Source organism: Roseibium sp. RP-7 (assembly GCF_053005225.1).
On the sequence record NZ_JBRKQA010000002.1, the window covers coordinates 1,026,269 to 1,082,471 of the forward strand.

Here is a 56,203-nt window from a genome sequence, read left to right on the forward strand (position 1 = left end):
GCTCTTCTGGTAAAGACACTTCAATATCCGGACGGCCTGTCGCTGGGGACAGGTCCGGCGTGAAATGGAATGACATCGGATCATCTCCGAAATGGGATCGTAAACGTGGTGACGGCAGACACGCGCGGCAACGCATGCAGCTCAATGGGAACGGCTTCAGCCGGTCACCGCAAAAGTCAGGAATTTGAAGAAGGTCTGTGGCTTCCTAGCGGAAGCGGACAGTGATACCTGGGCAAGCCTGGAGAGCGGCATATGGGTGGATCATGCAGCGATCTGTCATTTAGTGCCCTCCTGGTTGCGCAGCCGGGCGGCTGCTGGGGAAACAAAGCCAACCACCATGAGTTGACTGGGGATGTTGGTACCTGCTTTCGGAGAACTTGAAAAGCAAAAATGCGTCAAATTGCAGCACGAAATATCGATCTGTTGCCCATCGGCCACAGACCCCCAAACCTCTCCCAACGGCAGAGAGCTTAGGACTGATACTCCAGCAGCTCGAACTCGCGCATATGAATTTCCGCTTCATGTGGCGATAGCGGATCCGCAATGACCTTGCCCTGCACCGTCGTGCAGCCGAATTGCTTGAGCAGATCGACCTGCTTTGTCGTATCGACCCCCGCCGCGGAAATCTTCAGCCCCAGATTGCCGGCAAGCCGGGTGACCGACTGAACCAGCTGCCGTTTTTCCTTGCTGTCCTCAAGCCCTGCAATAAGCATCGGACACAGCTTCAATCGATCCGCGTTCAGATAGATAAGCTGACCGGCACCGCCATGTCCGCCGCCGAACTTGTCCAGGGCAACCCTGCAACCGATTTCCCTCAGAAGGTCGACGGATCCGGCGAGGCCGTCCGGTTCGTCGAAACGGATGATTTTTTCGTCCAGCTCGACCACGATGTCGTCGGTCTTGAAACCAGCCTCACAGGCAGCCTGACGAAGTTGTTCAACGAAGCCTTTTTCCTTCAGGCTGGCTCCGCTCAGGTTCACCGACAGGAAGAACGCCGTATTCGAGAGCTCTCGAAGTCGCCGGACCTGGGCAAGCCCCTCCAGCAGCGCGAAACGCTCGATCTGGGCGATTCTCTTGACGTCTTCGTGCGTCGACAGAAGGCTGACCGGGTCCACGAGCCCTTCGGAAGGATGCAGCCAGCAGGCCGTAACCTCGTATCCGATGATCCGCCGGCTCTCCAGGTCGTACTGCGGTATCATCATCAAAGACAGACCGCCGTTTTCAAGATCCTCGTCCAGCTGTGCCTGGATCATGCGCCGGTGGCGATGCGCCGCTCCGAGCGCATCCGTGTACCAGGAGATCTGGCTACGGCCCGAGCGCTTGGCGGCATAAAGAGCAATATCGGCGCAATTAATTAGCTCCGACGCACTCGCAGTCGCCGTTTCCGCCAACACTAGCCCGACACTGCCGGCAACCCGCAACTCGTGACGGTCCACTCTCACAGGCTTGGCCAGTCCCTCAAGGATCCGGTTGCCCAGATCTTCCATTTCGCCTGGTCCGGACGGGTTGGCGACCACCGCGACGAATTCATCCCCGCCGATACGTGCGACCAACCCCTTGTTGCCCAGCACACGGCTCATCACCATGGCCACATGGCGCAGCACGGTGTCGCCTGCTCCGTGTCCATGGCTGTCGTTGATGTCCTTGAAGTGGTCCAGATCAAAATGGATGATTCCGATCTGCTCATTGCCGGCCGTACCCTCTGCAACGCGTTCCTTCAGGTAGGCATTCAGCTTGGCCCGGTTGGCAACGCCGGTCAGGTCGTCATGCTCCGCCTGATGTTTCAAACGGATGCGCGCGTTCTCCAGCTCCTTCACATGCTCGACCTGGCTGGTTACATCCCGGCAAATCAGAATGATCTTGGTTTCTTCCAGCGTCTTTCCCTCGACCACAGCAAAGGTCAGCTGGTTCCAGAACAATTCGCCGTTCTTGCGCCGGTTGAGGATCAGCTCTTCGGTTCCCGACCGGAACTTCGTCAGGTCGTAGCGGAAGCTTTCGATCTCGTCCGGGGGGAGCTGGTTTTCCGGCGGCAAGATGAATTCCTGAGGCCGCCGGCCGCGAATTTCCTCAGCGCTGAAACCGGTGATGCGGGAATAGGCCGGGTTCGTCCATTCGATGTGCCCGTCGATGTCCTGCATGACCAGTCCTTCATGGGCATGCTCCACGACAAGCTGAAGGATTGCGGCATCGTTGCCAAATCTGGAAACGTTGGAAGGAGCCGAGCCGTCCCGCTGCTTTCGGCCGCATAAATAGCATACGGCCATGAGAACCAGAGCGGTTCCCAATGCGAGCAGGAGATGTTGACCCGGCACATTCGCTAAGAATTCTGCCATATTCCGTCTTCAGCCAAGATATTAGTTACGCTTACTCTACGGGAGCAAAACTGAACCAATCTCTAAACTGCAAGTGATTTTATTGGGTTACTGTCATTTATACCAATACACAAGGCGTTCCGCGGCTGCCTCTCAGGCAGCCCGCACGCTTTGCAGAAATTGCCGAACCTGTTCTTGCAGGCTGTTTGACAATTGCCCAAGTTCGGCAGCAGCACCGTTCATTTCATCGGTAGCCGTCCGGCTGGTCTCCATAACGTCGCTCAAGGTATCGACGTTTTCGGCCACTTGATCGGAACTAGTCCGCGCCGTCAGAGCATTGCTGCTGATCTCATGGGTGGCCGTTGTCTGTTCCTCGACCGCTTCGCGGATTTTTCCGGAAATCTCGCTGACGCGGCCAATGGTTTCCGCGATCGAACGGATGGCGGTTTCGGAAAGCTCCGCGACTTCCTGCACCGCCGTCACCTGCGCGGAGATGTCTTCGGTCGCCCTGGTCGTCTGCTCGGCAAGGGCCTTGACCTCATTCGCAACAACGGCAAATCCCCGCCCGGCTTCGCCAGCCCTTGCGGCCTCGATGGTCGCATTGAGCGCGAGCAGGTTGGTCTGGCTTGCAATCTGGCTGATCAACTCGACGATTTCACCAATGGCACGGCCCGTTTCCGCAAGCCGACCGACAATCTCGTCGGTTTTCCGGGCTTCCGCCACCGCGGTGCTGGCAATGTCCGTTGCCTGGTCGACGTCCTCACGCACACGGCTCAGCGAACCGGACAACCGGTCTGCCGAACTCGTCACAAAAGCGACGGAACTGCTGGCTTCCGATGTTGCCTGATGCACTTCCTGAACGGCCTGCATGGACGAGTTCACCGCCCTGTTCAGATCTGCCGAATTGCCTTCAACGCTTTTGGCAGCCGTCGACAAGGCAGAAACCACACCGATGACGGACTTCTCGAAATCATCGGCAACATCCTGCATCAGCGCCTTGCGCTCTTCGCTGAGGGCTTCCTGGTGGGCAAGTTCCTGCCTTGCCTGCTCTTTGGCCCGTTCGGCGAGATTGGCCCGGAAAGCGGTCACGGACCGTGCAATGGCTCCGATTTCGTCGCTCCGATGGGCACCGTCGATCTGGATGTCGAGATTGCCTTCGGACAGCATGTCGAGGCCAGTCTGCAACCGGTTCATCGGCCGGGCGAGCCCCACGGCCAGAATGACGGCAAATGCCAGAAAGGCCAGACCGACCGGCAGCACGACCAGACCGATGGTGATCATCTGATCCAGGATAAGCCCGTCGATCTTGCCGGCAACATTGCCTGTCAGAAAGTCCTGCGCACCGGCGGGTGTGCCGATCTTTTCCATGAAGGCCTGGCGGAAGGTATAGAAAGCAAATGCGGTACCGGCCATCATGATGGCGGCAGCCGTCAGAACCATGGCGACGAACCGGCCCTTGATTGAAAGCGTCACGTGGAAACCCCGACAGTAATTTTTCAGCCCCGCTTACGGCCGCTGTTGATCAGCGCCGTTATCGCAAGATGAAACACTACCGCTCTGCACGTAAAAATTCAGTAACGGCCAGTCCTCGGAGAACTACGTAGTCTTGATATTTTTGACGAGACTGTTGTGCCCTGCGTTTCGCGACTAGCGGATCAGGACATCAGCCGGGTGATCGTGAAGCCCGCACCGGCCGAAACCGCGGACAGGACCGTCCCCCAGGCAACGTCGACGAGAACAACGGAAACCGGCCACTCCCTGAGCGTTGCGTAGTTGGTGACGTCGTAAGTGCCGTAGGTGAAAAACCCGAACAGCGCTCCGAAAACAATGGCGGTCACAAGGCTGTCTGCCTTGAGCGCGGGCGCAACCGCGAAGATCACTATGCCGACGACATACACCAGATAGAAAACACTCGCGGCGGCGATGTTGGGCTTTTCCATCATCAGATGGCCGATACGGTCAAGGTAGAACCGGGTGGATACCTGCGTCAGCCAGACGTAGTCCACGGCAAGAAAAACGAGCACTGTTGCGATGTATGCCGTGACGTATTTCAAGATCGGCCCCCTGGTTTTGCACTGCCTTGTTTCGTCGGTTCTACGCCTCGGCAAGAGCACTGGATCAGCAGGAATTGAGCTGAGCTGCTACGGCGAACTTCAACTCAGGCGAATTCGCTTTCCGGTTCCAGAAATCCGCCGGACTGGCGGTGCCAGAGCTGCGCGTAAAGGCCGTCTGCATCTTCCAGGAGCGTCTCGTGTGTCCCCTGCTGAACGATCCGGCCCCTGTTCATGACAATCAGTCGGTCCATGGCCGCGATGGTCGACAGGCGGTGTGCGATCGCGATCACGGTCTTGCCTGTCATCAATCCTTGCAGGTTCTCCTGGATGGCGGCCTCGACTTCCGAATCGAGGGCCGAGGTCGCTTCGTCCAGAACGAGGATCGGAGCGTCTTTCAGGAGCACGCGCGCGATTGCAATGCGCTGACGCTGCCCGCCGGACAGTTTGACACCACGCTCACCTACAAAGGCGTCGAACCCCTTGCGGCCGCGCCTGTCTTCCAGCCTCTGGATGAAACCGGACGCGTGGGCCTTGCGCGTCGCCTCCAGCAACTCTTCTTCACTGGCCGACGTACGGCCATAGAGGATGTTCTCGCGGATCGAACGATGCAGCAAGGACGGATCCTGGGTCACCATGCCAATCGACCGGCGCAGCGATTCCTGGTTCACATCGCGCACGTCCTGTCCGTCGATGAGAACACGCCCCGCCTCCACGTCGAAGAACCGAAGCAGCAAGCTTGTCAGCGTGGTTTTGCCCGCCCCCGACGGGCCGACGATACCGACGCGCTCACCCGGCTGGATCGTCAGGTCGAGATGATCGATGACACCGCCCGCCTTGCCGTAGTGGAACCGGATTTTATCGAACCGCACTTCCCCCTCAGTCACTTTCAGCTCCGGCGCCGCCGGTTTGTCTGTCAGGGTCACTGGCTTGACGATGGTTTCCATGCTGTCCTGCAGCGATCCGAAGTGGCGGAACAGGCCGTTGAGCTGGTTGAACAGCCGGTTCAAAAGGATGTTCAGCCGCAGGATCAGGCTGAGCGTGAAGGCCACATGACCGGCGCTGATGCCGCCGTCCTGCCAGATGGACAGTGCCAGGCCCGCAATCGAAACGATCATCACCCCGTTGACCAGCGTCATGATCATGCGAATTGTGGTCAAAAGCCTGGTGAAGACGCGTATCTTGGCAATCATCGTCTCAACCGAGGCCCGCGCTCCCCGGCTTTCTTCCTCCGATGATCCGAACAGCTTGACCGACTGGATATTGGTGTAGGTATCCACCAGACGTCCGGTCACGCCCGAATAGGCATTTGCCGAATCCTTTGCCGCAGCACGAACCCGTGGCACGAAGATGATGGCGGTTGCAGTGAAACAAAGCAGCCAGATGGCCACGAGTGCACCCAGCCACAGGTCCAGATCCGCGACCAGCACGAGCGTCGTGATGGCATAAACGACAATGAACCAGACCACCTGCAAAAGGTTGGTCATGAAATCGCCCGCCGACATGCCCGACTGCATCACCTTCTGCGACAGGCGCCCGGCGAGATCGTCCTGAAAATAGGAAAGGCTCTGCTTCATCACCCGCTGATGGCACTGCCAGCGCACCAGATTGAAGAACCCGGGCACGATCGCCTGTTCTTCCACCAGCGCCATCAGCGAATTGGTGAGCGTGCGCACGACCAGCACCACGAAGGCCATGGTCATGAGTGTCCAGAAATGATCGGAGAAGAATGTCGCCCGGTTGCCTTCTTCCAGAAGATCCACGATGCGGCCAAGAAAATTGAAGATCGCCACTTCAACAAAGGCGGTCGCACCGCCGATGGCGAGCATGGCGATGAACGGCCAGCGCACCTGCGTGACGAAATACATCAGGAAGGCAAACCCGCCATGGGGCATGTCGGATTTGGACGGCTCCCGGAAAGGATCTATCCAGGATTCAAAAGCGCGAAAGAGCGGGGACACGTGGCGTCTCCATGGAGGCTGGAGCGATTCTTCACGTCATCCTACGCGCCACGCGCGAAATTGGCCCAATGAAAATATGTAACGATTTGCCCCAAACCCGCAGCTCCCGGCCTTGTACCGGGCATTGAAACCGGTCTTCCTGTGACAAATGTTATGCCTGCTGCTATTGAGCCGGTCTCCCCAAACCAGTGCGGATACCCATGCCAGACATTGCCCTTTACCAACCGGACATCCCGCAAAATACCGGAACGATCCTGCGTCTTGCCGCCTGCATGGGCGTAACTGTGCACTTGATCGAACCTGCGGGATTTCCGATCTCCGACAGCGCTTTCAAACGGGCCGGCATGGATTACCTGGAAAGGGCCGCGATGGTCCGCCACATCTCGTTTGCCGCATTCGATGACTGGCGACGTTCGAACAAGCGCAGGCTGATCCTGCTGACGACAAAATCGGAAGTGCCCTACGCGGATTTCGCGTTTCAGCCAGACGACATATTGATGATGGGCCGGGAAAGTTCGGGCGTGCCGGAGGACGTGCACACGCTTGCCGATGCCCGGCTGACGATCCCCATGGCCGACGGCATGCGCTCGCTCAACGTCGCCGTCTCAACAGGCATGGTGCTGGGTGAAGCCTTGCGGCAATCAGGCACATTTCCTAAAAGCCCAGGGTACACTCAAAGATAGCAATCACATGCATGCCCGCCGGCCCGGCAGGCCCCAACCAGTCCAGGCAGTCACATGAACGCACCCACACCTGAAAACCGCGGCGGTCCCATCCCGGACGGCATCGAGGACAAGAAGGCAACCGCACCGGCCTGGTTCAAGGAGTTGCGAGACCGTATTTGCAAGGCTTTTGAAGACCTGGAGGACGAGATCGGCGATCTCGCCGGTCCGCTGGCAGACCAGCCGGCCGGGCGCTTCGAACGCACGCCCTGGGAGCGCACCGACAGCACCGGGGCAAAGGGCGGCGGCGGCGTCATGTCCATGATGCATGGCCGCGTTTTCGAGAAGGTCGGCGTCCATATTTCCACCGTACACGGTGAATTCTCGCCCGAATTTCGCGGTCAGATCCCCGGTGCCAACGAGGATCCGCGCTTCTGGGCCTCCGGCATCAGCCTGATCGCTCACCCGCAGAACCCGCATGTCCCCGCCGTTCACATGAACACCCGCATGGTGGTCACCACCCGTCAGTGGTTCGGTGGCGGCGCAGATCTGACGCCGGTGCTGGACGCACGGCGAACGCAGGACGACCCCGATACCGTTGCCTTTCACGAAGCCATGCGCGCTGCCTGCAACGCACACGATGTTGCCGACTATGATGCCTACAAGGCCTGGTGTGACGACTATTTCTTCCTGAAGCATCGCAACGAAGCGCGCGGGATCGGCGGCATATTCTACGATTACCTCAACAGCGGAACCTGGGAAGACGATTTTGCCTTCACCAGGGATGTCGGCCTGGCCTTCTTGAACATCTATCCGGAACTCGTCCGCCGCAATTTCCAGAAGCCGTGGAGCGACATGGAGCGCGAGGAACAGCTGGTCCGCAGGGGCCGCTACGTGGAGTACAATCTGCTTTACGACCGCGGGACGATTTTCGGACTGAAGACCGGCGGCAACGTTGCCTCGATCCTCTCGTCCATGCCCCCCGTTGTAAAATGGCCCTAGCTCAGAAGGCCGAGGTGCCTTTCACCTTCTGAGGCTGCCGGCTGACTTCGCCGAAATCCCGATCGAGGACCATCTGGGCGAATTGCTTCAGCATGACCTGATCGAGTTTCTTGCCCATCTCCAGCATGACGCCAATGGCAGCGCGAACCGGCATGCCGTCCTTGTAGGACCGGGTCTCGGTAAGCGCTGTGAATATGTCGCAAATGGTCATCAGGCGGACTTTTGGCGAGATCCTGTCTCCCTTCAGCCCATCGGGATAGCCTGATCCATCCAGAAACTCGTGATGCTGGATGGCCATCTTCTTGATGTCGACCGACACTTCGAGCCGCGGTTTCAGAATCTCGCGACCGAACATCGGATGTTTGTCGATAATGGCGCGCTCGGCGTCCGTCAGCTTGTTGGCCTTGTCCAGGATGGTCAGCGGGATGCGCATCTTGCCGATATCATGCAGCAGACCGCCGGCTATCACTTCCTGGCAATCCGCCTTGCTCCAGCCGAGATGCTTCGCAAAAGCCCCGGCGAGACCGGCCACCATCAGGGAATGACAATAGGTTCCACTGTGGTGAGATTGCACGGCTTCCAGCCAGGGTGAGAGACCGTCAAGTGACAGCGACGACAGGATTTCCGCCGCCCCCTCGTTCATCAGGCTGATCTGGATGTTGGATCCTTCCGTTGCAGACAGCGCGATGCTTTCCAGGAAGGAGTTGCCTTTCCTGTAGGCCTCAAGTGTCTTCGCCGGAAGTCCCTTTGGAACGTTGGCAAGCGGGTCGTCGGGAATGATTGCCTTGAGTTTGCGCACCAGAATTGCCAGTGGCGTGTCACGCTCCATGATGTCGGTCTTGCCAAGCGCTGCCGCCTGGATCACTTCACGCCGGTTCTTCTTGGACACCAGGCAGATCACCGGGATTTCCGCAATGCTGGCCCAGGATTTCTTGAGCGCGGTCAGCCCCGCATCAGTCGCGTCCAGCAACTCCACAACGGCGACACGACCATCGCCGACGGTCTTCGCAGACACCTTGGACATGTCGATCAGGCGCGCGGGAAAGAAGAACGGAAGTTTTCTGACCGGAGAATCGAGTGGAAGCGGGCCGTCTGAGATCAGGACAATTTCCATTCATCGCCTCATTGTATTCCGCACACGCCTTCTCACGACAAGTTAACCGGAAAACCCGCCCAACAGGAAATCACCATCACGATGTGACGCAATCTCAATAAGATTTCATTAAGTCGCAGCGCCTGCCCGCGTCAGCAAATCCTGTTTGGAGAGCGAGAAACCGCTGTCGCGCCAATCGGCCTCCAGAGCCTTGAGGCTATCCCCCAACGCGCGCCCGGGTGAGTGCCCGGCTGCAATCAGATCTGCGCCCTTGACCGGGAATTCAGGCACGGCAACCTCCCGCAACCGCTCCAGCAGCCTGCCAAAGATTTCCGTTGGATCTGATCCTTGCGCACGCAACCCCGCCCAGCGCCCCAAAAGGCCGTCGACCGCGCCCTGACGGCCGAACTGATACACCAAGTGCTCGGCTTCGGGCAGACCATCGGCCTGGCGAAGACATTTCATCGCCGCCCAGGCGGTCCGCATCCGGTCCCTTTCGGCATTCGACAGCCGAAGCCGGTCGCTAACGCGCTCCACGTCCTCGCGCACGAAACCGGCAAGCACCACCAGCCCGAGCTCCGGATCGGTCACATCACTTGCGGTGGCTTCCAGGCTGCGCAGGGCCAGGTAATCGTCGATGCGGGCAAGGCCGCCCGTCGCGATTTCCCAAAGGCCGCAATCGTTCATCATTTTCAGTGCGGATCCTGCCAGAGGCGCACGCAGCAGCCGCCGCATCTCGTGGCCGATACGTTCTGCGGACAGATGCCGCAGGCCGTCCCGCTGGCGCAGGCACGCCCCGAGCCCGTCCGCATCCATCTCTCCGGCCCCGTAGGCCGCGTAGATCCGGAAGAAACGGAGGATGCGCAGGTAGTCTTCCTGTATGCGCTTGTCCGGCTCACCAATGAAACGCACACGCCGGTTCAGACAATCGTCCAGCCCACCAAGCGGATCATGCAATCGGCCATCGCAGTCGACATAGAGCGCGTTGAGAGTGAAGTCGCGACGTTCCGCGTCGCGCGTCCAGTTCCTGCCGAAAACGACACGGGCCTGACGGCCGAAGGTTTCCACGTCCTCCCGCAGCGTCGTGACCTCGTAGGGATAGCCGTTGCTGACCACCGTCACCGTACCGTGGTCAATGCCCGTTCCAACCGGCTTCAAACCCGCGGCCAGCGTGCGTTCCATCACCGTTTGGGGCGAGGCAGTCGTCGCGATATCGACATCTGGAACAGGGTGACCGAGTAACGTGTTTCGAACGGCTCCACCGACAACGCGGGCTTCGTCGCCGTCTTGCTCGATCGCCGCAAACACCGCCTGAATACCCGGTGTTTTCAGCCAGTCCGCCTGTTGCAGGATCTGATCGGCAGTCGTTGTCATCGCTTTATTCGTACCGGCCCGGAACAAACACCCCATCGCGCATTTCCGATGGCCGCCAATTGGCCCCATCCGGTGCGTGATCGAAGGATGCCATGCCGACCAGGCCGGTAATGACCAGAACGAGGCCCACCAGCGTGAGCCACGCCATCGGCTTGGCAGACCAGCGGCCAGGCTCGGTGTTGCGCTTGCTCAGCCACAGCCAGAGTCCGTAGGTGATGAAAGGAAGAAGGAAAAGTAACAGATGCAGTATGAACACACGAACCATCAGCGGTAGACCGTTTCGTACAAGGAGCGGATAATGCCCGCGGTGACGCCCCAGATATAACGTTCTCCGAAGGGCATTGCGTAGAAGTAGCGGCGTTTTCCCTGCCACTCGCGGCTGAGTTTCTGATGGTTCGCGGGATCCATCAAAAAGCCCAATGGCACTTCGAAGACGCTCTCGACTTCGCCGGGATTGGGCCGGAAGGCAGCACCGTCTTGAATGGTGCCGACCACCGGGATAACCCGGTATCCCGAACCGGTGAGATAGGGTGCAAGATTGCCGATCAACTCGACGCGCTCCGGAGCAAGGCCGATTTCCTCGTCTGCCTCCCGCAGCGCTGCTTCAACAGGTCCATTGTCAGTCGGATCGATCTTGCCTCCGGGAAGGGCAACCTGTCCCGCATGGGATTTCAGGTGACCGGTTCGCTGCGTCAACACCACATTGGGCCCGTCGCTGCGTTCCACGATACCGATGAGAACTGCCGCATCGCGCGGTGGACCGTCCCACTTTGCATAGGGACCAAGGTCCGGATTGAGAATGTGGTCACCGGTCTCGCGTTCGATGTCGCGAAGCGCCGCATCATCCAGCCGCGTCCTGAACAGGGAAGTCCAGTGCCCGGAATCCGCAGGTGGTTTGGTCAGGAATGCAGTCATGCAATCGGGGTTTCCGGTCGTACGAAACAGTTCATTCGGTCAGTCCTGAACGCTCAGGAAGGCGGGATCTACCGAAAAGAACCGGCCACCGCTCCAGACCCCCATCCGGGTGCCGTCATCTGTTTCCTGCTCTTCCATAAGATCCGCCAGTTGATACATCAGCGCTCTGGTGAACAAGGCTTCCAGGCGCCCTCTGACGTGAACATAGGGTTTCAAACCGTCGCTGTCCGGTTCTTTTTCAAATCGAAGAGGATGGTCCGTACCAACGGCGACCAGATCACCGAGATTTGTCCGCAGCGTGAGCTGCTGCTCTTGCGCCTCGCCTTCCACCGCCATCTCGACGGCCAGAAGCGGGGCATCCTCCACAGTGATCCCGATCTTCTCGACTGGCGTGACCAGATAATGCCGGCCGTCCTCGTCCTTGCGCAGCACTGAGGCAAACAGCTTCACCAGAGGCATGCGGCCAATCGGCGAACCGAAATAATACCACGTGCCATCACGGGCAATGCGGATGTCCAGATCCCCGCAAAACGGCGGATTCCACTTCTCGACCGGAGGTGGTCCCTTGCCGCCCGTGTCCGCCCGGCTCATCAGTGCCTTTAAACCTTCGGGCAGTGCCCCGTCCGTTTTTGCGGTTGCCTCCGCCATGGATGTTTCGCCCTTGTCGTCTTCATCAAGGTACCGGAAATTTTGACAATTCCGCTACCGCCCGGATCTTCTTCGCCTGCTCCCGGCTTCCCGCAGGCCCGACCTTTTCCCCAAAGTGAGGAAAGATTCTTGGACCTTTCCACTGTATGGCGCACAATTGCGCCTTATCTACTGATTTATATGGTGTCAGACTGCTTGAGTCGCAGCAACAAAGGTCAGGGGTGTTGTTAGCCCCAGGGCCGGACAGGCAGTCGAAACGTAGATTGCGGGAAAGGTGATCCATGAGCGTTATTTCTCCCTCCAGCCCAAGCGAAGAAGATCTCGCCGCCGTCGCCGAACAAGCCGAACGTGCCGTCAACCGGATCAGCGATGCCAAGGTCGATATCGCCCGGATCATCTTCGGTCAGGAAAATGTGGTGGAGCAGTCGCTCGTCACCATATTGGCTGGCGGCCACGGCCTTCTTGTGGGTGTGCCCGGCCTTGCCAAGACCAAGCTGGTGGAAACGCTCGGCACCGTTCTGGGCCTCGACGCCCGGCGCATCCAGTTCACGCCAGACCTGATGCCGTCCGACATTCTCGGTGCCGAAGTGATGGAACAAGGTGCCGACGGCAGCCGCTCGTTCCGCTTTATTCCCGGTCCAGTTTTCTCTCAGTTGCTGATGGCTGACGAAATCAACCGTGCCAGCCCGCGCACCCAGTCGGCGCTTCTGCAGGCCATGCAGGAGTATCATGTGACCGTCGCCGGGCACCCGCACGACCTGCCGCGCCCCTTCCACGTGCTTGCCACGCAGAACCCGCTCGAACAGGAAGGCACCTACCCGCTGCCGGAAGCCCAGCTCGACCGGTTCCTGATGCAGATCGACGTGCATTACCCGGATCTTGAAGCCGAACGCCGGATCTTGCTGGAAACCACCGGTGCCGATCAGGCCAAGGCCCAGGTAGCCATGCGCGCGGAAGAACTGATGGAATACCAGCAGCTCGTTCGTCGCATGCCGGTAGGCGAATCCGTTGTTGAAGCAATCCTGAAGCTTGTGCGCTCCGCACGCCCGGACAACAGCTCCGCACCTTCCGATCTCACCAACCTGATCGCCTGGGGTCCGGGACCGCGTGCCAGCCAGGCACTGATGCTGACTGTCAGGGCCCGCGCGCTTGTCGACGGGCGTCTCGCACCTTCCGTCGACGACGTCTTGGCTCTTGCCGAACCGGTTCTTCAGCATCGCATGGCGCTGACGTTTGCGGCCAGAGCCGACGGTCACACCGTTCGCGACGTCATTCGACGGGTCAAGGAACTGATCGCCTGATCCCCTCCCCTTAACCAGCCAGGAAGCCGACCGCATGGATTCGAGCAGTACGCAGGGCAGCAACCAGACAGGCATTGATGCCGATACCTGGCCGAACGTCATCGGCGAGGCCCGGTCGGTCGCCGATGCCCTGCCGGATCTGCTGGTCGAGGCAAGCCATGTTGCCAGTTCCATCATCGCCGGCTGGCATGGCCGTCGGCGTGCGGGCCCGGGGGAAAGCTTCTGGCAGTTCCGCCCGTTCAACATGGGTGAACCGGCAAAGCGCATCGACTGGCGCCGTTCCGCACGCGATGATCATCTTTATGTTCGCGAACGCGAATGGGAGGCCGCGCACACGGTCTGGCTCTGGGCAGATCTTTCGCCCTCCATGGTCTTCCGCTCCCGCCTTGCAGGTGTCGCCAAGCGCGACCGCGCCATTGTGCTGATGCTTGCACTTGCCGACATGCTGGCTGAAACAGGCGAACGGATCGGACTGCCTGGCCTCACCAGAGCCTTTTCCGACCGGCGTGCCGCTGAACGCCTCGCCGATGCACTTACCCATCTTTCCAAACCGATCGCCTATCCGGACACCACTGCCGTGCAACGGTTTGCCGATGTGGTTCTGGTGTCCGATTTTCTGGACCCGATCGAGGAAGTCGCGGCATGGGTTGCCCGTGTTGCCAGCACTGGTGCGCGTGGTCACCTGGTTCAGGTCCTCGATCCGATCGAGGAAACCTTCCCGTTTGACGGCAGGGTCGAATTCACCGATCCGGAAAAGGGGTTTCGGCTGACCGCCGGACGCGCGGAAAAATGGCGCGAGGATTATCGCAACCGGCTGGAAGCCCACCGCGCGGAAATTCGTGACATCGCAAGGCGTGCAGGCTGGACATATGTCCTGCACCACACCGACCGTCCGGCGTCCGAACCTTTGCTCGTGCTTCACAGTGCCCTGTCCGGTGCGCTGGACGTACTGCCAAAAGGAGGCATCTGACCCGTGTTCGCAGGATTGCCTCTGACATTCACCGCCCCCTGGATCCTGACCGCGCTGGCATTGCTTCCGGTTATCTGGTGGCTGTTGCGCCTGACACCGCCGCGCCCACGCGAAATCCGGTTTCCGCCGACCCGGCTGCTGATCGGCATCGATCAGCATGAGGAAACACCGCAGCGCAGCCCCTGGTGGCTGACACTGCTCCGCCTGCTGATGGCAGCCATCCTCATCATTGCCCTGGCCGGACCGATCTGGCGCTCCAGCGAACCGCTTGAAACCGGCGAAGGTGTCCTTTGGGTTCTGGTTGACAACGGCTGGACATCCGCAAAGGGATGGACCGCGCAGGTCAATGCAGCCGAGCAGATCCTGAGCGAAGCAGAACAGAGCGGTCAGCCAATCCTGTTTGCAGCCTCCGCCGAAGGCCCCGGCCAGAGTTTCACACCGGAGGCAGCAACAACGGCTCTGGAAAAACTGCGCGCAATTGAACCGCGTCCCTATCCGCCGCAGCGCGCCGAACTCAGCATCGGCCTGCGCAAGGCAGCCCAGGAGACACCGCCCGGTGCCGTGATCTGGCTGTCGGACAACACCAGCACCAAAGGTTCGTTTCTAACCGATCTCGCACAGATTTCCGGCACGGCTCCGATAACGGTCCTGACAGGTCTGGACACACCCATGGGATTGAAGGACCTCAACAACGACGCCGACGCCCTGTCGTTGACCGTTGTGCGCCACCCGGACCAGAGACTGGGCTCCGCAACACTTCAGGCTCTCGATCTGAAGGGCCTTGTCCTTGGCGAAGTGCAAGCGAATTTTGACGCTGGCGCGACCGAAACACAGGCGCGCTTCGAACTGCCAAGCGAGTTGCGCAACGACATTGCCCGGGTCGAAGTCACCGGTGAAGCCGCCGCGGGCGCCGTCCAACTGGTGGATGACAGCTGGCGCCGACGCACGGTTGGTCTGATTTCAGGCCAGTCGGGCGATCTGGATCAGCCGCTGCTGTCACCCCTTTATTATCTGGAGCGCGCCCTTGCGCCCTTCTCGGACATACGCCGCCCGCGCGATGCGGATATTGCCGACGCTGTACCTTCGCTGATCGAGCAGGGCATTTCCGTGCTGGTTCTGGCCGACGTCGGCCGGTTGCCTGAATCGACGACCGAGACGCTTCGCGACTGGATTGAAAACGGCGGCACGCTTGTCCGCTTCGCCGGCCCGCGGACCGCGGGTGGCAGTGACGATCTCATTCCCGTGCGTTTGCGCGCAGGTGACCGGTCCCTTGGTGGTTCACTCAGCTGGAAACAGCCACAACATCTGGCAGACTTTCCGGAAGGATCGCCCTTCGCGGGTTTGCGGGTCCCACAGGAAGTTACTGTGACCCGGCAGGTACTGGCCGAGCCGACATCGGATCTGCCTGAACGCACCTGGGCCATGCTCGAAGACGGCACTCCCCTCGTGACGGCGGCTCCCATCGGCGCGGGGTCGATGGTGCTGTTCCACGTCACAGCGGATTCCTCCTGGTCGAACCTGCCGCTGTCTGGCGTCTTCCTGAACATGCTGCGGCGGATCCTGTCGGTCTCGAACGTGGCCGCCGCCTCTGAAACCGCCGAAGATGGCACGCCGGCAACGAGCGTGTTGCCGCCCTTGCGCCTGCTGGACGGTTATGGCCGTTTCGGCCCGCCGCCGGTAGAAGTCACGCCTGTGAACGCGTCCGTTTTCCGGGATGCGGAAGCTAGCCGCAGAACACCTCCCGGTCTTTACGGCACGGAAGACGGCTTCCGCGCGCTCAATCTGATGCAGCGGGACGATGAGCTCCTGCCGCTCGACCTCTCGGCGCTGGGCGACCGAACCGTGCAAACTGCCTACCCGACCTCCGATCCCTTTGATCTGCGAGCCCTGTTCTTCACGCTGGCTTTCCTGCTGATGATCCTCGATACGATTGCCGTCTTCCTGCTGGCCGGTGGCCTGAGCCGTCTCGGCTTGCGCAGCCGCACCGCCGCCACGGCTCTTGTTCTGGCTTTCGGTGCGGGCCTCCTGGCCTCTGCCGGCATTGATCAAGCCAAGGCGCAATCAAGCTCGGATGATCTTCTGGCCTTGGAATCGACCCTGGAAACCCGCCTGGCCTACGTGCTGACGGGCAATCCGGAGATTGACGATGCCAGCTCAGCGGGGCTTTCGGGACTGACCCAATTCCTGTCGGAACGCACTGCGCTTGAACCTGGGGCACCGATTGCCATCGACATCGAACGCGACGAACTTGCGTTCTATTCCCTGCTCTACTGGCCAATCGATGCGGCTGCCGACAAACCGAACGATCAGACAATTGCCCGCATAGACACTTTCATGCGCAACGGCGGAACGATCCTCTTCGACACGCGCGATCACATCAATGCCTCGGCCAATGGCTTCGCCTCGACGCCGGCAACGCTGAAGCTGCGTGAAATCCTGGAAGACCTGGACGTTCCCCCGCTTGAGCCGGTGCCGCCCGATCACGTTTTGACGAAGGCTTTCTACCTGCTGGATTCGTTCCCGGGACGGTATGCGACCAGCCCGCTCTGGGTGGAGAGCCTGGAAGAAGTTGCCGCCAGGGGCGACCGGCCGGTGCGGGCGGGTGACGGCGTGTCACCGATCCTCATTACCGGCAACGATTTTGCCGCTGCCTGGGCAATCACCGAGGCAGGTGAGTTCATGTATCCGACGGTGCCCAACAATCCCATGCAGCGGGACTACGCGTTCCGTTCCGGGGTCAACATCGTCATGTACAGCCTGACCGGCAACTACAAGGCCGATCAGGTGCACATTCCCGCTCTGCTTGAGCGTTTGGGACAATAGGAGACTAGATGGTCTGGTCACTCGCCTTCGATCCCCTCGTTCCGCTCTGGGCCCTTGTGGCAGGCGGCGTTATCGCTGTTCTTCTCACCGCCTTTTCCGGCTTTCTGAATTTGCGTGGCTGGTTGCTGCGCACCCTGACAATGGCCTTGCTGTTGCTGGCGCTGGCCAATCCCGCTGTTGAGCGGGAAGACAGGGAACCGCTCTCAAGCGTCGTTGCTCTTGTCGTCGACAAGAGCCAGAGCCAACGCCTCTCCGATCGCCAGTCGACAACAGATGAGGCCGTGGAAGAACTGACCCGCCGCATCGGTGCCCTTGATGGGTTTGACCTGCGCGTTCTGGAAGCGCGAAACTCCGGTTCGGGCGATGGCACCGAGGCGTTCCAGACCCTGGCAAACGGCCTTGCAGACGTTCCGCCGGATCGGGTTGGTGGTGCGATCATCGTGACCGACGGGCAGATCCACGACATCCCCGGCAACGCAGGCGCCCTGGGGTTCGACGCCCCGGTTCATGGCCTTATCACCGGTACGGTGGATGAACGGGACCGGCGCATCGTACTCGACAAGGCCCCACGGTTCGGCCTGGTTGATTCAGAGCAGATCGTCAGCCTGACTGTCGTCGACCAGGGCCGTGGCACGGGACCTGGCGACCAGGTGCGCCTGACTGTCAAACGCGATGGCGATGTCGTCACCGAACGCACGGCCCGGACAGGCGAGAAGATCGACATTCCGGTTGAGATCGCCCATGGCGGCAACAATATCTTCGAATTCGACGCCGAGCCGCTGACCGACGAACTCACGACGCTCAACAACCGGGCCGTTGTGACCATCGACGGCATCCGCGAGAATCTGCGTGTGTTGCTTGTTTCCGGGTCACCGCATGCCGGTGAACGCACCTGGCGCAACCTTCTGAAGTCCGATGCCTCGGTGGATCTGGTTCACTTCACCATCTTGCGCCCGCCGGAAAAACAGGACGGAACGCCAATCAACCAGCTTTCGCTGATCGCTTTCCCGACCCGGGAACTCTTCTCGGTGAAGATTGACGAATTCGACCTGATCATCTTCGACCGCTACGTGCGCCGCGGCGTTCTGCCGATGCTGTATTTCGACAATATCGCCCGCTATGTGCGCGATGGCGGTGCAATGCTGCTGGCCGGCGGTCCTGATTACGCCGAAGGTGGCAGCCTTTATCGCACACCACTGGCGCCGATCCTTCCGGCCCGTCCGACCGGCACCATTCTCGAACAACCCTACCACGCCACCCTCGCCGATCTTGGCAAGCGCCACCCGGTCACCCGTGGGCTGCCCGGATCCGAACAGGACCCGCCCGCATGGAGCCGCTGGTTCCGCGTGGTCGACACCGAGCTCGACGCCGGCCAGACGCTGATGTCCGGACCGAGCGACACGCCGCTGCTGGTTCTCAACCGCGAAGGCGAAGGCCGAGTGGCCATGCTGCTGTCCGATCACGTCTGGCTCTGGGCACGTGGTTATGAAGGCGGTGGTCCGCATGTTCCGCTACTGCGCCGTCTGGCCCACTGGCTGATGAAGGAGCCGGATCTGGAAGAAGAAGCGCTGAATGTATCCATGCGCGGACCGGAACTGGTCATCGAACGCCAGACCCTGGGCGAGACCGTCGGGGAAGTCACGGTCGTCTCGCCGACAGGCGACCGATCGCAGATCGTTCTGACCGAACAGGAACCAGGCCTGTGGCGTGGCGGCATGCCTGCCGGCGAAACCGGGTTGTTCTCGGTCACCGAAGGCGACATGAGCGCGCTGATCCACGTTGGGCCCCAGAACCCGCGTGAATATACCGACGTTCTGTCCACCACCGAGCCATTGGCCCCGCTCAGCGAAGCGACGGGTGGAGCGTCTGAGCGCTTGCGGGATGTGGGCGGAGACCTGACCGTCCCGCGCATTGTTTCAATGCGTCCGTCAGCGAGCTATGCCGGTAATGGCTGGCTGGGGCTGAAGGCCACTGAGGCGAGCGTCCTCAACGGCATCGACCGCTATCCGCTGATGATCGGATTGCTTGGTCTTGCACTCCTGCTGGGTGCCCTGTCCCTGACCTGGTATCGCGAAGGGCGGTAGCTTGTGTGCCGACCACCCTCGCGGCGGTCGGCAATCCGCTTGAGCTAAGTACGAACCGATCTGTTGTGTTTGGGGCCCATCCTTCGAGACGGCCTGAAGGCCTCCTCAGGATGAGGAAGAGAATATTGATAGGCCGGTAGCTTCCCCTCGACCTCATCCTGAGGAAGGCCGAAGGCCTGTCTCGAAGGATGGGCCACACCCACCGTCAACCCGCCCCGTGTCACGAGAAACAACCTCAGGAAGCGACCGCGGCAGAGGCTCCGCCGTGCACCATTCCGCTCGGAATGTCGCCGTCGTTCAGGAGTGCCACCAGCAGCCGCGCCGGGTCGACGGGCCCGGGCAGCGTAATGCGTCCAAACGGAACCTGCTGAAAGCCGAAGGGGCTGTAGTAAGGCGCATCGCCGACCAGCAGCACGACCTTGTCTCCGGCCGCAGCCGCCGCTTCCATCGCCGTACGCATTAGCGCCTTGCCGAGACCCCGGTTCTTGAAGTCGGGTGATACGGTCAACGGACCGAGCAGCAGGGCATCACTCTCGCCAATCCTGATCGGTGTCAGTCTGATTGACCCTGCCACCTGCTCACCCGCCAGGCCGACGAAAGAAACATCCGGACGGTGCGGCACGCCTTCGCGGATCCGGAAAGCGGTTCGCGCGAACCGGCCGGGGCCGAAAGCTTCGGCCTGCAGATCGTCAATTGCGGAAGTGTCGGTCGCGTCTTCGGGCCGGATGACCCATGTGGTCTGTTTCATTTGGCTGGTTCCAGCAAGCATGCAGTCTTTGGAGAAATGCGCGCCTGCCAGTGCCTGGATAAAACGTAAGGAAGATCCAGGATCAGGTCAGCCGCGACGGTGCGGACGAGAGTTATCTCGTCGGCTGGTTCGTCGTCGAAGCGTAAGACCTGCGGTCATTTATCCCAGTCTCGTTGCGATATCAGCGTGTTCGAAAGCCGATATTTCCAGAAAGAGGAGAAGCGGTTACCACGCAATGGCTGCTTCGGTCCAGCCTTTTTTGTCCCTTCTCAACGGTCCGCTGATTGTTCACCGAGCCGGAACAGAGCATTCAATTGATTGATTTTCCGCCTGTGTGCACAACCTAACCAGACGAAGCACAACAAGGGAGCGCATCATGGGACTGCTGGTCGACGGCGTCTGGAAAGACAAATGGTACGACACGAAATCCACCGGTGGACGCTTCGTCCGCAAGGACGCGGCATTTCGGAACTGGATCACGGCGGACGGGACTGCCGGCCCCACGGGCAACGGCGGCTTCAAGGCTGAAGCGGATCGCTATCATCTGTTCGTTTCCTATGCCTGCCCCTGGGCGCATCGCACGCTGGTATTCCGAAAGCTCAAGAAACTGGAAGACCTGATTTCCGTCTCCGCCGTACAGCCGCTCATGCTGGAGAACGGCTGGGAGTTTCCGGAGATAGATCCGCTGACGGGCGCGAAATACGCCTGGCACGTCTACACCAAGGCCGACCCGCACTACAGCGGCCGTGCGACCGTGCCGATCCTCTGGGACAAGCACCAGAACACGATCGTGAGCAACGAGTCCTCCGAGATCATCCGGATGTTCAACTCGGCGTTCAACGACCTGACCGGCTCGCACCTTGATTTCTATCCGACTGCCTTGCGCACCGAAATCGACAGTATCAACGAGCGCGTCTATCACGCCGTCAACAACGGTGTTTACAAGTCCGGTTTCGCGACCACACAGGAAGCCTATGAAGAAGCCGTCACGGAGCTGTTCAAGGCACTGGACGAGCTGGAAGATCGCCTGTCCCGTCAGCGCTATCTGGTCGGAGACCAGCTGACGGAAGCCGACTGGCGACTGTTCACGACGCTGGTGCGCTTCGACGCGGTCTATGTCGGGCATTTCAAATGCAATATCCGCAGGATCGACGACTATCCGAACCTGTCGAACTACCTGCGGGAGCTTTATCAGGTCCCGGGTGTTGCAGACACGGTCGACATGACAACGATCAAGCAGCACTACTACGGCTCACATGAGAGTGTGAATCCGACCAGGATCGTCCCTGTCGGGCCAGCGCTGGATTTCACTCGCCCTCACGACCGCGAGCGATTCAAGGCAGCTGCCTGATCAGGTAGGAAACTTCCAGGTGAGCCGGCTCCGGCTTACCTCGGAAGACGACATGACAGACCTGGTGGTGGCAGGCCTCACCACTTGCCGCTTTCCGGTTCGCGGCCGTAGCGAAACTCGTCAAGCCGCCGGGCTGTGGACCGCGTAAGCCCCTCCGGCAAAGCCTCCAGCTCAAAGAATGCCGCTTCCTCGATTTCCGCATTGGGCTGAAGGAAGGTGTCGGCCTGTCTCCACTCGGGCATGTGATAAAGCCCGACATGATCCCGGCCTGTCGCTTCTTGGTTCAGGAAGATATTGAGAAGCTGCGGGCGGCTGACCGAGACGACACCTGCTTCTTCCAGAACCTCCCGGCAGGCAGCCTCTTCCATCGTCTCGCCCTTGTCCACGCCCCCACCCGGCAGATACCAGCCCGTGACATAACTGTGCCGCACCAGAAGGACCCGGCTGTCCCGGTCTTCAACGATCACGCGCACCCCAAGCGTGAACGGGTTTCGGACAAGTCCAATTCCCTGGATCAGGCGTGTGGTCACCGACGTCGGCAAGACTGATAATATCTTCAACATTTTCAGGACGTTACCGGATCCAGAGGGGAAATAAAACTTTTTTAACCCATGCAATCCCCGCAGGGCTGACCCGTGAGAATAACGCTCCTCCTTTGTGCACCGCATGCATATATATCGGGCAAGTTGATGAATTCGAGGGCAGCCCTTCTGACAGCCCGAACCTGAAGGAAAAATAAAATGTTGAACGCTCTGTTTGGAAAACGCCGCCGCAACCGCAACAATTACCAGTGGAAGCCGGCTATCGACCTGACCAACCCGCGCATCGTCGCAACCCTGACCACTTTCCCGACCAACTAAGGTCGGTCGAAGGAACCTGTACGGAGAAGACCCATGTTCGGATTCGTGAATGTTGTTGGCGCGACGCTGCGCGAAACCACGCGCTCCGCAGACAATAACACCGAGAAAGCGCCGAAAGCCGCAAAGGCAGTCAAACCGGTCAAGTAACCGGTTTCCCGGCAGTTCCTGAACTCACTTGAAAGCGCCGCGTCATTTCCCCTTGACGCGGAGCTTTTCGTTTTGAAGATGCGCGACCATGTCCACATTCACGCTCGCTCATCTTTCCGACCCTCATCTCGGCCCGCTTCCAGACCCCAAGCTGCTGCAGCTTTTTTCCAAGCGGATCCTTGGTTACCTCAACTGGCGCCGCAACCGGTCGAGGATCATGGGTGGCAGTTATCTCGAACAACTCGTCGATGACATGCAGGCGCAGGCGCCCGACCATATTGCCGTCACCGGCGACCTGGTGAATATCGCGCTGCCCCTGGAAATATCCGGTGCGCGGACCTGGCTTGAAGATATCGGCCCGCCGGAGGATGTCTCCGTCGTTCCGGGCAACCACGACGCCTATGTGCCTGGAGCCGTGCGCAGGGCTCGTGCGGCATGGTGGCCGTACATGCGCGGCGATGGCGCAGGCAATGTGCCGTCAAACGGCACCAACTCGGAAGCAACCTTTCCCTATGTGCGCAAGCGGGACGGCATCGCCCTTGTCGGCGTGACGACCGGTCGTGCCAGCGGCCCCTGGTTCGCTACGGGCCGTGTCGGCAGCAAGCAGAGCAAGCGTCTGCGGGCAATTCTTGACGACCTTGGCCGGGATGGCTTCTTCCGCGTGGTGATGCTGCATCACCCGCCGTTCCCCCATGCCACCCGTTGGCACAAGCGCCTGTCGGACGCCTCCAGGGTGCGCGCCGTCGTCAAGAGAGCCGGTGCCGAGCTGATCCTGCACGGCCACACCCATGTCGACAGTTTCGAGCATATCGAGGGACCGGACGGGCTCGTCCCGGTGGTTGGTGTGCCATCTGCCACAAGCGCGCCTGGCGGCAAGAAACCGGCGGCGCGCTACAACCTGTTCCGGATCGAAAAGACAAACGAGGGCTGGTCCTGCCAAATGGAAGAGCACGGCTTTGCCGCGCCAGACGAGCCGGTGAAGCTGCTCGCGGAACGAGAAGTCGCCATTCCGGGCGGCAGGACCTGAGGCCCTACCTGCAGGCCTGACGAGTTGCCCAGAAAGGCACTCACAGGTTTGCGGTAAGCAGGATCGAGACTTGAGAGTGCTGGACGTCTTTCACAAAAAGCGCCTTAGAGCGGATTGGCGAACCAGGCAAAGACGATGAGGCCGATGACGCCCGCCGCAAGACCGATCCCGAAGGCACCTGCGACCGCCATCCACGGTGTACGGCTTTCCTTGACACGCACGACCTTGCTGTCGAGTGCGACCTGCCGCAACCGGTTGTTGAGCCAGTCGCCTTCCAGCGCCTTTTCCCTCTCCAGCACGCGTTCGGCAATGTATTCGGTCAGGCAGTCTGCCATGTCATCGATATTGGCCGTTTCCAGAATGACCACCCGGCCGAGGCGCGTGTCCTTCAGGAACCGATAGGTGCGCCTGTCACCACCAACGGCCACGTGGCTGGTCGCATCGATCCAAAGCCGAGGCGTGGACCCGGAGATGATCTGAAGGGAAAACTGGTCGTCGTCTTCCGGGATTTCCCTGAAAACGTCCTTGAGTTCGTCTGCAAGCATGTCCAGCCGGGCACGCTCGGTCTCCTGAAGCTCAACAACCACGTCCGAACGTTCGACTTCGCCAAGCTGAACCTTCCGGATCGCATCGCGCAAGGACCGCATGCGCGTATGTGGGACAACGTTATCCTGCATTTCAGACATGGGGTACACGTGACTCCGTTGTACTGCCGTTGGTGAATCAAGTCTTAACTGACTCTATCCCGAGTGAAACAGCCGCATGGCCTCCACCTGCGAGCTATCCACTGGCAATGATCCAAACATGGTTAACGGAGATTAAGGTATTTTTGACAGTCACGCCAGTAACGCGCGACTGGCCTGAAGCCTGTTCATGGGTTATGCAAAAAACATATTGCGATTGCGGAGTTTCGCTCATGAACGTGGACGGCAAGAAATATCGCACGATCTGGCTGGCGGAAGATGGCGGCTCGGTCGAGATCATCGATCAGACAAGATTTCCGCACACGTTCGAGACCATCCGACTGCATACAATGGAAGACGCCGCCCATGCGATCCGGTTCATGCAGGTGCGCGGCGCGCCTCTGATTGGTGCAACAGCCGCCTACGGCGTCGCGCTGGCCATGCGGACTGACGCCTCAGACGACAATCTCCATGCTGCCTGCTCGTCCCTGCTGGAAACCCGGCCGACAGCGGTCAACCTGCAATGGGCCCTCGACAAGGCGCGTCGGACACTGGTCCGGCTGGCACCTGAAATCCGCGAGGAAGCCGCCTTCAAGCTGGCCAATGACATCTGCGACGAGGACATCGCCATCAACATGGCCATCGGCATGCACGGGATGGAGCTGATTGCCGCGATCTCGCGGCTGAAACGCGCCGGTGAGCCGGTCAACATCCTCACCCATTGCAATGCCGGCTGGCTGGCCACCGTCGACTGGGGCACCGCGACAGCACCAATCTACATGTCCCATGACGGCGGCATTCCCGTTCATGTCTGGGTCGACGAAACCCGACCGCGCAATCAGGGGGCTTTTCTGACCGCCTGGGAGCTCGGTCAGCATGGTGTGCCGCACACGGTGATTGTCGACAATGCCGGCGGACACCTGATGCAGCATGGCGAGGTCGATATCGTCATCACCGGAACGGACCGCACCACGGCCACCGGTGATGTCTGCAATAAGATCGGTACTTATCTGAAGGCACTGGCTGCAAAGGACAACAGTGTGCCCTTCTACGTCGCGCTGCCGTCACCGACCATCGACTTTTCCCTGTCGGACGGTATCCGGCAGATCCCGATCGAGGAACGCGGCGGCGAAGAAGTCAGCCGCATCACCGGCCGCACCAGCGCCGGCGAGATCGAGACGGTGGACATCGTTGCGGACGGATCACCTGTCGGAAATCCGGCCTTCGATGTCACCCCTGCCCGTCTCGTGACCGGCCTCATCACCGAGCGCGGCGTGCTGGAGGCAAACCGCAAAGCCATTGCAGATGCCTTTCCGGAGCGGGTTCGGGCAAGTGCCTAGACGGGCGCGCTTGCGAGCGGGCAGCCCCATTCCTTCGAGACCCCGCTGAAGCGCGTCCTCACTCGATTACGGGCACATGCGGGGCGCGCTCGCGGCCGAGAAGCCCCTGCAGACGCGGGTCTTCGGCAACTTCGATAGCGCGCTTGTAGGGTTTGAAACCGCAGGCCTGGTAAAAGATCAGCGCCTGCGGGCTGTCGCCGGTGCAGGTGTGCACCCAGAGCCGTTTCGTTTCCGGGCGTGACCAGACGATGTCCAGCGCCTGGGCCATCAGCCAGCGGCCAAGCCCGCCACCGATCGCACCGGGGACCAGGCCGAAATAGGAAAGTTCGGGCTCTTCCGGGTTTGCAAAATCCAGCTCCAGCGTACCGACCGGCTTGCCATCGATGATCGGCAGGTAGTTCTCGCGGGCAGGCTCGGCGAGCAAGTGTTCCAGTGTCTTGTCGTCATGAACCAGCCGGCCGAACCAGATCCAGTCTTCACCGACCTCCCGAAAAAGCTTTCGATAGCTGTCGAGATCCGGCGTCTGCCACCGCTGCAATGTCACATCGCTGCGTGATGGCGCAAGAGGCTGTTCAGGTGCCTGAAGCATTTCCAGGAACGTGACCACGAAGGCAACCTTGCCCTCCGGAATATCCGTGTAGCCATCGAGGTTAAGCGCTTGCGTCGACATGAAAACTCCAGAATCTCACGTATTTTTCCGGGCTTAACAGCTGGAACGTTCGTCGCCAAGCCGCCCTGTGCACATTGCGCTGATTTAAGGGCTTGTTAACCATCTTCGCACACAGTCTGTTCAGATCTCCAGGAAGGAGCTGCCATGGCAAAGGTCGGAAACTACGTCCAGCGGGACTACCACAAAACTTTCAGCACGAAGCGGAAGTCGACTTGGTCTGACTACAACAAGGCCTGGAACGGGCGCCGTCAGGCGTCGTCGCAGAAAATGCAGCAGCTTCGGAACCTGGCATCCACCTTCGCGACCATCAATACGCAGGCAGCTCAGACGAACACGCTGTTTGTCATGCAGAACCAAGGCCGGCTGGGTGGTTATGCGAACCAGACCGCCGCGATGGCCCGCATCAACGTGCTCGTCTAGATTTTCCTGGATAAACCGCCGGGCAAAGGCCCGGGAAGATGATATTTTCTCGAAAAAAGTTACGTAGCGTTTTCTGCAGAAACGCGCGTTAAGAGCTTGTTCATTCCTTCGGGAGCTATGCTGTTTCAGTCTTTTGAAAAGGCAATCGCATGGCTAAGGTCGGCAACTACTTCCAACGAGATTATTCCAAACGTTTCAGCTCCAGTCGCAAGGTGTCCCTGGCCGACTACAACAAGGCCTGGACAAAGCGGCGCCAGACAGCCGCAAAGCGTATCGACCAGCTGAACAACCTCGCTTACGTGATGCAATCGATCAACACGCAGGCCTCTCAGGCCAATTCGCTGTTTGTCCTGCAGAACCAGGGCCGGCTGGGCACATACGCCAGTCAGACCGCCGCCATGGCCAGGATTAACGTGGTCGTCTAGCACACCGGGCATGACATCAGCGGGCGTTCAACAGAGCCTTGTTGAACGCACTGATGATTGCCCCGCCTCAGATCGAACCGATTGTCTTGAGCTTGATCCGCGGGTGAACTTCAGCCTGGCTCATGATCGTCGTATGGGCACGGAAACGCTCGACGATGGAGCGAACGAACGGCCTGGTCTGCGGGGATGTCAGCAACACGGGAACCTCGCCCTGCTGCGCAGCCTGCTCAAACGCATCGCGGACCCTGCCGACGAATTCCTGCAGCTTGCTGGGTTGCATCGCAAGCTGGCGGTCGTCCCCCTCGCCGATGATGGATTCCAGGAAAGCCTGCTCCCATTGCGGCGATAGCGCGATGAGCGGCAGATAGCCGCCGGGCGCCAGATTGGCGGCGCAGATCTGCCTGCCAAGACGGGTGCGCACGTGCTCGGCAATGGTGTCCGTGTTGCGGGTCATGCCGGTTGCTTCGGACACGCCTTCCAGAATGGTTCCGAGGTCGCGAACCGAAATCCGCTCGCCCAGGAGGGTTTGCAGCACACGCTGGACACCAGACACGGTGATTTGTGACGGGATCAGGTCCTCGACCAGCTTGGCCTGCTCGCCCTTCAGCTCCTTGAGCAGCTTCTGCACGTCGCCATAGGTCAGGAGTTCGCTGATGTTCGCCTTGATCGTCTCGGTCAGATGCGTGGACAGAACGGTTGCCGGATCCACCACGGTGTAGCCACGCAGGGAAGCATCCTCGCGGTACTGGGCCTCCACCCAGGTTGCCGGCAAGCCGAACGTCGGTTCCGTGGTGTGCGTGCCCGGCAGTTTGACCTGCCCACCTGCGGGATCCATGACCATGAAGTGGTTCGGGTAAAGCACGCCGCGGCCGGCTTCGACTTCCTTCACCTTGATGACGTAATCGTTCGCGCCAAGCTGAATGTTGTCGAGGATGCGCACCGGCGGCATGATCACGCCCATGTCGCCCGCGATCTGGCGGCGCAATGCCTTGATCTGCTCGGTCAGAACATCGTTGTCGCCCGTTGCCTTGCCATTGATCAGCGGCAACAGAGCATAGCCGAGCTCGATCCGCAGTTCGTCCATCTTCAGGGCGTCGGTAATCGGCGGCTCTGGCGGCGGCTTCGGCGCAGCTTCCACGGCCTTGACCATCTCGGCCTTTGCCGCGGCCTTCTTCTTCTTCGACCCGACGGAAAAGGCCAGGTAACCGGCAAGACCTGCAAGACCGAAGAACGGGACCATGGGCATCCCCGGAAGCAGCGCCAGGATCACCATAACCGCGGCCGACATGCCGAGTGCCTTCGGATAGCCGGTGAACTGGCTGGTCAGCGCCTTGTCGGCAGCGCCATGCACACCTGCCTTGGAAACAAGTAGGCCGGCCGCCGTGGAAACGATCAGTGCCGGGATCTGGGAGACAAGGCCATCGCCGATGGTCAGCAGCGTGTAGTTGTTGGCGGCCTCGGTAAAGGTCAGCTCCATCTGTGCAACACCGATGAAGATGCCGCCGAGAATGTTGATGAAGGTGATCAGAAGGCCGGCAATCGCGTCGCCCCGCACGAATTTGGACGCACCGTCCATGGCCCCGAAGAAGGCACTTTCGTCTTCGAGCGCCTTGCGGCGAGACTTGGCTTCGGCTTCGTCGATGAGGCCTGCGGACAGATCCGCATCGATCGCCATCTGCTTGCCCGGCATGGCATCCAGGGTAAAGCGTGCCGCGACTTCCGCGATACGGCCGGAACCCTTGGTGATGACGACGAAGTTCACGATCACCAGGATCGCGAAGACGATGATCCCGATGACGAAGTTCCCGCCCATGACGAGATTGCCGAAGGACTGAATGACGTTGCCCGCCGCCGCAGTGCCTTCATGCCCGTTTGCCAGGATAAGCCGGGTGGAGGAAATATTGAGACCCAGCCGCAGCATGGTCGCAATCAGCAGCACTGTCGGGAAGGACGAGAATTCCAGCGGCCGCTGGATGAACAGGCCCGTCATAAGGATCATGACGGAAAAGATGATCGAGACCGCCAGGAACGTATCCAGCATCATCGGCGGCATCGGCAGGATCAGGAGCGTCAGGATGACGAGAATGCCGGTCGCCAGACCGACGTCACCCCGGCGAAGGGTATCTACAATCTCCTGAAGGACGGGGAAACCTGCAAGACCGGTGGCCGCGGCGGGCGCAGCCGTCTGCTGCTCCGCTGCGGGGCCTTCCGGTCTGCGCTGTTCGCCTGCTGCCGTGTCCGACATTTGTGGTCTGGTTTCCTGTAACCGCCGCCCGGGTCAATCAACGGGCGTGGCCTTCGTTATGATTCCTGCCGGTGCGATCAGGCCCGGGCTTCGCCCGGTCCCGGAACGCTTATTCCTTCATCGGTATATTGATTCAGCTTGTTGCGCAGCGTCCGGATTGAAATACCCAGAATTTTTGCAGCATGTGTCCGGTTGCCCAGGCAATGATCCAGCGTGTCGAGAATGAGATCACGCTCGACATCGGCAACCGTGCGTCCGACGAAGGATCGCGTCACGGCTTCGGCCGTCTGTGCAGCCCGCTCCGCAGCGCCCTTGGAGACGCTCAGCGGCGTGCCGTCCGGCATGCGGATCGCCTCGACGCCGATTTCACCTCCCGAAGCCAGCAGCACCGCGCGGTGCATGGTGTTTTCCAGTTCGCGCACGTTACCCGGCCACGGATTGGACATCAGCGCCTGACGGGCCTCGACGGACAGTGGCCGAACCGGCACACCATTGGCTTCCGAGTAGTGCTTGATGAAGAACAGGGCGAGTTCCATGATGTCCGCCGGCCGCTCGCGAAGAGCCGGCAGCTTCAGGTTCACAACATTGAGGCGGAACAGAAGATCTTCGCGGAAATGGCCCTGACGCACGCTTTCGGCAAGATCCCGGTTGGACGTTGCCAGGATGCGGATATTGACCGGAACCGGGCGTGTGCCGCCGACGCGGTCGATCACTCGTTCCTGGATGGCGCGCAGGAGCTTGGCCTGCAGGCGAACGTCCATTTCCGAAATTTCATCAAGCAGCAGCGTGCCGCCATCGGCTTCCTCGAACTTGCCGATCCGACGGGCAACGGCGCCGGTGAAGGCGCCCTTCTCGTGGCCGAAGAGTTCGGATTCCAGAAGATGTTCGGGAATGGCCGCGCAGTTGATCGAGATAAACGGCTTCGAGGCCCGGTTCGAGCATTTGTGCACATGGCGGGCAATGACTTCCTTACCCGTGCCGGATTCACCGGTGATCAGCACCGAGGCATCGGATGGCGCGACCTGTTCGGCAAGCTTGACCACCGATGCCATGGCATCGTCCCGGTAGATCAGGTCGCCGCGTTCCTGGGCAACAGCCGCCAGAACGGCTGCGATCAGCTCCGGATCGGGCGGCAGCGGGATATATTCCTTCGCGCCTGCCCGAATGGCAGACACAGCGGCCTGTGCATCCGTTTCAACGCCGCAGGCCACCACCGGCACATGCACGCGTTCGTTCTGGAGTTTCTGGATCAGCCCGGCAATGTCGAGATGAACCTCGACCATCAGGAGGTCCGCTCCGCGCCCGGACCGAAGCACCCTCAAGGCACCTTCGATATCATCTGCATGGGTGACCTGGGCCCCGCCCTGCATCGCGATCTTGGAAGCCGTCGTCAGCTGACCGCCGAGCGTTCCGACAATTAACAGCCGCATCCGTTACTTTCCCTATCGATCCGTCTTGATGATTTCAGTCATGGTCACGCCGAGCTTGTCTTCCACCAGGACGACTTCACCACGGGCGACCAGCCGGTCGTTCACGTAGATATCGATGGCTTCCCCCACCTTCCGGTCGAGTTCCAGAACCGTTCCGGATGCCAGTTTCAACAGATCCGAGACATGCATTCTGGAGTGCCCCAGAACGGCGGAAATGCGCACAGGAACGTCGAACACGGCCTCAAGGTCAGCCGCGGACTGCGGTACATGCATTTCGCCATCGTCGAGCCGGCGCTGCGGCGCCTCGAGCTCGTCGAGCGGGATATTGTGATCTTGCTCGTCGCTCATGCGTCAGTTTCCTTTTCCGCCGACGTGTCGGAGGTTTTGCCTCGTCTTTCCGCGCTGCGCCCTCGCAGGTAGGAACGAATGCTGGCATCGATTTCGGCCTCGATCGCCTTGCGGTCGCGTCTGATACCGCCGTCGGCCCACTCGATATGGCAATCGCCGCGGCCGATTTCCGGCTCGCCGAGGATGACCAGCCGTCCTTCGAAGCCCTTTTCGTGAATGATCGGATCCACCTGGGCCTTCAGCGCCTCGACATCCTTCTCGGCGATACGGATGACGAGATGCGGCGCCTTGCGCAGCGGTCCCAGGCATTCTGACACCAAAGCCACCGTCTCGGCCAGCGGCTGGCGTGCGATCAGATGGGCACACAGACGCCTGGCCACAAGAAAAGCGAGACTGATGGCATCTTTCTCGCGTTCCGCCACCTGCCCGTCCAGGGTCTCCAGCACGCGCGAAACCGCCCCGGCCAGATGATTGACTTCCGCCGTAAGCAAGGTCTCCTGCTTGGTCTGCAGGTCCTGAAGCGCCTTCACCCGGCCTTCCTCGAAAGCCTGGGCCCTTGCCTTCTTCAGCAATTCCTCATGCTGGGCGACCGGAATCATCGGTATCTCCGGCTCGACGGGAGCGACCTCTTCCGGCTCTTCAGGCTCGGAAAAGTCGACGTTGAACAGAAATTTCGATGGGTTGGTCATGCGTCCCATTCTGCTGTAAGTGCCTGCCGTTTGCCGCATCAGTAGATAATTTCATCCTCGCCCTTGGACTTGGAGATCATGATCTCGCCCTTGGCTGCCAGGTCCTTGGCCTTGTTCACCATGCCGGTCTGCGCTTCGTCCACGTCACGCAACCGCACGGGTCCGAGCGCATCCATGTCGTCCTGCAGAAGTTTTGCGGCACGCGACGACATGTTGCCGAAGAAGAATTCCCTTGCCGTATCCGTGGAGCCCTTGAGCGCAATGGCCAGGGCGTCCTTTTCGACGTGCCTGAGCAGTGTCTGTGCACTGGCTGCGTCCAGCTTCAACAGATCGTCGAAGGTAAACATCAGGGTCTTGATGCGGTCGGCAGCTTCGCGGTTGTCCTCTTCCAGGGCTGCCAGGAAGCGGGCTTCGGTCTGTCGATCGAAATTGTTGAAGATCTCCGCCATCATCTCGTGGCTGTCGCGCCGCGAGGTGTTGGTGAGGTTCGACATGAATTCCACGCGCAGCGTCTGCTCCACCTTCTCCAGAACTTCCTTCTGGACGGCATCCATGCGCAGCATGCGGCTGACCACTTCCAGCGCCAGCTCCTCCGGCAGAATGCCCAGCACCCGTGCCGCGTGGTCGGAATTGATCTTCGACAGCACCACCGCGACCGTCTGCGGATATTCGTTCTTCAGATAGTTGGCGAGAACGTTCTCCTGCACGTTGGAGAGCTTCTCCCACATGTTACGCCCGGCCGGACCGCGGATTTCCTCCATGATGATGGAGACCTTCTCGCCCGGCAGGAAGCTGGCCAGCAGCCGCTCGGTCGCATCGACGTTCCCTGTCAGCGATCCCTTGGAACTGACGCGGCGCACGAAATCCTTGAACAGGTTCTCCAGCATGTTCGGCGTGACCGGACCGAGGTTGGCCATCGCGGCCGAAACCTGGCGCACCTCGATCTCGTCAAGTTTTGCCCAGATCGGCGCGCCATGGGACTCACCAAGCGCGAGAAGCAGAACGGCTGCCCGTTCCGCTCCCTTCAGCTCGCGCTCTTCTTCGTCCGCGCTGACCTGCAGCTGTTTCTGGAGTTGATCGCTCACCGTCAGGCCGCCTGTTCATCCAGCCAACCGCGAACGATGGTCACCGCTTCGGTCGGATGGTCCTTGATCATGTCGCCTACCTTGGCAATCGAGCTTGCCTGCATGGCCCCTTCCTGCTTGGCCTGTTCCAGCCATTCGATCACGAATTCGTCTTCAGCCGATTCTTCCTGTGGCACTTCCGTCTCCACTACCAGCGTCCCATCCGGACCGATCATCAGCTCCTGAGGTTGCTTTTCTTCCGGTGTCACGATGCGGCGCAGCAGCGGGCGAACCACGAAGAGCAGCAGCATCACGGCGATCAGGAACAAAACACCCAGCTCGGCAAAACGAATGATGTCGTTGCGGGTGAAATCGAACAGGCTGTCACTTTCAGCCAGCAGGTCGTCCTGCGGCGGCAGGGCGAACTGCAGGTTCACGACTTCCACAACATCGCCCCGCTCGGCATCGAAACCGACTGCGGAGCGCACCAGAACAGCGATCCGGTCCAGGGTTTCCTGGGCGCGCGGTGTATAGGTGCTGCCGCCATTGCCATCCGGCTGGTAGGTGCCGTCAACCAGCACCGCAACGGACAGACGCTTGATCTTGCCAGCTTCGACAACTTCGGTCCGGGTCGAGTGGGAAATCTCGTAGTTGACGATTTCCTCGGTAATGGACGACGTGTCGCGCTCTGCCTGCCCCTGACCAGCATCGGCGTTCGGAAGCTGGTTGGCAACAGTAACCTGCCCGTTCCGGGACACGGCGGAAGAAGCTTCTTCCTTGGACTGGGTCGAACGCACCACCTGCCCGTCCGGATCGAAGGTCTCGGTGGTTTCCGTCAGGCGATTATAGTCGACTTCCGCGTTGACGCGAACCCGTGCCCGTCCAGGGCCGACGACGGAGTTCAGAATTTCCTCGATCTGGTTGCGCAGCCGGCCTTCGACCTCGACAGTCCGCTCCTGCAGCGAATTCGTCATCAGGCCGTCTTCGTCGTTGCCCGCGCCGGAAGCCAGCAGACGGCCGCTTTCGTCGACAATCGAGACACGGTCGGGCTCAAGTCCGTCAACCGCGGTGGCAACCAGATGCTGGACCGCCCGGATTTCGCCCGGGCCGAGAGCACCACGAACGTTCAGCACGATCGACGCTGACGGCGGACGACGGTCTCTCTGGAACAGCTGGCGCTCCGGGATAACCAGGTGAACGCGGGCGGCGCGGATGCGGTCGAGGGAGCCGATCGTGCGCGACAGCTCGCCTTCCATGGCGCGCAGGTGATTGATGTTCTGAACGAAGCTGGTGGCGCCAAGAGTGTCTGAACGGTCGAAGATCTCGTAGCCGATAGAGCCGCCGGTCGGCAGGCCTTCAGCAGCAAGCTGCATGCGCAGGCGGGCGACCTGCTCGTTCGGAACCAGAATGGAGGCACCCTGACGGGCGATCTCGAATTGCACGCCCTGGCTTTCCAGCTGGGAAACGATCGATGCGGAATCCTCAAGGGTCAACTCATTGTAGAGTGTCGTCATCTGGGGTGCCGTCACCCGAAAGATGATGAAGGCGAAGACGCCGACGAGGATGGCGGCAACTGCCCCCATTGCAGCAATGCGTGCCGCCCCCAAGGTTCTGATGAATTCTACAAGTCCGTTCACGAATGCCCGCCCGCATTTGAAACATGCCCCTGCCGTTATTATTGGAGTCGGCTGGGCACGCCACACCTTCGATGGGCAAAATTTGCCGCCCAGGTGGTTAACAAGTGGTTAACAAAACCTTTCCAATAGGGGCGGATCGGCGGGTTTCCGCCATTTCGATTAATGCAAACTGCAACTGAGGTGGGGAAAAACTGCCTACCTCATTAATTTTTGGATAAGTTCCGTACGGACAGCAAGACAAATAAAAAGGCCGGCAGTGCCGACCTTTTGATTGCGCCCCACCGGCGCATTGCAGAAACCGTGTTCCGGGTCAATTTCGATATTGCTGGACCCGGGTCGCTCGAAGCCCGGCAAGACCGTGCTTTTCAATCGAGCTTTGCCAGGAGAGGAACTCCTCAACTGTCAGAGTGTATCTCTGGCACGCTTCTTCAAGGGACAACAAGCCACCGCGAACTGCGGCAACCACCTCTGCCTTGCGGCGGATGACCCACCGCTTTGTCGAAGTCGGAGGCAGGTCCGCAATGGTAAGCGGGCTCCCGTCCGGTCCGATGACATATTTTACACGCGAACGAATGTGTTCGGTCATTGTACTCTCACACTAACCATGACCAAGGCTGATTTGAGACTACAAGATGACGCTTAACAAACGCCTAAAGCAAAATTGTGTTTTTATTAACTATAAAATCTAAATTTAGTGAATGATATTTAGGATTTCGCAAAGATAAAGGGTCCAATTCTAAATAGTATTATATGAAATCGTTAACCATATTTACCTGACCGTGCAATTTGCAAGGCAATTCGATTAACCTGAAAATTGCACCCCTCCTCCGACCACACTTCATTCTTGTTTTTTGTGCCGGCAAATGTCCCGCTGATTACGATCAGCCCCTTGAAACATCGAGAAAACGCGAAAAACCGCCCCGGAGGCATCCGGAGCGGTTTTCAAAAAATGTGAATGTGTGGCTGATCAGGACGGCCGGGCGACCGACACCACGGAACTGACCGGAAACTCCTGACTGCCAACCTTCAGCACCGCTTCGCCGCTCGACCAGTCAACGCTGTCGACGATGCCCGATACGGTCGTCTTGACGGTTTCCGGCCGGCTGGAGGCGTCCTTCACATTAAAGGAGATGGTGTAGAGCCCGTTCACGGCCTGCTGGCCGGAATCAGTCTGCCCGTTCCAGTAGAAGGTGCCGTCGCCTGCTGCCAGCTCGATGTCACCGCTATAGACGATGGACCCGCTTGTATTGCGGATCTCGAAGGTGCCAGTCGCATCTTCCGCCACATTATAGCTCCAGCTGGCCTGACTGCCCGACAGGGTCGTCGTGGAAGCATCAGCAGTCACTTCATTGCCGATATAGCTGACGTAGCTCAAGCTCTGGTTGCTCGTCAGCGAGGCAATGATTTCTTCAAGGTTCTGGTTCTGCTTGATGGCCTGCTCGACGCTCGAATACTGAACCAGCTGATTGGTGTATTCGGCCGAGTCCAGCGGATCCAGCGGATCCTGGTTCTGGATCTGCGTCGTCAGGATGCTCAGGAACAGTTCGTAATCGGCGATGAGGCCGGCCTGGCTGCTTGCCGAGCCGGTCTGCGACGATGCAGAGGAAGTTGGAGAAACGGTTGTCATTTTTTCACTCCTGAGGCAGCAACTCGCCCCGTTACACTTTCATGTCCAGGCCGCCGCGCTGTTCCGCGATGGTCATTCTGACAATGTCTTCAAGCATCGGATCGGCTTCCGCGGAAACCGTGCCTCCGCCACCATTCGAGGCCGGCTGATGTCCATCCCCTCCCTGTTCGGAGCCGAACTGCTGGCCGCCGTCCTGTCTCAGGGAGAATTGCAGGTTGTCTGAATCCGGGTTGAGCCCTGCCGCTTCCAGCGCCCGCTCCAGGCCGCGCTGATCACGCAGGAACATGTCCAGCGTCTCCGGCCGGTCGACACGCAGATGGGCCTGGACCTTGCCGTCGTGAGAAACCTTCATCTCAACCTCGACCCGGCCGAGTTCCGGCGGGTCGAAACGCATCTGGAAACGGGTCTGACCATCCTTCAGATTGCGCGCAATCTCTGCGGCCACCTGGGTAGCCACCTGACCGGACTGGCTCTGGCTGGGCGCCTGTAGGCTCTCGGTCCGCATAGCCCCTGCCAGATCGCCGCCGCGTACCGTTGCCGCGCCGAACTCGCCGGAAATGCTGGTGTGCTGCAATTCAGCAGGCATATCGGCTTCGTCAGCCGCAATATTCGACAGCGCCGCAGCAGCGACAGGACCAGCCAGGGCCGCTCCGCGTGGCTCAGGTCCCGTTTGCTCCGCGCCCTTGGCAGCAGGTCCGGCAGCAGCATCTTGCGTATTGCCTGCCCCCTGCGGACCAGACGCTTCACCCGTGACCGGTTTGACGAGACCCGTACCTTCCTCGGCAACAGGCTCACCAGCCAGCAACTGTTCGGACGACACCGGCTGCGGCGTTGCCTGAACCGGCTGCTGAACAGGAACGGCACCCGCATTCACGGCGGCAGCAACCTGCGTGGTGGCCGCGCTCATCGCGGTTCCTGCCTGTGCGCTCGCCTCACCCGTTTGCGTGTTCGCCGCTACCGGCTGGGCTGACGTCTCGCCATCCACCACGGGTGCGGCAGGCACTGCAGGAACCTGCGTGCCTTCAGATGCCGCAGCAGCCTTTGCGACTGCCGAGACAGACGCTGCAACAGTTCCGGCAGGCGTTGCTGCGGCAACCTGGAGACCAGGCGCTTCACCAGCTCCCTGCCCCGGCGCCTGACCGCCAACCACCGCACCGGCCTGCACGCTTGCCTGGACAGGCAACGTCACGGCCGGCTGCTGGCCGACTGGCTGAGCGGCGGGCGTTACCGACGCCCGGAATTCTTTCGGCAGTTCGCTCTGCCAGCGGCGCTCTGTCGTGACAGGCGCTGGCCGGGCAACTGCCGCCTGCGCCTCCGCCGCTGTAGCAGGTGTTGCCTGCCCGGCTGCTTCAGGCTGCGCGGCACCTGCCTCAACACCGTTCAGCGCGCCGGCAAAGCTCGGTGCCGTAGCCGGTGCAGAACCTCCGGAACCTGCACCAGCTCCGGCATCTGCCGCGGGAACAGGCGCAGCCCCGTTTGCGGCACCAGCGGAAGGCACCGCTGGAACGCTGCCTGCAAGACCTGCGCTTCCCGAAAGAGCTGCACCGGGCGCACCTGCATCGGCAGAGGCAGGCGTGATAGCCGCGCCTTCGCCAGCAGGAGCCGGAACAACAGGCGCAACAGGAGCGACCGGCACAAATTCCGCAGCCAGGGCAACGTCGGCGGTTTGCGCTGCCTCATCACCTTCAGAGGGAAGCAGACCCTGATCCGCATCACCGGGTTGCCCCGCGTTGAGCGGCGGAGTGCCGGCCACGATATCGCCGGAAAGAAGAGGATCGGTAACCGGGACCGTCGGATCCACCGCAACCGCGGGTGCAAGTTCGCCTGTCACCACGGAGGTCTGGATCTGCGCGGCAACCACCCCCGGCTTCACCGGATCGGCCGCCCGGCCGGTCTTGGTGGAAACCACGGCACTGACCTGACCCTTGTCTGGCCCTGCGCCCTTCGCGGCGCCCTGCCCCGAGATCGAGCTCAGCTCGTCGGCAAATCCGTTTGCCTTGCCCCCAACAGAGGAAGCAGCCGCACCTGCAGAAGCCTGCCCGCCAGCAAGTGTGCTGCCCGCACCCGCTGCCAGCGCCCCGGCAGAAACATCCGTTGTCAGTCCAAATGGCAGCACGCTTGCCCCCAGATCCCGGCCCGCACCGGCGGGCATATTTCGTCACCGGAATAGAAAGCAAACATCGGGCCAAACGTTGAATTCTGCCAGACCCCTTGATTTTGCTCATCTTTTTCAAAGGCGGAGCGAAACTCTCCCGGGTTTCGGGCGGCAAGCTTTGCCGGTCCGGCAAAGCGTGCCTGCCATGCGGGGGAAGCAATTGGCAGCCGCTCTCCTTATCTGTATAGTGCCGCCAACTTTGAATAGGGCCCTTGATCGCCGCCCGCCCGGCAGGGCGTGGAAGGCTCGGGACGGACAACCGCCCCGCCTGCGCGATCGGCCAAAAACTTCTGGAAGTACACTGGATGCGAAACAGTCTGGATCTGCCCGGCCGCCCGGAAGACACTCGCGTTGTCGTCGCCATGTCCGGCGGGGTCGACAGCTCGGTCGTGGCCGCCCTGATGAAGGCCGAAGGCTACGACGTCATCGGCGTCACCCTGCAGCTTTATGATCACGGCGCCGCCGTCAGCAAGGCCAAGTCCTGCTGCGCGGGCGTCGACATTCATGATGCCCGCCGTGCGGCCGAAACCATCGGCATTCCCCATTACGTGCTGGATTATGAAAGCCGGTTCAAGGAACAGGTCATGGACCGTTTTGCCGACAGCTACATCGCCGGCGAAACCCCGATCCCCTGCGTCTCCTGCAACCAGACGGTCAAGTTCACCGATCTCCTGAAGACCGCGAAGGATCTTGGCGCCGATGCACTGGCAACCGGCCACTATGTCCGCTCCGCCCAGCAGGGCAACAAGCGCGCGCTTTTCCGCCCGGCCGATCTTGACCGCGACCAGAGCTATTTCCTGTTCGCCACCACGCAGGACCAGCTCGATTTCATCCGCTTTCCGCTTGGCGGCATGCCCAAGTCGAAGGTGCGTGAGCTTGCAGCCGAATTCGGCCTGACCGTTGCCAACAAGCCGGACAGCCAGGACATCTGCTTCGTGCCCAACGGCGATTATGCCGAGGTCATCCGCAAGCTGCGCCCCAATGCGGCCGAACCGGGCGAGATCGTCCATATGGACGGCCGCGTGCTGGGTGAGCACGACGGCATCATCCATTACACCATCGGCCAGCGCCGCGGCCTTGGCGTTGCGACGGGCGATCCGCTCTATGTGGTGCGCCTCGACCCGGACGAGCGCCGTGTCGTCGTCGGCCCTCGCGAGGCACTGGCGACCCGCACCATCCTGCTGCGCGAAATGAACTGGATCGGCGATCAGCCGCTGGACGAAGGCGACGAGATCGAGCTGTTCGCCAAGGTCCGCTCCACCCGCCCGCCGGCACCTGCCACCTTGCGCATCCTGAACGGCAAGGCGTTCGTGGATCTTGCCAACGGCGAAACCGGCGTCGCCCCGGGCCAGGCCTGCGTCTTCTTTGATACGGATGACGAAACAGCCCGTGTTCTGGGCGGTGGCTGGATCCACAAGACCGAACGCACGGGCGACTGGGCGATCGATTTTCCACAGGTCAAAGCCCCGGTTTCCGCGGCCTGAGGCCAGACAAAAAACTTTGCGGCCGGACGCCAATTCAACGCTTGACGCCCGCCCGCCGCCTCACTATAAGCACCCCACGTCGCGCGGGCCACCCAGGCTCGGATCGCACGGGATGGCGGAGTAGCTCAGCCGGTTAGAGCAGCGGAATCATAATCCGCGTGTCGGGGGTTCGAGTCCCTCCTCCGCTACCAACATCTTGCAACGAGATCTTCGTACCGTAGTCGCAACATGATCGCAGGCTAACTCTGCTTGCGGCCAGCAAGAGCACAAAAGCAATTTCTCACCTACTTGTAGCCAAAGCTCGCAGCCAATGGCTTGGTTTCAACGCCCGCCAAATTGATCACACCCCATTTTTTCACCAGGGGCCACAAACGTCTTAGGTGGGACTGTCAGGAAACAGGCTGCTCGTGACGGATGATCCGAGCGAAACAGTCATTCATCTGTCTCGGCGGCGCAGGCGATTTCGGCCCATAGCGGTCATTGCCATGCTCATCGACAATCGTCCGTTTATTGTCTTTCGAACTTGCCAGATGAAATTCGCGCTTGGTTAAAAGCCCGACGACGAAGAATGAAACATATGCAATTATCAGGAAGATGATTTTGACGCCGTATGGCTGCTTCGTCGTCAACCTGGAAGACTGCAAAATGGCAGGCAATCTATACCTCTACCCTCAGCAACCATGTACGTTTTTCCGTCGATTTCCACCCCAAGGAAAGATGCTGCATTCCACCAATAACCGGCACCACCACCTTCTCTGGCGGCATCGCATTGTTTTCCCAGATACAGAACTGTACCGTCCGTAAGCGTAACCGATGCTCCGTGCTCATTGCATTTAACGATTTCCTCGGCTTGCGTCGAGGTTGCGACGACAAGAGCTGCCAACAAAATGATTTTTCGCATATCAAGTTTCCAAATGAATAATCTCGAACACCCATAGGTATCTTGACCATCTGTGTTCAACAACGGTGACATTAAAGCCAATCATGTGATGCAGGCTACATAAAGTAATCTCATCCGCAAGCTAAGATTTTTTAAAGTGCTGATGCAAGCCTTAAGAGGAACAGATATTCTTGCTTCCGCTGCCGGAACATTCGGCAACATCGACTTTAGTTTTCAGAAAATGACTTTCTTGGAGAAGACATGAAAATTTCAAAAACTCTGATCTCACTTTTATTGTTTTTTGTTGGTTTTCAGTTTCCGGCCGTTTCGCAGACGGTAAGTCCCATTGCTCCCGTTCCGGGTGATCCGCTGATCGATTATCAGATAGACAACTGTGAAGGCACAAGAGGCTTTGGCTGGCTCAAATATGAGCCCGCCGGATTACTGCGCCTTAGCGATCTCTGTTTGAATGAAGAAACCGGAACAGCCGTTGCTGCCGAGACCTTGTATGACCTCGAGTTGACGGCAAAGAGCAGAAACGGCCGTAAGTTTGAAGACCTCGCCTCTGGTGCAAATGAGTATCAACGGGATCGTATTGAGATCACTGGAGATCAAAATGCGCCGAATTGCACTCAAGACAACGTTGAAAGTTTCCAGTTCTGGGCAAACGGCTCTTCGGTGAAACTGGTGCCGGGCCAACGAACTGCCTGGATTAATGGGTACACCATTCCTGTGACAAGTCCGGCCCCGATGAAGCCGAAGGCTCAACTCTTGCTCGGGATCCGGAACATAACCCAAGCGGACACCGGTTCAAACACTTTCCCCAATGGGCTCATCACAAACGGTTTTGGAGACATTTACGGTGACGCGTCTTTCACCGGCGCCGATGGCTCAATATCCCTAATCGAAGGCGCTGGATACAACTACGGAGAAGCTCGGGGCGAACTGTCTGTCAAGTTTTCAGGCAATGGTGAGTTCACGATTAGCGGTTCCTTCACTGCCAAGAACCAGCGACTTAAGGGCCATGAAGCCAACGAAATGATCCAAATCTACGGCGATATTGTTCATTTTCGCGGACATGTTCTGGGATCCGGCGGCGAGCAACTTCTTGGGCACGGCATCGTACGAGGTGAGCTTCTGGATGCCAGCGGAAGAACTCATAGCTACCGGTCAACCGCTTACATTATCAGCTGCATGTCTTTTGAGTGATTTCACAGGAGAAGTTTAATGCGAATATTTCTGATTATTTTTTTTCTGGTTCTTCCAGCATCCGTCCAGGCCGACGGGTTGGGCTTCATGACACCCTCGAAAAATATTTACTGTAACGGAGGAGTAACTGGCGGCGGTCATTTGTACTGCACGATTATCAATCGCAGCGGCCCCACACCTCTTCCGAAGCCCGCTTCATGCAATGGATACTGGGGACACGAGTTCTACATAGAAGCATTCGGCCGAGTGAAATTGCTTTGTAGCCAACGACCTGAAACCGTGGACTACACAGACATCGCTCACTACGGAGTGTCAGGGGAATTCGGAAGCGTGAACTGCCGCTCGGAAAAAACCGGGTTTACATGCACCAATGCTGACGGCCACGGGTTCTTTTTGTCCCGCCGGAAACAACTCGTATTTTGATTGAAAGATATTTTGGGGGAGGATTTGAATGTGATGAAAACCTTGTACGCTCTCTCTCTGATGTATGTAGCGTCTGTTCCCGTTAGCAGCGCCCAAGCCGGGCAAGTTGAATCCGCATGGGAAGTGTTCACTCAAAAATGTCAGCAGTTTCTCGATAATCCCAGTGGGTTTTTAGATCGGTCGGACAGAAATATTCCAAATTGGAAATGGATTATCCGCAAGGAACCAAACACCGGTTTCTTTGAGTATTTCTCAGTTCCTCCCGGAGAGAAAATGCAATTTTCAGCGATAAGGCATGCAGGCGTAGAGAATGATTTTCTGCACTGCTCACTCTCGGTAGTTTCAGAAAGGCCGGGGTTAGCCGAAACGATCTCCAGACATCTTTCAACTCTTCCTGATGTTCAGCAAGTTGGGGGCGTTATCGACTTTCCGAATGAATTAGGAATGTCAAACGATCTAAAACGATATTATTCAACATCGATCCGAACTTCCCTCGCCGGTGTTTTTGATAGTCAGAATGTCTCCACCCAGGTTCGTGTCGATGATCTCGGCGGTTACTATTTTGAGGTTCATGCAGTTCGCCCCTCCGAATGAGGCAGAAGGAGTTGTTGATTTGAAGTGTTTGGTAACTCCAGGCTTCTCGCTCTGCTCCTCATGGACCACTTAATGAAAGCCTAGATCTAGATCATCTTTTTTGCAGCGCACAACTGCTTCATAACCGATGCTACCATTTGTTCATCGCGCCGCGAACACCAGCTTCCCGCCCTCAATAGACCCACACTCGTCCGTAATTAACGGCAACTCAGCAATTCAGGCTGAAACACTGCCTCTATAGAGACCGCCCCCGCCATCCGATTGGACTCTGAAAATTGTCAAATTGGATATGTTGGCCAGACCAATTCCTTTCTAGCGTTCACGCAACAGCCGACTGTTCTCCTGATGCTCCTGGATCCTTCAGGCAGCGCTCCCTTTTCAATGGACCGAACATGCAAGTGCTTGACCGCGTTGAACTTTACCTTGTGAAAACACCCCTGCCCGCGCCGCATGCGCCGTCGTGGATACCTGGAACGATCCGGACCCATGTCTCCATGTGCATCGTCCGGTTCATCACCGATGACGGTGTTGAAGGATGGAGCGGGTTTCCGGCTGCGGGGCGTGAGCGCGCCGGGCTGGGCGACCTCTTGGCGGGTCTGTTTCTCGGCCAGGATGCAGGCGATATCGAAAGGCTTTCCGAGCGCATCCAGATCATGGCGGCGGGCGGCAATTTCAACTGGTGGCTTGAGCCTGCCTTCTGGGACATCAAGGCCAAGAGCGCGGGACTGCCGCTCTACAAGCTGCTTGGCGGAACGGATGACCGCATCAGGCTTTATGCTTCCTCCGGCGAGCTTCGGGACCCGGGCGCACGGCGCGAGGAAGCCGAAGCCCGGCTTGCCGAAGGGTTCGACACGATGAAAATTCGTGTCCATGACTTCGATGAGGCCGTTGATATCGACCATATTTCCGATATCGCCCGTCACATGCAGGGACGGATGAGGATCTCGGTCGACTGCAATCAGGCCTTCCGCCTGACGCAGAACGGCGATGCACCGCTCTGGTCGCTGGACAGGGCCAAACGCTTTGTCGATGCTGCTGCGGATGTCGGCCTTGCCTGGGTGGAAGAACCGCTGTTTGGCGAATGGCACGAGGAAATCGCCAGACTGACAACCTATTCGCGCGTTCCTGTCGCCGGTGGCGAACTTCATGTCATGGGCTACAGGGAACTCGCCCGGATGATGAAGATGGGCTGCTACAATATCTTCCAGCCCGATGCCATGTGGGCCGGCGGGATTACCCAGTGTCTCAAGGTTGCCGCGCTCTGCAGGCAAGAAGGCATCAGGTTCACGCCGCATTGCTGGTCAAACGGCTTCGGTTTCATCGCAAATGCGCATGTCTTTGCCGCCTGCGGCTTTGCCGGTGAGGAGCTGTTTGAATATCCGATCTCACCACCGGGCTGGACACCGGAAGGCCGCGACCAGATCTTCTCGCAGCCGTTCCTGCACGAAAACGGCTGGTTTGCCATGCCGCAGACACCTGGCCTCGGCTTCGAGATCAATCAGGAAACCCTTGAGAAATACGGGCAATGTTTCTTCAAGGCCAGCCGCAACTCCTCGCACTGGATGCCGGAAGCGCTGCCTGCTCCTTAAAGGTCTCCCCCACGTCTGGCGTGCGCCGTTCACGCGATCTTCGCCCCGAAGGCACAGGAAAAAGAAACACCGCGCGGCAGGTGCCGGAGCGCGCCTGTCAATCTGCACAATGGACCGGCGTGCAGGCATGAAGTAACAATTCAGGGTAGAGTTTGCCGATAGCCCCGGTCCTTGCCTCAGTCACCAAGGTCGATCCTTGACGCCGGGCGAGAACGGAGCCCTTGGCAACCTGTGTCTGTCATGCGGGGAACGATGCGAAGCTGGGCCTGCCTTCTCTGTCTTGCAACGCTGCTTCTGGCAGCCTGTTCGACGTTGAACACGGACTACCCGCGCGTCGAGACGAGTGCCTTTACGGCCTATCGCAGCACCTCTCTGGGCCGCCTGTTCCGGGCCGCGGAAAAAAGCCATCCGGGCAGATCGGGTGTCTCGCTCGTCACGACAGGGCGCAACGCCTTTGCCATCCGCGTGGCCATGACGGAGCTCGCCGAGCACAGCCTCGATCTGCAATACTACATCTGGGACGCGGACCAGAGCGGGCGCATCCTCGCGCAGGCCCTGTTGCGCAGCGCGGATCGCGGTGTGCGCGTGCGTCTCCTCATCGACGATATCAACGTCAACGGACGCGATGAAATCCTCGCCAGTCTGGACGCCCATCCGAATATCGAGATCCGGTTGTTCAACCCCTTCGTGAGCCGGTCCTCGCGGGTCTTCAACCTGATCGGTGACTTCGACCGCCTGAACCACCGCATGCACAACAAGCTGATGATCGCCGACAATGCAGTTGCGCTTCTCGGCGGGCGCAATATCGGCGACCACTATTTCGACGTCTCCGAGGAATCCAACTACCGCGACCTGGACATTGCCGCGGTCGGCCCGGTGGTGCGGGATGCCTCGAGCGTCTTCGATTATTTCTGGAACAGGGACTGGTCGGTGCCTGTCGCGGCCAGCGTCAACCGGACCTTTGGCGAAACCGACCTGGAAATGGCCCGGGTGAAACTGGAAGAGACGATCGATACCGAAGGATATCCCTATCCTTTCCGCCAGAGGGTCACTGCCGTCCGCCAGTCGATGTCCTCGCTCACAAGGCAACTGGTCTGGGCACCGGCCTTTGTCGTCTGGGACGATCCGGCCGATTTCATCGCGGGAAAAAGCGGCGGCAAGATCCTCAAGGCACTTGTCGGCAAGGTGGACGGGCTCAAACGCGAACTCCTGATGGAAAACGCCTATTTCGTTCCGACGCAGGCAGGCGCGGACAAGCTGAAGCAGCTTACGGCGCGCGGCGTGAAGGTCCGCGTTCTCACCAACTCGCTCGGTTCAAACGATGTGGTTGCGGTTCACGCCGGCTATTCGAAATACCGCGCGGAACTTCTGGAAGCCGGCATAGAGCTGCATGAGGTCAGGGCCGATTCCGCAAGGGTTCAGCAAACGCTCTTTTCGACAGACTCCAAGGCCGGGCTGCACACCAAGGCCGCGGTCTTCGACGGAGCCTCGATTTTCGTCGGCAGTTTCAATCTGGATCCACGATCAGCCAACCTCAATACGGAGATCGGCCTCTACGTGGAAAGCCCGGAACTGGCACGCAGGTTGACAGTGTTCCTGAATGAAGGCGTTTCGCTGAAAAACAGCTACCGGCTCGAACTGGACGACAACGGCAGGATCCTCTGGAAGAGCGAAGAAGATGGCAAGATCGTCACCTTCACCTCCGACCCGGGATCGTCACTGGGCCAGCGCTTCACCTCCGGCATCATCGCAACGCTTCCCGTCGAAGGTCAGTTGTAGGTGGGAGGAAAGGGGTAGCAGGCTCCTCTCCGCCAACCGCCCCCGCCCCCGCCCCCACTGTTCCGATACAAGCTGGAAACGGCGCAGGCGTTTGGCACTTCAAGCGATCTCGAACCCGGCGCACAGCGCGGTGTTGGCGACATGGCTGCGCATTGCGGTTCGGGCGGCTTCCGCGTCGCCCTTGCGCAGTTCGGCAACGATAACCCGGTGCTCAGCCAGCGAGGCCCGCATGCGCAGCGGATCCGTGATCGGGATCGGCTGGCGCTGGGTTTCCGTCAGAAGTTTCCGGACCTGATCGTAAAGGCCCGCGATCATGCGGTTCCTGCACCGCCGGGCAATCAGGTCGTGAAACTCCAGATCGGCATCCACGTTGCTAAGGAAGTCACGATTGGACCAGGCCTGTTCCATCAGGTCGGTCAGTTGCGAGAGCCGGTCGAGATCTTCCTCCGACAGTCGCCCCGCTGCATGAGCCGCAATCTCGCCTTCAAGGACAAGCCGGGTCTCGAACACTTCCTGAAGGGAATGTTCCTCGGCGAACTTCCAGTCCGACATGGTCTTGCCCGAACCGGTGCCGACGACAAACGTCCCCCTGCCCGCTTCGGTCTTGATCAGGCCGATGGTTTCAAGGGTCAGCAGGGCTTCGCGCAATGAGGCCCTGCTGACACCGAACTCTTCCGACATTTCCCGCTGAGAAGGGATCTTCTCCCCGCTCTTGAGCGCTCCGCTGAGGATCATCTCCTGAAGCTTGCGGGCGATGCTCTGCGGAACCGGCGTACGTGTAATCATTGTGTCTTTCATGGTTCGTACGGCGCGTGTGCCGTTCTGCCTTTCTTTTAGCCCGCCGAAACGCGATCAGCATCATTTTAACGCTTGCATCCCGTTTGATCGATCTGTTTACTGGTCTAACTGGTCAGACCAGTCATACCAGTTAGACCAAGAATAATCACCAGGGGAATAAAATGTCTCTTCACTCCTTCATCAAAACGGCTGCAACCGTAGGCTTGCTCACGTTTTCCTCCATGACCACCGCCATGGCCGCAGACCTGACAGTCGGCGCCAACATCGGCAACGTTCCGTGGGAATTCCAGGATGAGTCGGGCAAGACTGTCGGTTTTGAAATCGATCTTGCAACCGAGGTCGCAAACAGGCTCGGCAAATCGATCGAGTTTGAAAACATCCCGTTCAACGGGCTGTTTTCCGCGGTCCAGTCGGGCCGGATCGACATGGCGGTGTCCTCGATCACCATCACCAACAAGCGTCTGGAATCGGTCACATTCGCCCAGCCTTACTATGACAGCGACCAGTCCCTCACCGTTACCGCCGACAGTGGCCTGAAATCGGTTGCCGACATGAAAGGCAAGGTCATCGGCGTCGACACGGGCTCTACCGGCGACATCTGGGCCACCGAAAATCAGGAGAAATACGGCTTTGGTGAAATCCGCCGCTACGAAGGCCTGGCCCCGGCCATGCTCGACCTGACGGCGGGCCGCATCGACGGCTACATTAGCGACATCCCGGCGCTGCTTTATTACACCAAGGACAAGCCGAACCTTGCGGTCGTCGAACGCATCACTACCGGCGAACAGTACTCCATGATGTTTGCCAAGGACGCGGAACTGGCAAGCCAGGTGAACGACGTCCTGTCCGAACTGAAGAAGGAAGGCGTCGTGGCTGACCTGCACGAGAAATGGTTCGGCTCTCGCGCCGAAGAAACCACCTCGACAGTCACCATCCTCGACATGCCCAAGCTGTAAGCAAAGCACGCGCGGGCCGCCTTCGGGAGGGCCCGCGCCTTCCCTGATTCCAGCCATTCTTCCGGACTTTTCATGGACCTCTTCGAAACGTTCTTCAACGTTCCGGTCTTCATCCGAACGTTTCCGCTCCTCATGAGCGGCCTTGTCGTAACCTTGCAAATCGGGGCAACCAGTATCGTTGCCGGCCTCGTTCTCGGGCTTTGCCTTTCCCTTGTGCGCATGTACGGCTCACCCTGGATACGTGTACCGGCCGCCATCTATATCGACATCTTCCGGTCAATCCCGCTGCTCGTACTCCTGATCGTCGTCTACTACGCCCTTCCATTCGTCGGCATCAGACTGTCACCATTCCTGTCCGCCACGCTCGCGCTGACGCTCGTGTCCGGCGCCTATACCGCAGAAATCTTTCGGGCGGGCATTCAGGCGATTCCCGTCGGACAGTTTGAAGCCTCGCGCGCACTTGGCCTGTCCTACAAGGACATGATGGTCGACGTCGTGCTGCCGCAGGCCATCAAGATCGTTATCCCGCCACTGACGAACAACTGCATCAACGTGATGAAGGACACCGCATTGGCCTCCGTCGTTGCCATGCCGGACCTTCTCAAGCAGGCAACCCAGGCCCAGGCCCTTGCCGCCAACCCCACGCCCCTGATCGGCGCCGCCATCATCTATCTCGCGTTCCTGTGGCCTTTGGTTGCCCTGGTCTCGCGCTTTGAAAACCGGCTCGGGCGGAGGAGTGCGTGATGCGAAACATCATCGAAATCGAGAACGTTACCAAGCACTACGGCGCCTTTGCCGCGCTCAGTGACATAGACCTGGCGATCGGCGAAGGCGAGGTTGTCTGTGTCATCGGCCCGTCCGGGTCCGGCAAATCCACGCTGATCCGGTGCATCAACCTTCTGGAGAGCTATTCCGACAAGGGCAGCATTCGGGTCGACGGCATTCCGGTGCAGCCCGGACCGACACTGGGCCAGGTCCGCGCCGAAGTCGGCATGGTGTTCCAGTCGTTCAATCTTTTCCCGCACATGAGTGTCCTGAAGAACGTGATGCTGGCCCCCATGCGTGTGCGTAGGACACCGGCTGCGGAGGCTGCCACGAAGGCCCGCGAACTCTTGGCCCGCGTCGGCATTGCCGAACAGGCAGACAAGTTTCCCGGCCAACTGTCCGGCGGTCAGCAGCAACGTGTTGCCATTGCCCGCGCACTGGCAATGGAACCCAAGGTGCTCCTGTTCGATGAACCGACCTCGGCGCTCGATCCGGAAATGGTGGGCGAAGTTCTCGACGTCATGCGCCAGCTTGCCGGAACCGGCGTGACCATGGTCGTGGTCACCCATGAAATGGGCTTTGCCCGCCAGGTGGCCGACAGAGTGATCTTCATGGATGGCGGCAGGATCGTGGAAACCGGAACACCGGCGCAGATTTTCGACACCCCGAAAGAACAAAGAACCCGCAATTTTCTAAGCGCGGTCCTCAACCACTGAAATTTACTGCCTTTGCTGGAGCCAACCATGCCAAACAATGCACAACTGGACATCGCCTGGGTCCGGGATCAATTTCCGGGACTGAAATCGGACTGGGTCTTTTTCGACAATGCCGGCGGATCGCAGATCCTCAACCAGGCAGTCGAGCGGATCAAACAGTTCCTGCTCGAAAAAAACGTTCAGATCGGCGGTAGCTATGAAGTTTCGAAGGCCGCCGCGGCAGCCCTCCTGGAAGCGCGCAAGGCCGGTCAGCTTCTGGTCAACGCCTCCCGTCCCGAAGAGATCGTCTTCGGCCATTCCACCACCGTGCTGATGCAGAACCTTGTCGAATCCATGCGCCGCCAATTGGCGCCGGGGGACGAGGTGATCGTGAGCAACGCGGACCATGAATCCAATATCGGCCCCTGGCTGCGGCTGGAGGAATTCGGCATCAAGGTGATCTTCTGGCAGCTCGACAAGGACAGCCTGACCCTGCACCTGGATGATCTCGGCAAACTGATGAACGAACGCACCAGGCTCGTTGCGGTTCACCACGTCTCCAACATCCTGGGTGAAGTCAATCCCGTTCGCGAAATCGCCGATTATGTGCATCACAGAGGTGCCAGACTATGCGTCGACGCGGTTGCCTATGCGCCGCACCGGGCGATCGACGTGCAGGAACTGAACGTCGATTACTACATCTTCAGCCTGTACAAGACCTTCGGCCCGCACATCGCGATGATGTACGGCAAATACGACCACCTTCTGGAGCTGGACACGCTCTACCACTATTTTTACGGCAAGGACAAAGTCCCGGGAAAACTGGAAGCAGGCAATCCGAATTATGAACTTGCCTATTCACTGACAGCCATCACAGCCTATCTGCAGGAACTCGGGAAACGATGCGGAGCCCCTGCCTCGTCCGAGCCGCGCGCCCTGATCGAGACCGCCTTTTCTGCCATCGCGGCGCAAGAGATTGCCTTGACCCAGCGCTTTCTCGACTGGGCGAAGCAACACCCGGACATCACGATTGTGGGGCGTGACACGGTTGGAAACGGCAACAGGATCGCAACCATCAGCTTCACGGCAAAAGGCTGGGCGCCGGAGGCACTGTGCCGAAAGATCGACGAATACCATGTTGCGATCCGCCATGGTGATTTCCATTCCCGGCGCCTGATCGAAGACCTCGGGCTGGCCGAAGCCGGAGGCGTCGTGCGCCTGTCCATGGTCCATTACAACACGCTTGAAGAAGTCGATCGCCTGACCAACGCCCTGGATGAAACCCTCGATCAAAAAGCGTCCGGAACAGCACCTGTGAAAGCATCGGCATGACGGCACCCTCCTTCGACACAGTGGTGCGCGGTGGCACCATCGTCACCGCTGCCGATGTCTATCAGGCAGACATCGGCATTACGGATGGCAAGATCGTGGCAATCGGGCGTGATCTGCAGGAAGCGGCCACGACCATCGACGCGACCGGCTTGCTCGTGATGCCGGGCGGCATTGACAGTCACGTCCATATCGCGCAGCCGTCAGGCGAAGGCATTGTCATGGCGGACGATTTCGAAAGCGGAACAAGGTCGGCGCTTCTTGGCGGGAACACGACGGTAATGCCTTTCTGCCTTCAGCAGAAAGGCGACACCCTGCGCGAGGCGTTGAAGGGATATCATGCCCTCGCAGAGGGCAACTGTTTCACCGACATCAGTTTTCACATGATCGTCTCCGACCCGACGCCCCATGTGCTTGGCCAGGAAATGCCGGCACTTGCGGAAGAAGGCTATACGTCGATCAAGGTGTTCATGACCTACGAAGGCCTGCGCCTGCGCGACGACGAAATCCTGGCCACGCTGGACGCGGCCAAACGCTCCAGACAGGTCGTGCTGGTTCATTGCGAAAACGAAGATGCCATTCGCTATCTGATCGGACGGCGTGAGGCAGATGGCGATACCGCCCCGTACCACCACGCCACGTCTCGCCCGATCGCGGCAGAGCGAGAGGCAACACACCGGGCCCTGTCGCTGGCCGAAATCGTCGATACCCCGATCGTCATCGTCCATGTTTCGAACCGCGAAGCGATGGAGGAAATCTCGCGTGCAAGGCTGAGAGGCCAGAAGATCGCCGGTGAAACCTGCCCGCAATACCTCGTTCTGACGGCAGACGATCTGGATCTTGAGGATTTCGAGGGTGCGAAGTTCGTCTGCTCGCCTCCTCCCAGAGACAAGGAAAGTCAGGACGCCTGCTGGTCCGGTCTGGAAAACGGCGTGTTCGACCTTTACTCTTCCGACCACTGCCCGTTCCGGTTTGACGACCCCGGCGGCAAGAAGACCGAGAAGGGAATGCAGTCCTTCAGATGGATCCCGAACGGCATTCCGGGCGTTGCGACCAGACTGCCGATATTGTTCTCCGAAGGCGTCAAGACCGGCCGGATCGACCTCAACCGCTTCGTTGCGCTGACGTCCACCAATCACGCCAAGCTGTATGGTCTCTATCCGCAGAAAGGCACCATCGCGGTCGGTTCGGATGCCGATCTGACCCTGTGGGATCCGGAACTCAGGAAAACCATCACCAACGACGACCTCGGCCATGGCGCCGACTACACGCCTTACGAAGGCATGGAGGTGACCGGATGGCCCGTGAAGGTTCTTCTGCGCGGCGACTTGGTGATGGAAAAAGGTGTGCCCGTTCTTGGCAAGGGCCGGGGCAGATATCTTCCCCGTAAACGAAGCAATCTGATCAACGGCGAAACCAGCCTGTAAGTCCTGCCCGGCATCATCCGGCGTGTCGCTGTTGGCGGCTGATGATGCCGGGCCACAAACCGGAAAAAGAAACGCAGACCATTTCACCCGGGCAGGGATCTGGATTGACACCGACGGTCAGGTCGGCGAGGATTTTCAGATGATCCGAATGTCTGCTTTAGCCTCCCGGCTAAAAAGGCGGCTCCTGCCTGTCGACAGGCCGCCTGATCAGTTAGTGGGTGATCCGGACGCCCCGTATATTTTCCGCTGGCGCTTGTGGCCGAAGAACCCGCTCATCAACGCGTATTTACACAATGTCGTACGGGCTGACGACGAGGCAGCCCTGCACGACCACCCCTGGCCGAGCGTGTCGATCATGCTGGCCGGCACGATCGATGAGACTTTCGCTGCCCGTAAAGGCGAGAAGGTGCGCAAACTGCGTGCCGGAGATGTCGTACTCCGTAAATCCCGCTTCGCGCACCGTCTGTCTCCCGTCCTCACCGAACCGGCCTGGACCCTCTTCATCACGGGGCCGCGCGTGAGGGAATGGGGCTTTCATTGTGCCCAGGGCTGGCGAGACTGGAAGACATTCGTCGAGGCCAGAAAAGGTGGCAAATACAACGGCTGCGACGATCCATAGGATTATTCGGAAGGCGTCTCGTCCAGAATGACATCGGTGCCGGCGCAACCGGCTGCCCGCTGCAGGATCAGCTCATGAATGCATTGGGCAACATGTGCGGGTGGAAGCCCGGCGCCCCCGGGCTGAAGCTGCAATTGGCCCGGTATGACGGTGTGCAGGGCAATACCCAGCCCCTCCACCTCTGGCCGCAGGGCCTGGCCGAACGCGATCATTCCCGCCTTGGCTGCGCTGTAGACAACGGCTTCAGTAACGGGTCGAAGACCGGCGGTAGACGCGATCTGCACGACGACGGCGTTACTTGAAAGCTTCAACGCCGGAATGGCGGCGTGGGTAAGAAGGATGGCGGACTGAAGACTGGTTTCCAGCACGCGCAGCAGCAGCTCCCGGGAAGACGGTGCGAAGGGCTGGAACCCATATGCAGCCGCACCATGGATCAGGACGTCGAGCCCGCCCATTGCAGTTGCCGCCTGCTGGACAACAGTTTCGGGTGTGGTTTTTGAAGAGAGATTTGCTTCGATGATGTGGGCGGTTCCGCCCCTGGCGTGTATCTCATCCGACAATTGCCGAAGAAACTCCGCACTGCGCCCGACCAGGGCAAACTCGAATTCCGGGCTGGCAAGGCGTTCGATCAACGCTCGCCCAACCCGACCACTTGCGCCTGTCAGCAAAATCCGTGACATGCGTTTATCGGTACTGATTCAACCGGGAAGCCAAAACGACAGACCCGGTATCAGCGACCTGTGGTTTTATCCTCGTCGCAGCCAAATCCGACCACACGACCTGCTTCTTGCCCCGTCAACTGGCGCGGCGTGGAGCCGGCAAGTGCAACGGTTTCCGACGGATCAACAAACTCGATGTCGGCTTCAACTTCGGTATTGCGCTCGATATTTGCTTTCGCTTCAGACATATCTAGTGCTCCTTGTTTGCAATTTGCAGTTTCAATCCTGCACTCATACCTACTAGATTGTCCAGAGCGAACTCGCGATGTGGTGAATTTTCTAAAAGCGACTTCAGCTGTCAGACGGCGATAGACTGATAAATTCCAACCGGAAACGATCAACAGGAAGACTGCGTGTCGAAGGCAACTGACGGGCTCGAATTTCAACGGAAGCGGCACGTTTTCGCGTGGATGCCGATATCGCGGGTCTCTGCATGACATCGAGACCAGTGCAATTGGCCGTGATCAGCATAGCCGGCTACGGGCTGGCTCTCCTGACGAACCTGCTTCTGTCCAACATGCTCGGGACAGAGCTCTTCGGAGACTATCAGGTTGCATTCGCCCTCTTGTCCCTGCTGGCCTCCCTGTCACTGTCCGGAACGGATATGGTGGCTTCGCGCTACCTGCCCACCATGCGCAAAACGGTGAACCTAGAGGGTATTCGGGCTTACTGTGCCTGGAACCGCAGCCGGATACGCTTCGGCTTTTCAATCATCCTGGCAGTCTATGCAGTGTTTCTGGCAATCGCACTTGCCACACACCTGGCCGATTACAAGCGCTTCGAAGAGTACCATCTGGCTTTTCACAGTATCTGGATTGCCCCGATTGCCGCACTATCGCTTCTGACCGACCGATATCTCGTCGCCAGCGGGTACCCGCGAACCGGAAGCATCCTGGGCTCGCTGGCCCTTCATCTTGTGCTGCTTTTCTGTGTCGCCGCGGCAGTGTACGGGCTGCGGCTGTCGGTCTCGAGCAGCAGCGTCATGATCGGTATCCTCGTGGTATCGTTTGTGTTCCTGGGGCTCCTGCATGCCGTCATCTTTCGGACCGTTGAGCCCGAGATTTACGGTGCATGGTGGACACCGGCGCGGGGCGCATCCGCCGAACACCACAGGGCCTGGTCACGGACCAGCAATCGAATGCTGATCATGCGGGTCAATTCACTGATGTTGTGGCACCTCGACCTGTTCATCGTCGAAATCGCCTCGCCGAACGAAGCCGCCACAAGTTTATATGCGGCAGTCCTGCTGGTGGTTCGCATCATGCAGCTTATCCCGACCACCATATCCTTCATGATCCGCCCGTTGTGCGGCGCTGCCGCCGACGACCGGTCGCAATGTCCCAAATTGCAAAAGGCAATCAACGAATCGAATGCCGTCGTCCTGGGGATCTGCTCACTGCTCCTGGCCGGGATGCTAATCGGTGGACATTTCATTCTGAATGCCTTTGGCCCCGGGTTCTCCGAAGCAACGACTGCACTCGCGATGGTTGCTGTCGGAGCCTTCATTGAAGCCTTGACGCGGCAGTCCCTCGTGATCCTGCAGACCATGGGTCACGAACAGGTCGCGACCCGCATCTCGACAGTCAGTCTCGTTATCGTGCTCGGGGGCGGGTTCATCGCCACCTACCTCTTTTCATACAACGGCATGGCCGCCGTGACCGGTTTGGTCTTGGCGGGCAAGGGTTTGATATCCTATGCTTTTGCTCGAAGGCGGCTTCCGGAGATCCGTCCTCTGAGCGTCATTTGAAACAACGCGGAGGTGTGATGATGAAGACAGACAATCCATATCAACACTTGATCGAGGCCCTTACCCCACCTTCTGGCGAAATAGATTCATTCATCGAATTGGGCAGCATTCTGCGGTCACTCGATCCGCAACGCATAAACGGCCTGTTGCTGGATCTGCTGCACGTTGTGCGCGAACGCGGCAGCTTGCCGGCACAGCGGGAAGGCAACGTCTACCTGTGCCGGACCGATCAGTTCAGCCTGATGCTGCGCTTCAGTGGACAAGGTGGCCGGCAACCGGTCTACACCGCAAACGAGTTTGACGCCTTCGTGTTGAACCTGTCACCAAATGACGTGCACATACCGCGGCTGGAGTGCGGGCTGGATCGCAACAACCTTCATCAACGCCCGCCCAGCCTCAAGCGCCAGGACAGCGACCTCGTGCTGAAGGCACATGACGTCTATGACGCCCCGGCGTTCGGCGACATCATCGACATTGCCGCCGCCACGCCGATCGCGCCGTTGTTGATCGTGCATTCCCCGCCACGGGCCCACAGCACCTGGACCTTCGACCGCGAGACACTGGAGCCACTGCAGCAGGTCAGCACCGATCTGCATGCCTCGCGCATGCAGATGGTTCTCCAACTGCTTCAGGCCATGCAACAGATCGATGGACTTGAAGAACCGCTGGCCAAAATGGTGCATTCGAACATGGCAGGTTTTGCACGCTGGGATGCCTTGAAGCTGCTTCATCGCTGTGCGCCACAGCAGGCTCTCACCGCTTTGCACCAAATGGCGCACAGTGACCGCGATGCGTCGCTTCGCGAAGCGGCGCGAGCAACCCTTGCAAGAACGATGGACGGGGATGCGGCATGACCGAGACATATTTTCCCGAAGGGAACGAGACCCTGACGCTTGATCAGTTCGTTGAAAGGCTGGAGGCATCCGGCATCGTTCCGGATCTTCGCGCCTCCCGCTACACTCCGGAAGCAATGTCGCGCGTTGCCGAATGGATGGCTGCATTGGCACGCGATCCAGATGTGCTGCGCGGTCTGCTTGTCGATGGTCTGGCGGATTTTCTGAACTACCAGGTCGACAACGATTTCAAACCGTCAACCTTGATGCTGCACAAGGGCGACGGATATTCCCT

The 56,203-nt window shown here is 59.5% G+C and carries 53 protein-coding genes and 1 tRNA gene (2 of these 54 cut by a window edge); 27 read left to right on the plus strand and 27 right to left on the minus strand.

Features of this window, described 5'->3' with window-relative positions; genetic code table 11:
* The 5 genes from ACVDG9_RS19455 to ACVDG9_RS19475 all read right to left on the minus strand — a co-directional run.
* A protein-coding gene (locus ACVDG9_RS19455) for a hypothetical protein (RefSeq protein WP_145903536.1) crosses the window boundary here: on the minus strand, positions 1-76 show its start. The gene continues 353 nt to the left of window position 1, outside the view; the window shows 76 of its 429 coding nt (coding positions 1-76); its start codon is at positions 74-76; its stop codon lies beyond the left edge, outside the window.
* Positions 77-470: 394 nt separating this feature from the next.
* The gene (locus ACVDG9_RS19460; RefSeq protein WP_447238748.1) at positions 471-2,333 is read right to left on the minus strand and encodes a putative bifunctional diguanylate cyclase/phosphodiesterase; all 1,863 of its coding nucleotides are present in this window, start codon (positions 2,331-2,333) and stop codon (positions 471-473) included.
* A 132-nt stretch (positions 2,334-2,465) separates the two neighbouring features.
* Positions 2,466-3,785, minus strand: coding sequence for a methyl-accepting chemotaxis protein (locus ACVDG9_RS19465; RefSeq protein ID WP_022998126.1), 1,320 nt, complete (start codon positions 3,783-3,785; stop codon positions 2,466-2,468).
* A gap of 182 nt (positions 3,786-3,967) precedes the next feature.
* Complete coding sequence (locus ACVDG9_RS19470; RefSeq protein WP_082444575.1) at positions 3,968-4,366, minus strand: DUF2177 family protein; 399 nt, start codon at positions 4,364-4,366, stop codon at positions 3,968-3,970.
* A 104-nt stretch (positions 4,367-4,470) separates the two neighbouring features.
* A complete protein-coding gene (locus ACVDG9_RS19475) occupies positions 4,471-6,258 on the minus strand; it encodes an ABC transporter ATP-binding protein (RefSeq protein ID WP_152507581.1) in 1,788 nt (595 codons plus the stop codon).
* Between the two features lie 266 nt (positions 6,259-6,524).
* Here ACVDG9_RS19475 and ACVDG9_RS19480 point away from each other — a divergent pair, with 266 nt between their 5' ends.
* A complete protein-coding gene (locus ACVDG9_RS19480; RefSeq protein ID WP_447238749.1) occupies positions 6,525-7,007 on the plus strand; it encodes a tRNA (cytidine(34)-2'-O)-methyltransferase in 483 nt (160 codons plus the stop codon).
* 54 nt (positions 7,008-7,061) lie between these two features.
* Positions 7,062-7,988, plus strand: coding sequence for an oxygen-dependent coproporphyrinogen oxidase (hemF, locus tag ACVDG9_RS19485; protein WP_022998130.1), 927 nt, complete (start codon positions 7,062-7,064; stop codon positions 7,986-7,988).
* Position 7,989: 1 nt separating this feature from the next.
* Here hemF and ACVDG9_RS19490 read toward each other — a convergent pair whose 3' ends face one another.
* The 5 genes from ACVDG9_RS19490 to ACVDG9_RS19510 all read right to left on the minus strand — a co-directional run bounded on the left by ACVDG9_RS19490 (position 7,990) and on the right by ACVDG9_RS19510 (position 12,018).
* Positions 7,990-9,102 carry an HD-GYP domain-containing protein gene (locus ACVDG9_RS19490; protein WP_077292105.1) on the minus strand — a complete coding sequence of 371 codons (1,113 nt, stop codon included), beginning with the start codon at positions 9,100-9,102 and terminating at the stop codon, positions 7,990-7,992.
* Positions 9,103-9,210: 108 nt separating this feature from the next.
* Positions 9,211-10,455, minus strand: coding sequence for a CCA tRNA nucleotidyltransferase (locus tag ACVDG9_RS19495; RefSeq protein WP_075282475.1), 1,245 nt, complete (start codon positions 10,453-10,455; stop codon positions 9,211-9,213).
* A gap of 4 nt (positions 10,456-10,459) precedes the next feature.
* Positions 10,460-10,720, minus strand: a complete 261-nt coding sequence (locus ACVDG9_RS19500; protein WP_055655939.1) for a DUF6111 family protein — start codon at positions 10,718-10,720, stop codon at positions 10,460-10,462.
* The gene (locus ACVDG9_RS19505) at positions 10,720-11,370 is read right to left on the minus strand and encodes a CoA pyrophosphatase (protein WP_152509855.1); all 651 of its coding nucleotides are present in this window, start codon (positions 11,368-11,370) and stop codon (positions 10,720-10,722) included. Before ACVDG9_RS19505 ends, ACVDG9_RS19500 begins: the two co-directional genes overlap by 1 nt.
* A gap of 39 nt (positions 11,371-11,409) precedes the next feature.
* Complete coding sequence (locus ACVDG9_RS19510) at positions 11,410-12,018, minus strand: DUF1285 domain-containing protein (RefSeq protein ID WP_447238750.1); 609 nt, start codon at positions 12,016-12,018, stop codon at positions 11,410-11,412.
* A 281-nt stretch (positions 12,019-12,299) separates the two neighbouring features.
* Between ACVDG9_RS19510 and ACVDG9_RS19515 the strand changes: the two genes are divergently transcribed.
* The 4 genes from ACVDG9_RS19515 to ACVDG9_RS19530 are packed head-to-tail and all read left to right on the plus strand — an operon-like array spanning position 12,300 to position 19,196.
* Positions 12,300-13,319, plus strand: coding sequence for an AAA family ATPase (locus ACVDG9_RS19515; protein WP_022998136.1), 1,020 nt, complete (start codon positions 12,300-12,302; stop codon positions 13,317-13,319).
* Between the two features lie 34 nt (positions 13,320-13,353).
* Positions 13,354-14,289: a DUF58 domain-containing protein gene (locus ACVDG9_RS19520; protein WP_022998137.1), complete on the plus strand. Its 936-nt coding sequence runs from the start codon at positions 13,354-13,356 to the stop codon at positions 14,287-14,289.
* A 3-nt stretch (positions 14,290-14,292) separates the two neighbouring features.
* Positions 14,293-17,112 carry a DUF4159 domain-containing protein gene (locus ACVDG9_RS19525; RefSeq protein WP_447238751.1) on the plus strand — a complete coding sequence of 940 codons (2,820 nt, stop codon included), beginning with the start codon at positions 14,293-14,295 and terminating at the stop codon, positions 17,110-17,112.
* A gap of 8 nt (positions 17,113-17,120) precedes the next feature.
* On the plus strand, positions 17,121-19,196 hold the full coding sequence (locus ACVDG9_RS19530) for a hypothetical protein (protein WP_055655948.1): 2,076 nt from the start codon (positions 17,121-17,123) through the stop codon (positions 19,194-19,196).
* Positions 19,197-19,431: 235 nt separating this feature from the next.
* Here the strand turns inward: ACVDG9_RS19530 and ACVDG9_RS19535 are convergent, their stop codons facing one another.
* Positions 19,432-19,944 carry a GNAT family N-acetyltransferase gene (locus ACVDG9_RS19535; RefSeq protein ID WP_152505754.1) on the minus strand — a complete coding sequence of 171 codons (513 nt, stop codon included), beginning with the start codon at positions 19,942-19,944 and terminating at the stop codon, positions 19,432-19,434.
* A 376-nt stretch (positions 19,945-20,320) separates the two neighbouring features.
* Between ACVDG9_RS19535 and ACVDG9_RS19540 the strand changes: the two genes are divergently transcribed.
* Entirely contained in the window at positions 20,321-21,295 is a 975-nt protein-coding gene (locus ACVDG9_RS19540) for a glutathione S-transferase family protein (protein WP_077292098.1), read from the plus strand.
* A gap of 77 nt (positions 21,296-21,372) precedes the next feature.
* Here ACVDG9_RS19540 and ACVDG9_RS19545 read toward each other — a convergent pair whose 3' ends face one another.
* Positions 21,373-21,825, minus strand: a complete 453-nt coding sequence (locus ACVDG9_RS19545) for an NUDIX domain-containing protein (protein WP_447238752.1) — start codon at positions 21,823-21,825, stop codon at positions 21,373-21,375.
* A gap of 565 nt (positions 21,826-22,390) precedes the next feature.
* Here ACVDG9_RS19545 and ACVDG9_RS19550 point away from each other — a divergent pair.
* Positions 22,391-23,329, plus strand: a complete 939-nt coding sequence (locus ACVDG9_RS19550) for a metallophosphoesterase family protein (protein WP_447238753.1) — start codon at positions 22,391-22,393, stop codon at positions 23,327-23,329.
* A 104-nt stretch (positions 23,330-23,433) separates the two neighbouring features.
* Here ACVDG9_RS19550 and ACVDG9_RS19555 read toward each other — a convergent pair whose 3' ends face one another.
* Positions 23,434-24,015 carry a hypothetical protein gene (locus tag ACVDG9_RS19555; protein ID WP_023014621.1) on the minus strand — a complete coding sequence of 194 codons (582 nt, stop codon included), beginning with the start codon at positions 24,013-24,015 and terminating at the stop codon, positions 23,434-23,436.
* A 230-nt stretch (positions 24,016-24,245) separates the two neighbouring features.
* Here ACVDG9_RS19555 and mtnA point away from each other — a divergent pair, with 230 nt between their 5' ends.
* On the plus strand, positions 24,246-25,352 hold the full coding sequence (gene mtnA, locus ACVDG9_RS19560; protein ID WP_075284768.1) for an S-methyl-5-thioribose-1-phosphate isomerase: 1,107 nt from the start codon (positions 24,246-24,248) through the stop codon (positions 25,350-25,352).
* A gap of 58 nt (positions 25,353-25,410) precedes the next feature.
* Here the strand turns inward: mtnA and ACVDG9_RS19565 are convergent, their stop codons facing one another.
* Positions 25,411-26,022 (minus strand): GNAT family N-acetyltransferase, encoded by a 612-nt coding sequence (locus ACVDG9_RS19565; RefSeq protein ID WP_367019874.1) that lies wholly within the window; start codon positions 26,020-26,022, stop codon positions 25,411-25,413.
* 144 nt (positions 26,023-26,166) lie between these two features.
* Between ACVDG9_RS19565 and ACVDG9_RS19570 the strand changes: the two genes are divergently transcribed.
* On the plus strand, positions 26,167-26,442 hold the full coding sequence (locus ACVDG9_RS19570; protein WP_022998149.1) for a hypothetical protein: 276 nt from the start codon (positions 26,167-26,169) through the stop codon (positions 26,440-26,442).
* Positions 26,443-26,591: 149 nt separating this feature from the next.
* On the plus strand, positions 26,592-26,867 hold the full coding sequence (locus ACVDG9_RS19575; RefSeq protein WP_022998150.1) for a hypothetical protein: 276 nt from the start codon (positions 26,592-26,594) through the stop codon (positions 26,865-26,867).
* 67 nt (positions 26,868-26,934) lie between these two features.
* On the opposite strand, the gene flhA is transcribed toward ACVDG9_RS19575, so the two are convergent.
* The 9 genes from flhA to ACVDG9_RS19620 form a co-directional block, all read right to left on the minus strand.
* On the minus strand, positions 26,935-29,112 hold the full coding sequence (gene flhA / locus ACVDG9_RS19580) for a flagellar biosynthesis protein FlhA (RefSeq protein ID WP_022998151.1): 2,178 nt from the start codon (positions 29,110-29,112) through the stop codon (positions 26,935-26,937).
* Positions 29,113-29,189: 77 nt separating this feature from the next.
* Positions 29,190-30,542 (minus strand): sigma-54-dependent transcriptional regulator FlbD, encoded by a 1,353-nt coding sequence (flbD, locus tag ACVDG9_RS19585; RefSeq protein ID WP_055655957.1) that lies wholly within the window; start codon positions 30,540-30,542, stop codon positions 29,190-29,192.
* A 12-nt stretch (positions 30,543-30,554) separates the two neighbouring features.
* Positions 30,555-30,890 carry a flagellar motor switch protein FliN gene (fliN, locus tag ACVDG9_RS19590; RefSeq protein ID WP_022998153.1) on the minus strand — a complete coding sequence of 112 codons (336 nt, stop codon included), beginning with the start codon at positions 30,888-30,890 and terminating at the stop codon, positions 30,555-30,557.
* On the minus strand, positions 30,887-31,579 hold the full coding sequence (locus ACVDG9_RS19595) for a FliH/SctL family protein (protein ID WP_208984228.1): 693 nt from the start codon (positions 31,577-31,579) through the stop codon (positions 30,887-30,889). Before ACVDG9_RS19595 ends, fliN begins: the two co-directional genes overlap by 4 nt.
* A gap of 38 nt (positions 31,580-31,617) precedes the next feature.
* Positions 31,618-32,664, minus strand: a complete 1,047-nt coding sequence (gene fliG / locus ACVDG9_RS19600) for a flagellar motor switch protein FliG (protein WP_022998155.1) — start codon at positions 32,662-32,664, stop codon at positions 31,618-31,620.
* Positions 32,665-32,666: 2 nt separating this feature from the next.
* On the minus strand, positions 32,667-34,280 hold the full coding sequence (fliF, locus tag ACVDG9_RS19605; protein ID WP_031268276.1) for a flagellar basal-body MS-ring/collar protein FliF: 1,614 nt from the start codon (positions 34,278-34,280) through the stop codon (positions 32,667-32,669).
* Between the two features lie 310 nt (positions 34,281-34,590).
* A complete protein-coding gene (gene sciP, locus ACVDG9_RS19610; RefSeq protein WP_022998157.1) occupies positions 34,591-34,866 on the minus strand; it encodes a CtrA inhibitor SciP in 276 nt (91 codons plus the stop codon).
* A gap of 381 nt (positions 34,867-35,247) precedes the next feature.
* A complete protein-coding gene (locus tag ACVDG9_RS19615; protein WP_447238754.1) occupies positions 35,248-35,907 on the minus strand; it encodes a flagellar hook assembly protein FlgD in 660 nt (219 codons plus the stop codon).
* A 31-nt stretch (positions 35,908-35,938) separates the two neighbouring features.
* The gene (locus ACVDG9_RS19620) at positions 35,939-38,059 is read right to left on the minus strand and encodes a flagellar hook-length control protein FliK (protein ID WP_447238755.1); all 2,121 of its coding nucleotides are present in this window, start codon (positions 38,057-38,059) and stop codon (positions 35,939-35,941) included.
* A gap of 308 nt (positions 38,060-38,367) precedes the next feature.
* Between ACVDG9_RS19620 and mnmA the strand changes: the two genes are divergently transcribed.
* Both mnmA and ACVDG9_RS19630 read left to right on the plus strand, forming a co-directional pair.
* The gene (mnmA, locus tag ACVDG9_RS19625) at positions 38,368-39,546 is read left to right on the plus strand and encodes a tRNA 2-thiouridine(34) synthase MnmA (RefSeq protein WP_152505748.1); all 1,179 of its coding nucleotides are present in this window, start codon (positions 38,368-38,370) and stop codon (positions 39,544-39,546) included.
* Between the two features lie 114 nt (positions 39,547-39,660).
* Positions 39,661-39,737 (plus strand) — tRNA-Met (locus ACVDG9_RS19630).
* 434 nt (positions 39,738-40,171) lie between these two features.
* On the opposite strand, the gene ACVDG9_RS19635 is transcribed toward ACVDG9_RS19630, so the two are convergent.
* Entirely contained in the window at positions 40,172-40,447 is a 276-nt protein-coding gene (locus ACVDG9_RS19635) for a hypothetical protein (RefSeq protein ID WP_367019878.1), read from the minus strand.
* A 240-nt stretch (positions 40,448-40,687) separates the two neighbouring features.
* Here ACVDG9_RS19635 and ACVDG9_RS19640 point away from each other — a divergent pair, with 240 nt between their 5' ends.
* The 5 genes from ACVDG9_RS19640 to ACVDG9_RS19660 all read left to right on the plus strand — a co-directional run bounded on the left by ACVDG9_RS19640 (position 40,688) and on the right by ACVDG9_RS19660 (position 46,020).
* Positions 40,688-41,635, plus strand: a complete 948-nt coding sequence (locus ACVDG9_RS19640) for a hypothetical protein (protein ID WP_447238756.1) — start codon at positions 40,688-40,690, stop codon at positions 41,633-41,635.
* Positions 41,636-41,653: 18 nt separating this feature from the next.
* The gene (locus ACVDG9_RS19645; protein ID WP_367019880.1) at positions 41,654-42,058 is read left to right on the plus strand and encodes a DUF6636 domain-containing protein; all 405 of its coding nucleotides are present in this window, start codon (positions 41,654-41,656) and stop codon (positions 42,056-42,058) included.
* A 33-nt stretch (positions 42,059-42,091) separates the two neighbouring features.
* On the plus strand, positions 42,092-42,652 hold the full coding sequence (locus tag ACVDG9_RS19650; protein WP_447238757.1) for a hypothetical protein: 561 nt from the start codon (positions 42,092-42,094) through the stop codon (positions 42,650-42,652).
* A gap of 392 nt (positions 42,653-43,044) precedes the next feature.
* Entirely contained in the window at positions 43,045-44,241 is a 1,197-nt protein-coding gene (locus tag ACVDG9_RS19655) for a mandelate racemase/muconate lactonizing enzyme family protein (protein ID WP_447238758.1), read from the plus strand.
* A gap of 252 nt (positions 44,242-44,493) precedes the next feature.
* Positions 44,494-46,020, plus strand: a complete 1,527-nt coding sequence (locus tag ACVDG9_RS19660) for a phospholipase D family protein (protein WP_447238759.1) — start codon at positions 44,494-44,496, stop codon at positions 46,018-46,020.
* Positions 46,021-46,119: 99 nt separating this feature from the next.
* Here the strand turns inward: ACVDG9_RS19660 and ACVDG9_RS19665 are convergent, their stop codons facing one another.
* Positions 46,120-46,806, minus strand: a complete 687-nt coding sequence (locus tag ACVDG9_RS19665) for a FadR/GntR family transcriptional regulator (RefSeq protein WP_023003353.1) — start codon at positions 46,804-46,806, stop codon at positions 46,120-46,122.
* A 233-nt stretch (positions 46,807-47,039) separates the two neighbouring features.
* Here ACVDG9_RS19665 and ACVDG9_RS19670 point away from each other — a divergent pair, with 233 nt between their 5' ends.
* The 6 genes from ACVDG9_RS19670 to ACVDG9_RS19695 all read left to right on the plus strand — a co-directional run bounded on the left by ACVDG9_RS19670 (position 47,040) and on the right by ACVDG9_RS19695 (position 52,609).
* Positions 47,040-47,774 carry an ABC transporter substrate-binding protein gene (locus ACVDG9_RS19670; RefSeq protein WP_447239043.1) on the plus strand — a complete coding sequence of 245 codons (735 nt, stop codon included), beginning with the start codon at positions 47,040-47,042 and terminating at the stop codon, positions 47,772-47,774.
* A gap of 72 nt (positions 47,775-47,846) precedes the next feature.
* The gene (locus ACVDG9_RS19675; protein WP_023003351.1) at positions 47,847-48,518 is read left to right on the plus strand and encodes an amino acid ABC transporter permease; all 672 of its coding nucleotides are present in this window, start codon (positions 47,847-47,849) and stop codon (positions 48,516-48,518) included.
* Positions 48,518-49,255, plus strand: a complete 738-nt coding sequence (locus ACVDG9_RS19680) for an amino acid ABC transporter ATP-binding protein (protein WP_023003350.1) — start codon at positions 48,518-48,520, stop codon at positions 49,253-49,255. The genes ACVDG9_RS19675 and ACVDG9_RS19680 overlap by 1 nt, the downstream gene beginning before the upstream one ends.
* A 27-nt stretch (positions 49,256-49,282) precedes the next feature.
* The gene (locus ACVDG9_RS19685; RefSeq protein WP_447238760.1) at positions 49,283-50,566 is read left to right on the plus strand and encodes a cysteine desulfurase-like protein; all 1,284 of its coding nucleotides are present in this window, start codon (positions 49,283-49,285) and stop codon (positions 50,564-50,566) included.
* Positions 50,563-51,990, plus strand: a complete 1,428-nt coding sequence (hydA, locus tag ACVDG9_RS19690) for a dihydropyrimidinase (RefSeq protein ID WP_062487553.1) — start codon at positions 50,563-50,565, stop codon at positions 51,988-51,990. Before ACVDG9_RS19685 ends, hydA begins: the two co-directional genes overlap by 4 nt.
* Before the next feature lie 31 nt (positions 51,991-52,021).
* Positions 52,022-52,609 (plus strand): hypothetical protein, encoded by a 588-nt coding sequence (locus ACVDG9_RS19695; RefSeq protein ID WP_168692318.1) that lies wholly within the window; start codon positions 52,022-52,024, stop codon positions 52,607-52,609.
* Between the two features lie 2 nt (positions 52,610-52,611).
* On the opposite strand, the gene ACVDG9_RS19700 is transcribed toward ACVDG9_RS19695, so the two are convergent.
* Both ACVDG9_RS19700 and ACVDG9_RS19705 read right to left on the minus strand, forming a co-directional pair.
* Positions 52,612-53,289, minus strand: coding sequence for an SDR family NAD(P)-dependent oxidoreductase (locus ACVDG9_RS19700; protein ID WP_447238761.1), 678 nt, complete (start codon positions 53,287-53,289; stop codon positions 52,612-52,614).
* 50 nt (positions 53,290-53,339) lie between these two features.
* Positions 53,340-53,516, minus strand: a complete 177-nt coding sequence (locus ACVDG9_RS19705; RefSeq protein WP_023003345.1) for a hypothetical protein — start codon at positions 53,514-53,516, stop codon at positions 53,340-53,342.
* Positions 53,517-53,761: 245 nt separating this feature from the next.
* Here ACVDG9_RS19705 and ACVDG9_RS19710 point away from each other — a divergent pair, with 245 nt between their 5' ends.
* The 3 genes in view from ACVDG9_RS19710 to ACVDG9_RS19720 are tightly spaced (at most 17 nt apart) and all read left to right on the plus strand, a layout consistent with a single transcriptional unit that may run on beyond the window.
* Positions 53,762-55,075 carry an MATE family efflux transporter gene (locus ACVDG9_RS19710; RefSeq protein ID WP_139314104.1) on the plus strand — a complete coding sequence of 438 codons (1,314 nt, stop codon included), beginning with the start codon at positions 53,762-53,764 and terminating at the stop codon, positions 55,073-55,075.
* A 17-nt stretch (positions 55,076-55,092) separates the two neighbouring features.
* Entirely contained in the window at positions 55,093-55,929 is an 837-nt protein-coding gene (locus ACVDG9_RS19715; RefSeq protein WP_023003343.1) for a hypothetical protein, read from the plus strand.
* Positions 55,926-56,203 carry the 5' portion of a hypothetical protein gene (locus ACVDG9_RS19720; protein WP_075282386.1) on the plus strand. Its footprint extends 622 nt past the window's final position, so 278 of the gene's 900 nt are visible here — the first part of the coding sequence; it begins with the start codon at positions 55,926-55,928; its stop codon lies beyond the right edge, outside the window. Before ACVDG9_RS19715 ends, ACVDG9_RS19720 begins: the two co-directional genes overlap by 4 nt.

What these genes read in the sequence shown, in the direction of transcription:
- hemF (WP_022998130.1), top strand. Translation starts at nt 7,062, where the DNA reads ATGAACGCACCCACACCTGAAAACCGCGGCGGTCCCATCCCGGACGGC.
- ACVDG9_RS19595 (WP_208984228.1), bottom strand. Translation starts at nt 31,579, where the DNA reads ATGACCAACCCATCGAAATTTCTGTTCAACGTCGACTTTTCCGAGCCT.
- ACVDG9_RS19680 (WP_023003350.1), top strand. Translation starts at nt 48,518, where the DNA reads ATGCGAAACATCATCGAAATCGAGAACGTTACCAAGCACTACGGCGCC.
- hydA (WP_062487553.1), top strand. Translation starts at nt 50,563, where the DNA reads ATGACGGCACCCTCCTTCGACACAGTGGTGCGCGGTGGCACCATCGTC.
- ACVDG9_RS19520 (WP_022998137.1), top strand. Translation starts at nt 13,354, where the DNA reads ATGGATTCGAGCAGTACGCAGGGCAGCAACCAGACAGGCATTGATGCC.
- mnmA (WP_152505748.1), top strand. Translation starts at nt 38,368, where the DNA reads ATGCGAAACAGTCTGGATCTGCCCGGCCGCCCGGAAGACACTCGCGTT.
- ACVDG9_RS19475 (WP_152507581.1), bottom strand. Translation starts at nt 6,258, where the DNA reads ATGCCCCATGGCGGGTTTGCCTTCCTGATGTATTTCGTCACGCAGGTG.
- ACVDG9_RS19620 (WP_447238755.1), bottom strand. Translation starts at nt 38,059, where the DNA reads ATGCCCGCCGGTGCGGGCCGGGATCTGGGGGCAAGCGTGCTGCCATTT.
- ACVDG9_RS19615 (WP_447238754.1), bottom strand. Translation starts at nt 35,907, where the DNA reads ATGACAACCGTTTCTCCAACTTCCTCTGCATCGTCGCAGACCGGCTCG.
- ACVDG9_RS19500 (WP_055655939.1), bottom strand. Translation starts at nt 10,720, where the DNA reads ATGGTTCGTGTGTTCATACTGCATCTGTTACTTTTCCTTCTTCCTTTC.
- ACVDG9_RS19710 (WP_139314104.1), top strand. Translation starts at nt 53,762, where the DNA reads ATGACATCGAGACCAGTGCAATTGGCCGTGATCAGCATAGCCGGCTAC.
- fliN (WP_022998153.1), bottom strand. Translation starts at nt 30,890, where the DNA reads ATGAGCGACGAGCAAGATCACAATATCCCGCTCGACGAGCTCGAGGCG.
- ACVDG9_RS19640 (WP_447238756.1), top strand. Translation starts at nt 40,688, where the DNA reads ATGAAAATTTCAAAAACTCTGATCTCACTTTTATTGTTTTTTGTTGGT.
- ACVDG9_RS19460 (WP_447238748.1), bottom strand. Translation starts at nt 2,333, where the DNA reads ATGGCAGAATTCTTAGCGAATGTGCCGGGTCAACATCTCCTGCTCGCA.
- ACVDG9_RS19675 (WP_023003351.1), top strand. Translation starts at nt 47,847, where the DNA reads ATGGACCTCTTCGAAACGTTCTTCAACGTTCCGGTCTTCATCCGAACG.
- ACVDG9_RS19575 (WP_022998150.1), top strand. Translation starts at nt 26,592, where the DNA reads ATGGCTAAGGTCGGCAACTACTTCCAACGAGATTATTCCAAACGTTTC.
- ACVDG9_RS19565 (WP_367019874.1), bottom strand. Translation starts at nt 26,022, where the DNA reads ATGTCGACGCAAGCGCTTAACCTCGATGGCTACACGGATATTCCGGAG.
- ACVDG9_RS19510 (WP_447238750.1), bottom strand. Translation starts at nt 12,018, where the DNA reads ATGGCGGAGGCAACCGCAAAAACGGACGGGGCACTGCCCGAAGGTTTA.
- ACVDG9_RS19515 (WP_022998136.1), top strand. Translation starts at nt 12,300, where the DNA reads ATGAGCGTTATTTCTCCCTCCAGCCCAAGCGAAGAAGATCTCGCCGCC.
- ACVDG9_RS19535 (WP_152505754.1), bottom strand. Translation starts at nt 19,944, where the DNA reads ATGAAACAGACCACATGGGTCATCCGGCCCGAAGACGCGACCGACACT.
- flbD (WP_055655957.1), bottom strand. Translation starts at nt 30,542, where the DNA reads ATGCGGCTGTTAATTGTCGGAACGCTCGGCGGTCAGCTGACGACGGCT.
- ACVDG9_RS19490 (WP_077292105.1), bottom strand. Translation starts at nt 9,102, where the DNA reads ATGGAAATTGTCCTGATCTCAGACGGCCCGCTTCCACTCGATTCTCCG.
- ACVDG9_RS19705 (WP_023003345.1), bottom strand. Translation starts at nt 53,516, where the DNA reads ATGTCTGAAGCGAAAGCAAATATCGAGCGCAATACCGAAGTTGAAGCC.
- ACVDG9_RS19665 (WP_023003353.1), bottom strand. Translation starts at nt 46,806, where the DNA reads ATGATTACACGTACGCCGGTTCCGCAGAGCATCGCCCGCAAGCTTCAG.
- ACVDG9_RS19685 (WP_447238760.1), top strand. Translation starts at nt 49,283, where the DNA reads ATGCCAAACAATGCACAACTGGACATCGCCTGGGTCCGGGATCAATTT.
- ACVDG9_RS19480 (WP_447238749.1), top strand. Translation starts at nt 6,525, where the DNA reads ATGCCAGACATTGCCCTTTACCAACCGGACATCCCGCAAAATACCGGA.
- mtnA (WP_075284768.1), top strand. Translation starts at nt 24,246, where the DNA reads ATGAACGTGGACGGCAAGAAATATCGCACGATCTGGCTGGCGGAAGAT.
- ACVDG9_RS19645 (WP_367019880.1), top strand. Translation starts at nt 41,654, where the DNA reads ATGCGAATATTTCTGATTATTTTTTTTCTGGTTCTTCCAGCATCCGTC.
- ACVDG9_RS19670 (WP_447239043.1), top strand. Translation starts at nt 47,040, where the DNA reads ATGACCACCGCCATGGCCGCAGACCTGACAGTCGGCGCCAACATCGGC.
- sciP (WP_022998157.1), bottom strand. Translation starts at nt 34,866, where the DNA reads ATGACCGAACACATTCGTTCGCGTGTAAAATATGTCATCGGACCGGAC.
- ACVDG9_RS19635 (WP_367019878.1), bottom strand. Translation starts at nt 40,447, where the DNA reads ATGCGAAAAATCATTTTGTTGGCAGCTCTTGTCGTCGCAACCTCGACG.
- ACVDG9_RS19505 (WP_152509855.1), bottom strand. Translation starts at nt 11,370, where the DNA reads ATGACTGCATTCCTGACCAAACCACCTGCGGATTCCGGGCACTGGACT.
- ACVDG9_RS19570 (WP_022998149.1), top strand. Translation starts at nt 26,167, where the DNA reads ATGGCAAAGGTCGGAAACTACGTCCAGCGGGACTACCACAAAACTTTC.
- ACVDG9_RS19660 (WP_447238759.1), top strand. Translation starts at nt 44,494, where the DNA reads ATGCGAAGCTGGGCCTGCCTTCTCTGTCTTGCAACGCTGCTTCTGGCA.
- ACVDG9_RS19715 (WP_023003343.1), top strand. Translation starts at nt 55,093, where the DNA reads ATGATGAAGACAGACAATCCATATCAACACTTGATCGAGGCCCTTACC.
- ACVDG9_RS19655 (WP_447238758.1), top strand. Translation starts at nt 43,045, where the DNA reads ATGCAAGTGCTTGACCGCGTTGAACTTTACCTTGTGAAAACACCCCTG.
- ACVDG9_RS19700 (WP_447238761.1), bottom strand. Translation starts at nt 53,289, where the DNA reads ATGTCACGGATTTTGCTGACAGGCGCAAGTGGTCGGGTTGGGCGAGCG.
- flhA (WP_022998151.1), bottom strand. Translation starts at nt 29,112, where the DNA reads ATGTCGGACACGGCAGCAGGCGAACAGCGCAGACCGGAAGGCCCCGCA.
- ACVDG9_RS19530 (WP_055655948.1), top strand. Translation starts at nt 17,121, where the DNA reads ATGGTCTGGTCACTCGCCTTCGATCCCCTCGTTCCGCTCTGGGCCCTT.
- ACVDG9_RS19555 (WP_023014621.1), bottom strand. Translation starts at nt 24,015, where the DNA reads ATGTCTGAAATGCAGGATAACGTTGTCCCACATACGCGCATGCGGTCC.
- ACVDG9_RS19650 (WP_447238757.1), top strand. Translation starts at nt 42,092, where the DNA reads ATGAAAACCTTGTACGCTCTCTCTCTGATGTATGTAGCGTCTGTTCCC.
- ACVDG9_RS19495 (WP_075282475.1), bottom strand. Translation starts at nt 10,455, where the DNA reads ATGACAACGACTGCCGATCAGATCCTGCAACAGGCGGACTGGCTGAAA.
- ACVDG9_RS19550 (WP_447238753.1), top strand. Translation starts at nt 22,391, where the DNA reads ATGTCCACATTCACGCTCGCTCATCTTTCCGACCCTCATCTCGGCCCG.
- ACVDG9_RS19540 (WP_077292098.1), top strand. Translation starts at nt 20,321, where the DNA reads ATGGGACTGCTGGTCGACGGCGTCTGGAAAGACAAATGGTACGACACG.